Source organism: Streptomyces polyasparticus, assembly GCF_014493765.1.
In the GTDB taxonomy this organism is placed as follows: domain Bacteria; phylum Actinomycetota; class Actinomycetes; order Streptomycetales; family Streptomycetaceae; genus Streptomyces; species Streptomyces polyasparticus.
The window spans coordinates 110,298-165,339 of the sequence record NZ_JACTVJ010000007.1; the positions used below are offsets into that span (position 1 = coordinate 110,298).

The 55,042-nt window shown below is 70.3% G+C and carries 54 protein-coding genes, 2 tRNA genes and 2 pseudogenes (1 of these 58 running past the window's edge); 29 read left to right on the plus strand and 29 right to left on the minus strand.

The features are described from left to right. Positions 1–81 precede the first annotated feature (81 nt). The 3 genes and pseudogenes from H9Y04_RS16145 to H9Y04_RS16155 form a co-directional block, all read right to left on the minus strand. A pseudogene (locus H9Y04_RS16145) lies at positions 82–297 on the minus strand (fatty acid--CoA ligase); the annotation flags it as partial. A 167-nt stretch (positions 298–464) separates the two neighbouring features. After that, positions 465–1,094, minus strand: a complete 630-nt coding sequence (locus tag H9Y04_RS16150) for a SigE family RNA polymerase sigma factor (protein WP_187814579.1) — start codon at positions 1,092–1,094, stop codon at positions 465–467. A gap of 284 nt (positions 1,095–1,378) precedes the next feature. Next, the gene (locus H9Y04_RS16155; protein WP_187814580.1) at positions 1,379–2,224 is read right to left on the minus strand and encodes a DUF1906 domain-containing protein; all 846 of its coding nucleotides are present in this window, start codon (positions 2,222–2,224) and stop codon (positions 1,379–1,381) included. Positions 2,225–2,420: 196 nt separating this feature from the next. Between H9Y04_RS16155 and H9Y04_RS16160 the strand changes: the two genes are divergently transcribed. Further along, positions 2,421–2,786, plus strand: a complete 366-nt coding sequence (locus tag H9Y04_RS16160; RefSeq protein WP_187814581.1) for a hypothetical protein — start codon at positions 2,421–2,423, stop codon at positions 2,784–2,786. Positions 2,787–2,902: 116 nt separating this feature from the next. Continuing rightward, the gene (locus H9Y04_RS16165; protein WP_187814582.1) at positions 2,903–4,120 is read left to right on the plus strand and encodes a hypothetical protein; all 1,218 of its coding nucleotides are present in this window, start codon (positions 2,903–2,905) and stop codon (positions 4,118–4,120) included. A gap of 60 nt (positions 4,121–4,180) precedes the next feature. Here H9Y04_RS16165 and H9Y04_RS16170 read toward each other — a convergent pair whose 3' ends face one another. Then, a complete protein-coding gene (locus H9Y04_RS16170; protein WP_187814583.1) occupies positions 4,181–4,540 on the minus strand; it encodes a hypothetical protein in 360 nt (119 codons plus the stop codon). 627 nt (positions 4,541–5,167) lie between these two features. Between H9Y04_RS16170 and H9Y04_RS16175 the strand changes: the two genes are divergently transcribed. Beyond that, the gene (locus H9Y04_RS16175; protein ID WP_187814584.1) at positions 5,168–5,545 is read left to right on the plus strand and encodes a hypothetical protein; all 378 of its coding nucleotides are present in this window, start codon (positions 5,168–5,170) and stop codon (positions 5,543–5,545) included. 86 nt (positions 5,546–5,631) lie between these two features. On the opposite strand, the gene H9Y04_RS16180 is transcribed toward H9Y04_RS16175, so the two are convergent. The 6 genes from H9Y04_RS16180 to H9Y04_RS16205 form a co-directional block, all read right to left on the minus strand. Then, positions 5,632–6,798: a lipid-transfer protein gene (locus H9Y04_RS16180; RefSeq protein WP_187814585.1), complete on the minus strand. Its 1,167-nt coding sequence runs from the start codon at positions 6,796–6,798 to the stop codon at positions 5,632–5,634. Beyond that, positions 6,795–7,205: a MaoC family dehydratase gene (locus H9Y04_RS16185; protein ID WP_187814586.1), complete on the minus strand. Its 411-nt coding sequence runs from the start codon at positions 7,203–7,205 to the stop codon at positions 6,795–6,797. The genes H9Y04_RS16180 and H9Y04_RS16185 overlap by 4 nt, the downstream gene beginning before the upstream one ends. After that, on the minus strand, positions 7,202–8,323 hold the full coding sequence (locus H9Y04_RS16190) for an acyl-CoA dehydrogenase family protein (protein ID WP_187814587.1): 1,122 nt from the start codon (positions 8,321–8,323) through the stop codon (positions 7,202–7,204). The genes H9Y04_RS16185 and H9Y04_RS16190 overlap by 4 nt, the downstream gene beginning before the upstream one ends. After that, on the minus strand, positions 8,323–9,279 hold the full coding sequence (locus tag H9Y04_RS16195) for a bifunctional MaoC family dehydratase N-terminal/OB-fold nucleic acid binding domain-containing protein (RefSeq protein ID WP_187815071.1): 957 nt from the start codon (positions 9,277–9,279) through the stop codon (positions 8,323–8,325). Before H9Y04_RS16195 ends, H9Y04_RS16190 begins: the two co-directional genes overlap by 1 nt. 17 nt (positions 9,280–9,296) lie before the next feature. Next, positions 9,297–10,463 carry an acyl-CoA dehydrogenase family protein gene (locus tag H9Y04_RS16200; protein ID WP_187814588.1) on the minus strand — a complete coding sequence of 389 codons (1,167 nt, stop codon included), beginning with the start codon at positions 10,461–10,463 and terminating at the stop codon, positions 9,297–9,299. Positions 10,464–10,641: 178 nt separating this feature from the next. Further along, the gene (locus H9Y04_RS16205; RefSeq protein WP_187815072.1) at positions 10,642–10,953 is read right to left on the minus strand and encodes a hypothetical protein; all 312 of its coding nucleotides are present in this window, start codon (positions 10,951–10,953) and stop codon (positions 10,642–10,644) included. Between the two features lie 378 nt (positions 10,954–11,331). Between H9Y04_RS16205 and H9Y04_RS16210 the strand changes: the two genes are divergently transcribed. After that, the gene (locus tag H9Y04_RS16210; RefSeq protein ID WP_187814589.1) at positions 11,332–12,201 is read left to right on the plus strand and encodes a bifunctional DNA primase/polymerase; all 870 of its coding nucleotides are present in this window, start codon (positions 11,332–11,334) and stop codon (positions 12,199–12,201) included. A 138-nt stretch (positions 12,202–12,339) separates the two neighbouring features. Here H9Y04_RS16210 and H9Y04_RS16215 read toward each other — a convergent pair whose 3' ends face one another. Beyond that, complete coding sequence (locus tag H9Y04_RS16215; protein WP_308800997.1) at positions 12,340–12,855, minus strand: hypothetical protein; 516 nt, start codon at positions 12,853–12,855, stop codon at positions 12,340–12,342. A gap of 176 nt (positions 12,856–13,031) precedes the next feature. Here H9Y04_RS16215 and H9Y04_RS16220 point away from each other — a divergent pair. Beyond that, positions 13,032–13,116 (plus strand) — tRNA-Ser (locus H9Y04_RS16220). A gap of 742 nt (positions 13,117–13,858) precedes the next feature. On the opposite strand, the gene H9Y04_RS16225 is transcribed toward H9Y04_RS16220, so the two are convergent. Together H9Y04_RS16225 and H9Y04_RS16230 are read right to left on the minus strand one after the other, a co-directional pair. Further along, positions 13,859–14,164 (minus strand): hypothetical protein, encoded by a 306-nt coding sequence (locus tag H9Y04_RS16225; RefSeq protein WP_187814590.1) that lies wholly within the window; start codon positions 14,162–14,164, stop codon positions 13,859–13,861. Continuing rightward, the gene (locus tag H9Y04_RS16230; RefSeq protein WP_187814591.1) at positions 14,164–14,505 is read right to left on the minus strand and encodes a hypothetical protein; all 342 of its coding nucleotides are present in this window, start codon (positions 14,503–14,505) and stop codon (positions 14,164–14,166) included. The genes H9Y04_RS16225 and H9Y04_RS16230 overlap by 1 nt, the downstream gene beginning before the upstream one ends. A gap of 135 nt (positions 14,506–14,640) precedes the next feature. On the opposite strand from H9Y04_RS16230, the gene H9Y04_RS16235 reads away from it, so the two are divergent. Beyond that, on the plus strand, positions 14,641–14,889 hold the full coding sequence (locus H9Y04_RS16235; protein ID WP_187814592.1) for a GntR family transcriptional regulator: 249 nt from the start codon (positions 14,641–14,643) through the stop codon (positions 14,887–14,889). 1 nt (position 14,890) lies between these two features. Further along, on the plus strand, positions 14,891–15,790 hold the full coding sequence (locus H9Y04_RS16240) for an amidohydrolase family protein (protein ID WP_187814593.1): 900 nt from the start codon (positions 14,891–14,893) through the stop codon (positions 15,788–15,790). A 28-nt stretch (positions 15,791–15,818) separates the two neighbouring features. On the opposite strand, the gene H9Y04_RS16245 is transcribed toward H9Y04_RS16240, so the two are convergent. Further along, positions 15,819–16,475 carry a pyridoxamine 5'-phosphate oxidase family protein gene (locus H9Y04_RS16245; protein WP_187814594.1) on the minus strand — a complete coding sequence of 219 codons (657 nt, stop codon included), beginning with the start codon at positions 16,473–16,475 and terminating at the stop codon, positions 15,819–15,821. Between the two features lie 168 nt (positions 16,476–16,643). Between H9Y04_RS16245 and H9Y04_RS16250 the strand changes: the two genes are divergently transcribed. Further along, a complete protein-coding gene (locus H9Y04_RS16250) occupies positions 16,644–17,543 on the plus strand; it encodes an oxygenase MpaB family protein (RefSeq protein WP_187814595.1) in 900 nt (299 codons plus the stop codon). On the opposite strand, the gene H9Y04_RS16255 is transcribed toward H9Y04_RS16250, so the two are convergent. Then, entirely contained in the window at positions 17,521–17,853 is a 333-nt protein-coding gene (locus tag H9Y04_RS16255; RefSeq protein ID WP_187814596.1) for a hypothetical protein, read from the minus strand. The two genes, H9Y04_RS16250 and H9Y04_RS16255, sit on opposite strands and share 23 nt — an antisense overlap. Positions 17,854–17,968: 115 nt before the next feature. Between H9Y04_RS16255 and H9Y04_RS16260 the strand changes: the two genes are divergently transcribed. Next, a complete protein-coding gene (locus H9Y04_RS16260; RefSeq protein WP_187814597.1) occupies positions 17,969–18,391 on the plus strand; it encodes a hypothetical protein in 423 nt (140 codons plus the stop codon). Positions 18,392–18,468: 77 nt separating this feature from the next. Here the strand turns inward: H9Y04_RS16260 and H9Y04_RS16265 are convergent, their stop codons facing one another. Beyond that, positions 18,469–20,349: an FG-GAP repeat domain-containing protein gene (locus H9Y04_RS16265; protein ID WP_187814598.1), complete on the minus strand. Its 1,881-nt coding sequence runs from the start codon at positions 20,347–20,349 to the stop codon at positions 18,469–18,471. 90 nt (positions 20,350–20,439) lie between these two features. After that, positions 20,440–22,191, minus strand: a complete 1,752-nt coding sequence (locus H9Y04_RS16270) for a trypsin-like peptidase domain-containing protein (protein ID WP_187814599.1) — start codon at positions 22,189–22,191, stop codon at positions 20,440–20,442. Between the two features lie 211 nt (positions 22,192–22,402). Here H9Y04_RS16270 and H9Y04_RS16275 point away from each other — a divergent pair, with 211 nt between their 5' ends. The 3 genes from H9Y04_RS16275 to H9Y04_RS16285 all read left to right on the plus strand — a co-directional run bounded on the left by H9Y04_RS16275 (position 22,403) and on the right by H9Y04_RS16285 (position 25,179). Continuing rightward, complete coding sequence (locus H9Y04_RS16275; RefSeq protein ID WP_308800998.1) at positions 22,403–23,218, plus strand: glycerophosphodiester phosphodiesterase; 816 nt, start codon at positions 22,403–22,405, stop codon at positions 23,216–23,218. A 105-nt stretch (positions 23,219–23,323) separates the two neighbouring features. Continuing rightward, complete coding sequence (locus H9Y04_RS16280; RefSeq protein WP_187814600.1) at positions 23,324–23,902, plus strand: ATP-binding protein; 579 nt, start codon at positions 23,324–23,326, stop codon at positions 23,900–23,902. Positions 23,903–24,210: 308 nt separating this feature from the next. After that, positions 24,211–25,179, plus strand: coding sequence for a DUF5926 family protein (locus tag H9Y04_RS16285; RefSeq protein ID WP_187815075.1), 969 nt, complete (start codon positions 24,211–24,213; stop codon positions 25,177–25,179). A gap of 363 nt (positions 25,180–25,542) precedes the next feature. Here the strand turns inward: H9Y04_RS16285 and H9Y04_RS16290 are convergent, their stop codons facing one another. Continuing rightward, on the minus strand, positions 25,543–26,229 hold the full coding sequence (locus H9Y04_RS16290) for a hypothetical protein (protein WP_438818111.1): 687 nt from the start codon (positions 26,227–26,229) through the stop codon (positions 25,543–25,545). A gap of 87 nt (positions 26,230–26,316) precedes the next feature. Then, entirely contained in the window at positions 26,317–26,982 is a 666-nt protein-coding gene (locus tag H9Y04_RS16295; RefSeq protein WP_187814601.1) for a bifunctional DNA primase/polymerase, read from the minus strand. A gap of 458 nt (positions 26,983–27,440) precedes the next feature. On the opposite strand from H9Y04_RS16295, the gene H9Y04_RS16300 reads away from it, so the two are divergent. After that, positions 27,441–28,976, plus strand: coding sequence for a PP2C family protein-serine/threonine phosphatase (locus tag H9Y04_RS16300; RefSeq protein WP_187814602.1), 1,536 nt, complete (start codon positions 27,441–27,443; stop codon positions 28,974–28,976). 39 nt (positions 28,977–29,015) lie between these two features. On the opposite strand, the gene H9Y04_RS16305 is transcribed toward H9Y04_RS16300, so the two are convergent. Beyond that, complete coding sequence (locus H9Y04_RS16305; RefSeq protein ID WP_214661288.1) at positions 29,016–29,681, minus strand: class I SAM-dependent methyltransferase; 666 nt, start codon at positions 29,679–29,681, stop codon at positions 29,016–29,018. Positions 29,682–29,842: 161 nt separating this feature from the next. Between H9Y04_RS16305 and H9Y04_RS16310 the strand changes: the two genes are divergently transcribed. After that, positions 29,843–31,312: an aminopeptidase P family protein gene (locus H9Y04_RS16310; RefSeq protein ID WP_187814604.1), complete on the plus strand. Its 1,470-nt coding sequence runs from the start codon at positions 29,843–29,845 to the stop codon at positions 31,310–31,312. 99 nt (positions 31,313–31,411) lie between these two features. Further along, on the plus strand, positions 31,412–32,830 hold the full coding sequence (pdxR, locus tag H9Y04_RS16315; protein ID WP_187814605.1) for a MocR-like pyridoxine biosynthesis transcription factor PdxR: 1,419 nt from the start codon (positions 31,412–31,414) through the stop codon (positions 32,828–32,830). 4 nt (positions 32,831–32,834) lie between these two features. Here the strand turns inward: pdxR and H9Y04_RS16320 are convergent, their stop codons facing one another. After that, positions 32,835–33,311 carry an ATP-binding protein gene (locus tag H9Y04_RS16320; RefSeq protein ID WP_187814606.1) on the minus strand — a complete coding sequence of 159 codons (477 nt, stop codon included), beginning with the start codon at positions 33,309–33,311 and terminating at the stop codon, positions 32,835–32,837. 216 nt (positions 33,312–33,527) lie between these two features. Here H9Y04_RS16320 and H9Y04_RS16325 point away from each other — a divergent pair, with 216 nt between their 5' ends. The 10 genes from H9Y04_RS16325 (at position 33,528) to H9Y04_RS16370 (ending at position 43,880) form a co-directional block, all read left to right on the plus strand. After that, complete coding sequence (locus tag H9Y04_RS16325; protein ID WP_187814607.1) at positions 33,528–34,301, plus strand: hypothetical protein; 774 nt, start codon at positions 33,528–33,530, stop codon at positions 34,299–34,301. Positions 34,302–34,417: 116 nt separating this feature from the next. Next, positions 34,418–35,155, plus strand: a complete 738-nt coding sequence (locus H9Y04_RS16330; RefSeq protein WP_187814608.1) for a YcnI family copper-binding membrane protein — start codon at positions 34,418–34,420, stop codon at positions 35,153–35,155. Positions 35,156–35,196: 41 nt separating this feature from the next. Continuing rightward, complete coding sequence (locus H9Y04_RS16335) at positions 35,197–35,859, plus strand: SCO family protein (protein WP_187814609.1); 663 nt, start codon at positions 35,197–35,199, stop codon at positions 35,857–35,859. Next, positions 35,856–36,329, plus strand: a complete 474-nt coding sequence (locus H9Y04_RS16340) for a copper chaperone PCu(A)C (RefSeq protein WP_187814610.1) — start codon at positions 35,856–35,858, stop codon at positions 36,327–36,329. The genes H9Y04_RS16335 and H9Y04_RS16340 overlap by 4 nt, the downstream gene beginning before the upstream one ends. A 17-nt stretch (positions 36,330–36,346) precedes the next feature. Continuing rightward, positions 36,347–38,278: a copper resistance CopC/CopD family protein gene (locus H9Y04_RS16345; RefSeq protein ID WP_187814611.1), complete on the plus strand. Its 1,932-nt coding sequence runs from the start codon at positions 36,347–36,349 to the stop codon at positions 38,276–38,278. Between the two features lie 3 nt (positions 38,279–38,281). Further along, positions 38,282–39,535, plus strand: a complete 1,254-nt coding sequence (gene efeB / locus H9Y04_RS16350) for an iron uptake transporter deferrochelatase/peroxidase subunit (RefSeq protein WP_187814612.1) — start codon at positions 38,282–38,284, stop codon at positions 39,533–39,535. 69 nt (positions 39,536–39,604) lie between these two features. Then, a complete protein-coding gene (gene pheA / locus H9Y04_RS16355; RefSeq protein ID WP_187814613.1) occupies positions 39,605–40,540 on the plus strand; it encodes a prephenate dehydratase in 936 nt (311 codons plus the stop codon). Between the two features lie 658 nt (positions 40,541–41,198). Then, positions 41,199–42,476 carry a serine--tRNA ligase gene (gene serS, locus H9Y04_RS16360; protein WP_187814614.1) on the plus strand — a complete coding sequence of 426 codons (1,278 nt, stop codon included), beginning with the start codon at positions 41,199–41,201 and terminating at the stop codon, positions 42,474–42,476. Beyond that, on the plus strand, positions 42,473–43,303 hold the full coding sequence (locus H9Y04_RS16365; RefSeq protein WP_187814615.1) for an HAD family hydrolase: 831 nt from the start codon (positions 42,473–42,475) through the stop codon (positions 43,301–43,303). The genes serS and H9Y04_RS16365 overlap by 4 nt, the downstream gene beginning before the upstream one ends. A 223-nt stretch (positions 43,304–43,526) precedes the next feature. Further along, positions 43,527–43,880 (plus strand): DUF488 domain-containing protein, encoded by a 354-nt coding sequence (locus H9Y04_RS16370; protein WP_187814616.1) that lies wholly within the window; start codon positions 43,527–43,529, stop codon positions 43,878–43,880. A 50-nt stretch (positions 43,881–43,930) separates the two neighbouring features. Here H9Y04_RS16370 and H9Y04_RS16375 read toward each other — a convergent pair whose 3' ends face one another. Further along, positions 43,931–45,361 carry a DEAD/DEAH box helicase gene (locus H9Y04_RS16375; protein WP_187814617.1) on the minus strand — a complete coding sequence of 477 codons (1,431 nt, stop codon included), beginning with the start codon at positions 45,359–45,361 and terminating at the stop codon, positions 43,931–43,933. Between the two features lie 314 nt (positions 45,362–45,675). Here H9Y04_RS16375 and H9Y04_RS16380 point away from each other — a divergent pair. Beyond that, positions 45,676–45,763 (plus strand) — tRNA-Ser (locus H9Y04_RS16380). A gap of 38 nt (positions 45,764–45,801) precedes the next feature. On the opposite strand, the gene H9Y04_RS16385 is transcribed toward H9Y04_RS16380, so the two are convergent. The 7 genes and pseudogenes from H9Y04_RS16385 to H9Y04_RS16415 all read right to left on the minus strand — a co-directional run bounded on the left by H9Y04_RS16385 (position 45,802) and on the right by H9Y04_RS16415 (position 51,742). Next, the gene (locus H9Y04_RS16385; protein ID WP_187814618.1) at positions 45,802–46,464 is read right to left on the minus strand and encodes a rhomboid-like protein; all 663 of its coding nucleotides are present in this window, start codon (positions 46,462–46,464) and stop codon (positions 45,802–45,804) included. A gap of 24 nt (positions 46,465–46,488) precedes the next feature. After that, positions 46,489–47,121 (minus strand): annotated as a pseudogene (locus H9Y04_RS16390) (NADPH-dependent F420 reductase); the annotation flags it as partial. 100 nt (positions 47,122–47,221) lie between these two features. Then, entirely contained in the window at positions 47,222–47,950 is a 729-nt protein-coding gene (locus H9Y04_RS16395; protein WP_187814620.1) for an ABC transporter permease, read from the minus strand. A 13-nt stretch (positions 47,951–47,963) separates the two neighbouring features. Further along, on the minus strand, positions 47,964–48,875 hold the full coding sequence (locus tag H9Y04_RS16400) for an ABC transporter ATP-binding protein (RefSeq protein WP_187814621.1): 912 nt from the start codon (positions 48,873–48,875) through the stop codon (positions 47,964–47,966). Between the two features lie 41 nt (positions 48,876–48,916). Further along, positions 48,917–49,819 (minus strand): ABC transporter permease, encoded by a 903-nt coding sequence (locus H9Y04_RS16405; protein ID WP_187814622.1) that lies wholly within the window; start codon positions 49,817–49,819, stop codon positions 48,917–48,919. After that, positions 49,816–50,781, minus strand: a complete 966-nt coding sequence (locus H9Y04_RS16410; protein ID WP_187815077.1) for an ABC transporter ATP-binding protein — start codon at positions 50,779–50,781, stop codon at positions 49,816–49,818. Before H9Y04_RS16410 ends, H9Y04_RS16405 begins: the two co-directional genes overlap by 4 nt. Positions 50,782–50,911: 130 nt before the next feature. After that, on the minus strand, positions 50,912–51,742 hold the full coding sequence (locus H9Y04_RS16415) for a hypothetical protein (RefSeq protein ID WP_187814623.1): 831 nt from the start codon (positions 51,740–51,742) through the stop codon (positions 50,912–50,914). Positions 51,743–51,935: 193 nt separating this feature from the next. Here H9Y04_RS16415 and H9Y04_RS16420 point away from each other — a divergent pair, with 193 nt between their 5' ends. The 3 genes in view from H9Y04_RS16420 to H9Y04_RS16430 are tightly spaced (each overlapping or abutting the next) and all read left to right on the plus strand, a layout consistent with a single transcriptional unit that may run on beyond the window. Continuing rightward, on the plus strand, positions 51,936–52,808 hold the full coding sequence (locus H9Y04_RS16420) for a M24 family metallopeptidase (RefSeq protein ID WP_187814624.1): 873 nt from the start codon (positions 51,936–51,938) through the stop codon (positions 52,806–52,808). Next, the gene (locus tag H9Y04_RS16425; protein WP_187814625.1) at positions 52,805–54,592 is read left to right on the plus strand and encodes an SDR family oxidoreductase; all 1,788 of its coding nucleotides are present in this window, start codon (positions 52,805–52,807) and stop codon (positions 54,590–54,592) included. The genes H9Y04_RS16420 and H9Y04_RS16425 overlap by 4 nt, the downstream gene beginning before the upstream one ends. After that, positions 54,589–55,042 carry the beginning of a metal-dependent hydrolase gene (locus H9Y04_RS16430; protein WP_187814626.1) on the plus strand. It continues 461 nt past the right edge of the window, so 454 of the gene's 915 nt are visible here — the first part of the coding sequence; the start codon lies at positions 54,589–54,591; the stop codon falls past the right edge of the window. The genes H9Y04_RS16425 and H9Y04_RS16430 overlap by 4 nt, the downstream gene beginning before the upstream one ends.

The following is a 55,042-nucleotide window of genomic DNA, read 5'->3' on the forward strand; positions in this document are numbered from 1 at the left end:
TCGGCGGGCCGCATCGCGCACCCTTTGACCTGCTCCTTTAGCTCCTCACGTAAGAGGAAGTGTTTTACACACGGTGTCGCACATCAGCGTGGCCACCCGCTCGTCCCCGCGCACCCCGAGGTCGTCGTGGAGGGCGTGGGCGAGCTGAGCGGTGCGCGCACCGATCTCGGCGAAGGAACGGCGGTGCGGCTCGGCCTCGCCGGTCCAGGTCGTGACCTGGGACGTGCCGTGGATGGTCGACCCGTGCAAGAGCAGGCGGGTCACGGTCAGCGGTACGTCCTGCATCGTGCTCAGCACGGCGTCCTCCCGGTGGGCGCTACGGAGCAGTAGGGATGCGCCGATTCTCACCGCATACCCGCTGGTATGTCACTAGTCAGCGGGATGATCGATCAAGCCGTGAGAGGTGGAGACGGGTCTTGATCAGCGTGCGAGGAGGCCGGATCGGCGTACGGGAGAAGGACGGATCACCGTACGGGCGTCAGTTCCGGGTCCTCGCGGAGCTTGCCGAGGGCGCGCGAGACGGCGCTCTTGACCGTGCCGATCGAGACGCCGAGCACCTCGGCGGTCTGGGCCTCGCTGAGGTCCTCGTAGTACCTGAGGACGACCATGGAGCGCTGCCGGTCGGGCAGCTTCATGATCGCGCGCCACATCGCGTCCTTGAGCGCCTGCTGCTCGGCGGGGTCCGACACCGGCATCGGGTCGGGTTCGGGCAGCTCGTCGCAGGCGAACTCGTCGACCTTGCGCTTACGCCACTGCGAGGTGCGGGTGTTGAGCAGGGCGCGGCGGACATAGCCGTCGAGGGCGCGATGGTCCTCGATGCGCTCCCAGGCGACATACGTCTTGGTGAGCGCGGTCTGCAGCAGATCCTCGGCGTCCGAAGGGTTCGACGTCAGGGAACGCGCGGTCCGCAGCAGGACCGGCTGGCGGGCCTGCACATACGAGGCGAAGCTCGGGTACGCGTGTGCGGCCGTCGCGGCGGTGGCCTTCGCGGCCGACGAACGCGCGGAACCCCTCGTCGACTGCACGGTCTTGAGGGCCTCCACGGCTCCCAGTCCGGCGGGCTTCGATGCGCTGGAGCACACGGGAGTGGTCATGGCTCCACGCTAGAAGCGGCCCCTACCCACGCGGATCGGCCGCAGGGCCTGAAGCCTTGTCCGCCTCAGGTTGTAGGACGGGGGCTACCTCCACCTCCTGAGGGTGGAGGAGGCGATGAGTGTCCCCTCGGGGGTGTACCTGAGACAGAGGTACGGCGCCGGGGCCGGCCGGACAGCCTCCGACGGCCCTGCACGGATCAGAGGGCGGGGCCTGACCCCGGCCGGATCAAAGGGCGGGACGTGAACCCGGCCGGATCAGAGGGCGGGACTTGGTCCCGGCCGGATCAGCGGAGCCGGGCCACCGGGGCGTTCACCAGGTTGCGGTCGATCTCCAGGGTGCGGCCTCCGTGCCTCTCCTTCTTCGGGCCACGGTACTGGTGGATGCTCGCGCGCCAGGCGTGCGCGGGGATGCCGGGGATCGGCAGCGTGCGCGGCTTGCCGTTCCACCGTGCGTACCAGAGAACGCTGGGCAGATCCGCGTAGCCGGCCCTGCGGGCCCGCTCCATGTGCCAGATGCCGGAGCCGAGGCTGGAGTAGAAACCGGGCACGAAGCCGTGCGCGCGAACCTCGCGGTTCCAGGCGCGCACGAAGCTCAGCGTCGGCTTGCGGCACTGCCACTTCGTCATCGTGTACGCCTCCATGTCGAGGTAGAGCGCGCTGCGCTGCTTCATCCCGAGCGCCCGCGCGCGGCGGACCGCGTCGCGGCCCTCCCTGCGGCCCTGGCCCCAGGCGTCGCGGCCGATCCGCACCTTCTTCTTGTGCGGTACGAGGACGCAGGGCGACTGCGAGCCGACGTACACCGGCAGCACGTTCCAGCCCATCCGGTCGACCTGGCGCATCCAGTGCCGTGTCAGGTTCGGCTGCTTGCGGCAGAAGCGGCCGCGGCCGCCGAAGTACACGGCGACCCCGCGGAAGTTCGACTGCCGCCAGGCGGCCATGGTGCGCAGATCCGGCGTGAGGCAGGTGTCGAAGGCCCAGCCGCGGAACATCCTGGTCCCGGCCAGGCCGGCCCCGGCGCGCTGCGCCGTCGGCGACTGCCCGTCGCCGGGTGCCGCCGCGGACGGTGCCGAGAGCAGGCCGGTGAGGGCCACCAGGACCAGTAGTCCAATGATCAGCTTGCTAGGGCGCATGCGACGAGTGAACGGTCACGGCCCCGCCTGGCCCCGGGGACACGCCCAGACAGCCCTCAGGTTCAGCCGTCCTGTGCAGCAGCGATCTGCATGGACATGGCGAGGATCACATGTGCGCCATCCTCCGGACGCCGCTCGAACGCGCTTACTACGCTCGGCCGGGCTGGGTTCCGCCCGTCACCGAGAGAAGGACTCCATGGCCACATCGCTCTCCCGTTTCGCCGTCGCCGGTCTTGCCATCGCCTCCGTGCTCGTCGCCACCGCCGGACCGGCGCAGGCCGTGTCCAACAAGACCATCAAGATCCCGGGCGGCCGCGGCTGGATGACCTTCTACGACGACGGCGACACGTTCCAGGTCTGCGACACCCTGGCGGACGGTCACGGCGTGTCCGGCCGGCTGATCGACAACAACTACGACGAGAAGCTTTACCTCACCGACGGCGGTGACGCCGGGTGCAGCGCGAAGCAGGGATACAACATCGGCCAGCTCGGCTCGTACCAGATGCAGTTGTCGTGGAACGGCGACGGCTACGACGTGAAGTCCGAGTGGTTCAACGAGTAGTCGTTCCGCAGGACCGAATGGCCGTTCCGTAGCGCCGAGTAGCCGTTCGCGGGTACGTGCGCCGACCGGCGACAGCAGGACGAGCAGACCCGCATTCCCTCCCGTGGAGAAACCTCATGAAATCCGAAGAGCTCCGCGAGACCCGTACCGGCTCCGCACGGCAGGTGCGGCCGACCGGCTACTCGGTTCAGGAGGGGATGCGGGCGCAGCGCCGCCGTTCCCTGCGCAAGCTTGTGCTCGTCTGCACCACCGCGGCTCTCCTCGTCGCGGGCACAGTGGTGGCCCTGGTGGCGAACGGCGGTGCGGGCAAAGGGAGTTCCACGCCCGCACGCTCCGTCACGGGCGTGGTGGCGCATCCCGATCAGTCACCGCCGCGCGAGCTCATCGCGGCGGGCGAGTCCGTACTCTCCGCGTACTACACGGCAAAGCCGGTGAAGCTGCCGAACGGCGACGGGACCGTCAGCTATCAGTGGTCCCTGCTCGATCCGGCGAACCAGCGTTATGAGCCGACCGACTGGGCCTGGCTCGATGTCGCCCCCGGTCTGCGCAGGGCCGCGGTCCTGGAGCGGGGACTGCCCGCCGACCGGATCGGGCTGCTCGACCTGAGCACCGGCAAGGTGGAAAGCTGGATCGAGACCGACCACGGGGTCGGGAGTCTGGAGTTCTCTCCGGACGGCACGCGCCTGCTCGCCACGGCCTACGACTTGGACCCGGACGGACTGTTCAAGGACGCGCCCCAGCAGGTGAACGACAAGGTGCTGCCGGGGCCGAAGGCGAGCCGCAGCGGCTTCTACGTCATCGATGTCGCCGACAGGAAGGCGGAGTTCACGGCTCGGCCGGTACGGAAGAACGCACGGAGCATGGTCGCCGCCGGGCGGCAGGACTTCGGTTGGAGCGACGACGGCACGCTCGTCTGGGAGCCCTCGCAGATGTCGCCGGGCAAGGCGTTCCTCGACGTACGAGGCAAGGAGATGCCCGTACCGGAGGGGGAGAGGAATCCGGACCGTGCCGATGCGGGCACGTCGCCGGACGGGAAGCTGCTCGCAGGCAGGATGACCCAGGACAACGCGGCGATCGCCTCGGAGGTGTTCGACACGGATACCGGCGAACGCGCCGGGCTCGTCCCCGGACAGCAGTTGCTCACCTGGGCGGACGACCGCCATTTGATCGCCTGGCGCTGCGACCCCGCGCGATGCGAGCCCGGATCAGGCGAGTTCAGGAACCAGCTGATCCTCGTCGGCCTGGACGAGGAGGCCGTGGTGCCGCTCTCCGGATTCCAGCAGCCGGACCTCGACGCCCCAGGACGGTGGACACCGCTGTTCACCCGACGCTGACGCACAGAGCGCGACGAGTGGACAGCGCTGCCTTCCCTGCCCGTTGTTCCTGCGTGATCTCTACTCGTTGAACCAGATCGACTTCACCGGGGCGCCGCCGCCGTTCCAGGTGAGCCACATCTGATAGTCGCGCAGGTTGCCGATGTTGTAGCCGTCCTTGCCGCAGTTGGCGTCGCCGCCGTCCTCGACCGTGAGCACGAAGTCATTGGTGCCGGACTCGAGCAGACGCCCCTTGACGCCGAACCCGTCGGCCTTGGTGTCGCAGACCTCGAACATGTCACCGTCGTCGATGAAGGTGAACTTCCCGTGGCTGCTCGTAATGGTCCGGTTGGTATCGGCCAGTGCCGGCGAAGCCGTGAAAACAAGCAGTGTGGCCACGCCCGTGCCGGCCACGGCTATACGGGAAAGCGTCTTACGCATGGTCCCCTCATTCTGTTGTACTCGCCGCGCGAAAACACGGCAGTGAGCTGACTGATCGCCGCCGAGCCTAGGTCAACGCGCTTTCTCAGCAAGCGATTTCGCGAGGAAAGCACCGCGCCCCTCCCTCACGGAGAGCAACGCCTGAAGGACGTCTGCCCGAGGCATGCGTGCAACACGCGAGAAATGCGAAGCATCGGGTGAATCACAAATGCACATACGAGTACACGGGGTGCACACGACCTCTACACGTGTGGCACACATCACAGCAGGGGCGTCCGTCACCCCGCCCCCCACCCCTCCCGAGGCTCCAACTGCACCTGCAACAAAGGGTGTTGATCACTTTGGCCACCCAGGGCGCACACGTGTGGCGCAGGTCACATTCGCCTGAGAGGTATACAGACCGTGTCCGCTTGCTCGCTTGTGCACACATTCACCACTCCTTCACGCACCACAACGAACGAGTGTCCTACTTTCCCTCCTCGCCCTTCATCACGCTGCGTATATCTCGATCTTCGACCATATCCCTGCGAAATCGCTTGCTGTTAAAGGCAGTTGGCCTAAGCTCGGCGGCGATCAGTCAGCTCACTGCCGTGTATTCAAGCGGCGAGGAAAGGAAAATAGGGGACCATGCGTAAGACTCTTTCCCGTATAGCCGTGGCCGGCACGGGCGTGGCCACACTGCTTGTTTTCACGGCTTCGCCGGCACTGGCCGATACCGACAAGACCATCAGCAACGGCCACGGCTGGATGAAGTACTACGACGACGGTGACACCTTCCAGGTCTGCGACACCAACGCCGACGGTCACGGCGTGACCGGTGAACTGGTCCAGGTGTACCCGGGCGGCTCCACCACCATCCGGCTCACCCTCACCGACGGCGGCGACTCCGGGTGCAGCGCGAAGAAGGGCTACAACGTCGGCAACGGCTTCAACGAGCAGTACGAGATGTGGCTCTCCTGGAACGGCGGCGGTGCCACCGTGAAGTCCGCGCCCTTCAACGAGTAGCTTCCACCCGACGCCCAGTCAGTGCCGGAGCCCCTGAACTCCCCTGTGACAGGGCGGAGTTCAGGAGGTTCGGCACTCCGCTCCGGTCACCCGTCCGCGCCGAGGACCAGCCCTGACGTCGGGACCCCTGTTCCCGCCGTCACCAGCACGTTCGACGCCCCGGATATCTGGTTCACCGAGGTGCCGCGCAGCTGCCGCACACCCTCCGCGATCCCGTTCATCCCGTGCAGATACGCCTCGCCGAGCTGCCCGCCGTGGGTGTTGATCGGGAGGGCCTCCTCGGCGACATAGGAGGCGGCCTCGCCCGGCTTGCAGAAGCCGAACTCCTCCAGCTGCATCAGCACGAACGGGGTGAAGTGGTCGTACAGGATCCCGACGTCGATCTCCTCGGGCCGCAGCCCGGAGGTGCGCCACAACTGCTTGGCCACCACGCTCATTTCCGGCAGCCCGGTCAGATCGTCCCGGTAGAAGCTGGTCATCGCCTCCTGCTTGCGCCCCGCGCCCTGCGCCGCCGCGGCGATCACGGCCGGCTTGTGCCGCAGCTCGCGGGCGCGCTCCACGCTGGTCACCACGATCGCCTGTCCGCCGTCCGTCTCCTGGCAGCAGTCGAGCAGCCTGAGCGGTTCGACGATCCAGCGCGAGGCCGCATGGTCGGCGAGCGTGATCGGCTTCTCGTAGAAGTACGCGGCGGGGTTGTTCGCCGCGTACTTGCGGTCGGTGACGGCCACATGTCCGAAGGCTTCCGGCGTCAGACCGTACGCATGGAGGTAGCGCTGTGCCGCCATCGCCACCCAGGACGCGGGCGTGAGCAGGCCGAACGGCAGCGACCAGCCGAGCGCCGCGCCCTCCGCGGACGGCTCGCGCTGCTGTACGCCGGAGCCGAAGCGGCGGCCCGACCGCTCGTTGAACGCCCGGTAGCAGACGACGACTTCGGCCACCCCGCTCGCCACCGCGAGCGCCGCCTGCTGGACGGTCGCGCAGGCCGCGCCGCCGCCGTAGTGGATCCGCGAGAAGAAGGAGAGCTCGCCGATCCCGGCCGCCTGGGCGACGGTGATCTCCGGGTTGGTGTCCATCGTGAAGGTGACCATGCCGTCGACATCGGCCGGGGTGAGCCCGGCGTCGTCGAGCGCGGCCTGCACGGCCTCGACGGCGAGCTTGAGCTCGCTGCGGCCGGAGTCCTTGGAGAACTCGGTCGCGCCGATCCCCGCGATCGCGGCCCTGCCCCCGAGACTGTCCCGGTTGCGGACGCTCATGACGCCTCCCCGCCGATGAGCACGGTGACCGTGCCGGTCACGTGCTTGCCGATCCCATTGGCCCCGACCACTGCGACCTGCGCGGTGTTCTCCTCCACGGAGGTCACCTTGCCGGTCAACACCATCGTGTCCCCGGGGTAGTTGGGCGCACCGAGCCGTATCGCTACCTTGCGCAGCACGGCGCCGGGGCCGAAGTGGTCGGTGATGTAGCGGCCGACCAGGCCGTTGGTGGTCAGGATGTTCATGAAGATGTCGGGGGAGCCCTTGGCCTTCGCGAGCTCCGCGTCATGGTGCACGTCCTGGTAGTCGCGCGAGGCGATGGCGCCCGCGACGATCAGGGTGCGGGTGACCTGGATCTTGAGCGGCGGCAGCTCGTCGCCGGGCGCCCAGGTCCGGACGGCACTCATCGCGCTTCCTCTCCCACGGGCGCAGGACCCGCGATCTCACCGGCGGGCACCGGGCCCGCGATCTCACCGGCAGGCACCTGGCCCGCGTTCCCGCCATCAGGAACCGGGCCCGCGATCAACTCGCCCAGCTCGGCGAGCACTTCGGCCCCGCACCCCAGATACGCCGCGATCTGCCGCCCCCACAGGAAGTGCCGGTGCACGGGGTGGTCCAGGTCCGCGCCCATGCCACCGTGCAGATGCTGGCCCGCGTGCACCACGCGGGTGCCCGCCTCGGCCGCCCACCAGGCCGCGGTCAGTGCGGCCTCGCGGTAGCCGAGCAGTTCGTCCCTGCGCCAGGCGGCCTCGTACGCGGTGACCTTGATCGCCTCGGTGTCCATATACGCGTCCGCCGCCCGCAGCAGCACGGCCTGCTTGGCCGCGAGCGGCTTGCCGAACTGCTCGCGTACGGAGGTGTATTCGACCGCGCGGGCCAGGGATCCGGCGCAGACCCCGGCCTGCACCCCCGCGAAGGCGGTCCGCGCATCGGCGAGCACCCGCTCGTACGCTCCCTCGCCCCCGATCCGCTCGCCCGGTGTGCCGTCGAGCAGCAGCCGCCCGCCCGACCAGGGAGCGGTCAGCTCGACGTCCTCGACCCTGGCATCGGCAGTCCGCACCATCCACAGACTGTGATCGGCCGCCGCGACCAGCACATGACTCGCGTCCCGAAGCCAGGGCACCCAGGCGACCCTGCCCGTGAGCGCGGCCCCGTCCGCCCGTACACCCGAAGCAGCCGGGAACGCCCCCGTCGCCACCGCCGACCCGTCCTCGAACCCCGGCAGCAGCCGCGCCCGCTGCTCGTCCGTGCCATGGGTGTCGACCGCGAGCAGCCCATACACACAGCTCGCCGCGAACGGCACCTGTGCCGTGGTCCGCCCCTGCTCCTCCAGAAGCAGCACGAGCCCGAGCAGCCCGATGTCCCGTACGGCGCCGATCAGCCCGGAGGACCCGAGCGCCTTCCACAGCTCGGCGTCCGTGCCGGGACCGCGCGCCGCGAGCCGCTCCGGCGTCGAGAGGTCACCGAAGATCTGCGCGGCGAGCTCCCGCGCGGCCGACTGCTCCTCCGTAGGCGTGAAATCCATCAGGCTGTCCTCCCCACCGAGTCCACCGGCCGGAACACCGGCACCTCCAACTCCTCGTCCACCCTCAGGAATTCGAGGTGGACGGGCATCCCTATCCGCACCTCGTCATGCGGGACCCCCACCACATTGCTGATCATCCGCACGCCCTCGGCGAGCTCGATCAGCCCCACCGCGTACGGGGGATCGAAGGCCGGGAAGGGCGGGTGGTGCATCACCACGTAACTGAAGACGGTGCCCTCGCCGCTCGCCTCGACTGTGTCCCATCCCGCGCTGCCACAGGAGTTGCAGCCCGGCAGCCAGGGGAAACGCAGCACCGAGCACTCCGTGCAGCGCTGGATGAGCACCTTGTGCTCCTCGACGCCCTTCCAGTAGCCGGCATTGTCCCGGTTGACCACCGGCCGCGGCCGCCGCGCGGGCTTCTGGGACTCCTTCTTCGAAGTACGCCTGGCCGGCGCGAACTTCAGGATCCGGAAGCGGTGGGTGCCCGCCGGCTCCCCGTTCGCCCGGACGTCCATCCGCGTCGTCACGAAGTGCCCGGTCCCCAGCTTGGTGGTCTTCCGCTCGGACACCGACTCGATGACGGCCTCGAAGGTGATCTCGTCGCCCGCCCTCAGCGGCCGCAGATACTCCTGCTCGCAGTCCGTCGCCACCACCGAGCTGAACCCGGCCTTGTCGAGCAGCGCGAACAGCTCCTCCTGCGCGGCCGACCGCCCCTGATGCCCGCCGAGCCCGCCCATCGTCCAGGCCTGGAGCATCGTGGGCGGAGCCATGGCGTCGGGCCCGGAGTACGCCGGATTCGTATCGCCCATCGCCTCGCACCAGTGCCTGATCATCGGCTCGTTGACCAGGTCGCGGCCCACCCCGCCCTCGGCGGCGGGCAGGCCTTCGTACGCCTTCAGCTCCTCGTACAGGCTGTCGCCCTTCGACTCCTCGGGCAGGCCGTCGGTCCTCGACACCTCAGAAAGGCCGTCGCTCACCGCTTCACCCTCCTCATGCCGAGCCGCATCGTGGCCACGATCTCCCGCTGCACCTCGCTCACCCCTCCCCCGAAGGTGTTGATCTGGGCCGCGCGGTTCATCCGCTCCAGCTCGCCGTCCCCGAACGCCCCCGGCGAGCCGCCGCGGACCGTGCCCGCGGCGCCCGTGATGTCCTGACACATTCGATACACCTCGACGGCCGATTCGGTTCCCACGAATTTCACGCCCGAGGCGTCGCCGGGTGCGAGCGTCCCGGCCCCCACATCCCCCACAAGTCGCCAGTTGAGCAGGCGTGTTGCCGCAAGCCGTGCATGCACCTCTGCCAGCCGTGACTGCACCCACGGAACGTCAACCGGACGCTTTCCCGTCACCGGATCAGGCGTACGGGCATACGTCAGCGCCTCCGCGTAGAAGTCCTCGGCCTGCATGCCGATCGCGGCCAGAGCGACGCGCTCGTGGTTGAGCTGGTTGGTGATCAGCCCCCAGCCCTCGTTCTCCGCGCCGACGAGGTTGCCGGCGGGGACCCGTATCCCGTCGTAGTACGTGGCCGTGGTGGTCAGGCCGCCCACCGTATGGATGGGGGTCCAGGAGAAGCCGGGCGCGTCGGTCGGCACCAGGATGATCGAGATGCCCTTGTGCTTGGGGGCGTCGGGGTCGGTGCGGCAGGCGAGCCAGATCCAGTCGGCGTTCTGGGCGTTGGACGTGAAGATCTTCTGGCCGTCGATCAGCCAGGATTCCCCGTCCCGTACGGCCTTGGTGCGCAGCGACGCGAGATCCGTGCCGGCCGAGGGCTCGCTGTACCCGATCGCGAAGACGATCTCGCCGCTCAGGATCCGCGGCAGGAAGTAGTCCTTCTGCTCCTGCGTCCCGTACTTCATGAGCGTCGGGCCGACGGTGTTCAGCGTCACCATCGACACGGGCGCACCCGCGCGGTACGCCTCGTCGAAGAACACGAACTGCTCGTCGGGACCGCGCCCTTGGCCCCCGTACTCCTCGGGCCAGCCGAGCCCGAGCCGGCCGTCCGCGCCGATCCGCCGAAGGAGCCGGCGCTGTGCGGCGGGGTCGTCGGCGAGCGCGGTGCGGTCGGGCGGCATCACGTCCCGGAAGTACGCACGCAGCTCGGCGCGCAGCTCCTGCTGGCGCTCGGTTGGGGCGAGGTGCACGGCGGCGGCCTCCCTGACCTCGTACGAATGAAGGTTTCTGACTGTCCGTCAGATGCCTATCGGTGTCAAGGTGCACAACCTCGCCCATGGCCGCGAACACGCCTGCGCGGCGGCACCTTCCGGCACCGCCGCGCGAGCGTTCCCCCATCCCCCTCGGGCCGGTCATCCGGTCCCGGGCCTACCAGAGCTCGGTGAAGTTCACCTCGACGTTCTCGTTCGACTGGTGGATGGCGGTGAAGCCCGAACCGTTCACCTGGGCCTGGTTGTTCTGGTTGGAAGCGCCGGCGCCGGTGGCCACCTGCTGGTTGGTGCCGGAGTTGCCGTTGTTGTTCTTGCCCACACCGCTGCCGACGATGCTGGCCACGCTCGTGTTCGATCCGTCGTCCGCAAACCCGCCGTTGTCGGCCTGTGCGACCCCGGTGAAGAGGGCGGCTGCGAGGGGCAGGGCGGCAGCGGCGGCAATGATGCGGGCGGTACGGATGCTTGCCATGTCAATTCCTCCATCGACCGGGCGGACCCGGCGGATCAGAACCGGCTGAGCCGGTAAGTGCGGTGTTTGCCAGGGCAGTTGGCCGACCACCTTGGCGATGTGCACGACGTCGCGAGATCAGAGTTGCCCACGCAATCCCCGGCGAACCACCCCTCAGCGGATCTTTCCCCCGCGAGTGTGAGGACAAGTCGATAAACCTGCACGAACCCATAATTGCCGCAGGTCAGCGGCGCGCTGACGACTCCGGAAGGCCACCGGGCGAGGCGCCGCAAGAGAGGAAGCGTTCCGGCTCGGGAGGGCCGACCACCCCCGCCACTCACCCATACGAGGCAGGGATCCCCTCTTCCCTTCTTCGAACACTCGTACGAAAATGAACACATGGCCACCTTCGACCGGCATGCCACGACCCTGGCCCTCGCCCACGCCCTGTCCGCAGCCGAACGCGGCCTCGCCGTGATCCCCCTCTCCCGCACGAAGCTCCCGGCTCTGCGCTCCCCGCACCACGAGGACCCCGTGGACGCACCCCAGTGCCACGGCGAATGCGGCCGCCCCGGGCACGGTGTGTACGACGCGAGCACCGACCCCTTCCGTATCCGCGAACTCTTCGCCGCGGCCCCCTGGTCCACGGGCTACGGCATCGCGTGCGGCCTCCCGCCGCACCACCTCATCGGCATCGACCTCGATACGAAGACGGGCACGGACTCCTCGGCGCTCCTGCGCGAGCTGGCCTTACGCCACCTCTTCACGATCCCGCCGACGGTCGTCGTGATGACCCCGAGCGGCGGGCGCCATCTGTGGCTCTCGGGTCCGCCCGACATCGTCGTGCCCAACTCGGCCAGCCGTCTGGCCCCCGGCATCGACGTCCGCGGCGCCGGCGGCTATCTGGTCGGCCCCGGCTCCCGCAGCGAGCACGGCGTCTACAGCACGGCCCCCGGCACGGCCCACCTCGCGCCCGCACCCTGCCCGCGCGCCCTGCTCCGCCTCCTCACCCCTGCCCCTCGTACGAAGGCGGCGCCTGCGGGCGGTTCGCATCAGGGCCGCGGCCTGGTCCAGTTCGTCCTCGGCGCGCGCGTGGGCCAGCGCAACACCCGCCTGTTCTGGGCGGCTTGCCGCGCGTACGAGAACGGAATCGGCGACGACCTGGCCCGCCACCTGACCGACGCGGCGGTCCGCACGGGCCTCACGGAACGCGAGGCCCGCGCGACGATCGCCTCGGCGGCACGACTGACGGCGGGGCGGGAGGTCTGAGCGGCGGCTTGGGCTGTTGGCTCGGACTCCGGTCCCGGCCTGTCGCACGGGTCTGTCGTCGCAGCCTGCCGTCTCCGTCGGCCGTGTCCGTCGGCCGTGTCCGTCGGCCGTGTCCGTCGTCCGTGTCCGTCGTCCGTCTCAGTCGGCGGTCGACGTCGGCGGATCTTCCGCGTCGTACGCGCCCAGGGCCACCAGCCGCAGCTCCTGCAGCCCGGCCAGATCGTCCGGCGTCAAGGAGGACCGGGCGAGCGCCACGGCCGCCCGGCCTTCCAACGCCGCCCACGCGGTGCGGGCCCGTTTGTTGCCGAGCACGCGCCGGTCACAGCGCAGGAACCCCGCGCCGGCCGCGAACCCCGCCGACGCGAGGGCGAGGAGCGCGGCCGGCACACGTGCGTCGGCCGTCGCGAGACCCGTCGCTGCGGAGACGGCGGCGAGCAGCGCCGCCGGGAAGCCGAAGGCGATGTCGGCCTTCGTCCAGAACGCGGCCCGCCGGTGCGCGAGCGCCCGCATACGCGCCGCTTCCTCGCGCAGCGCGGTGATCTCGGCGCGCAGCGAGGGCGTGGAGGCGTCCGCCGGCGCCGGGGATGCCGACGGCGGGGATGCCGACAGCGGATCCGCCTGCGCCGAGGCCGGATCGTCCGATGCGAGAGTCACCTTCCGATTCAACACCGGTGATGCACAGGGCAGTTGATAGGGAAGCAGAACAGTTTTGCACCCCCTGAGTCGTACGATCCCTCCGGAACCACACCCCCGGCCCGGCCCGAGCTCCCCCACCGATTGCGACGCCCGGTAGGCTGGCCTCTGCTCCGCAGCAGGTGAGGGCGGAGCGAGGTGGGTTGCCCGAGCGGCCTAAGGGAACGGTCTTGAAAACCGTCGTGGCGCAAGTCACCGTGGGTTCAAATCCCACACCCACCGCAGCAGGTCAGCGTAGGTGCTGGTCAGAAGGGGTGCCCCGGTTTTCGGAGCACCCCTTTCGCATGCGCCTTCGCCCTCTCGGCACGAAGACGGGTTGGGGTGCTCCCGCGATCCCGTCACCGTGAGGACCCGCCGCGCGAGGGTGCGGGGACATGGCGGCGGCCGCCGACTCGGCAGCGGCCGCATGCCCTGGGTGACCTCGAAGCTTCCCGCGCCGTCGCCACCCGAGCACTCCCGGAGAGCAGAACCCGGCGGCGTGGAAACCCGGGCCTCGAACCTGCTCCGCGGGACGCACCGGACCCGTTGGCCTCAGCGGGAGTCGAGGCGGGCCCGGCGATCAACACGTACGCCGCAGGCTCGCTCTGCCACGGGACGCGGCCTCAACCACCGCGCCCGGACGGCACAGGGAGACCTGACTCCGACCCTAGCCCACACGGCTACGACCACCCCCCCATAGCCCGACACTGTTACACCCGCGTACACCCGCGCGATGGCCGGTGGGTCCTTGAGCCCGCGGTGCTCCGGGCTCGGCAGCGCTACAGTCCGCGGCATGGGGTGGTGGGGACGTGGCAGGCTCGTGCGGACACGGCCGTGCCGCTGGTGCAAAGAGCCGGTCGAACAGCGGAGTCGGTGGCGCAGACGGCGGTACTGCAACTGGACATGCCGCAGCCGCTACGGCGTGCTCTCCTCCGTCCTCCGGTTCCTCGACAGCCTGTAGCCGTCGGCACAGCTGCGTCTACGGCTACGTCTGCGACGCGGGGCCCTGAGGCCGAGCGTCGCGAGGGCGGGCGTGGGCGATGCGCAGTGTGGTGGCCAGGGCTTCCGTCAAGTGAGCGGCCAGGTAGCGGAGTTCGGGCTCTGTCGTGGCGCTCGGGAGCATGACACGGGCGTGGGCGACGAGGTCGTCGGCCATGGCGAGCTGGGTGGATTCCACGGCGTCGGCGATACGGGAGACGGGGCCCGTGCCGTCCCCGATCAGGTAGCAGGGCTTGCCCTCGGGGCCCACCCAGGGGAGCAGACGGGGCCGCGGCGGTTCGGAATGCGACATCAGGCCACCTCCACGCCGTGGATCCAGTACGGGCCGGGGGCGTCGATCCCGTACGTCGCGAGCATCAACGCGTGGCGCCGCTCGTGCTGTTCGTGGGCGGTCAGATACGGGCGTACGAGAGGGCTCGCGCCCGGATCCGCCGCTTCGGCGAGGAACAGGCCGAGGCTGTACGGGCTGCGGTGGGGCGGGGGTGGTGCGAGGTCGGGCCAGAGGGCCGGCTGGTCCAGCCGTACGGGAGCCGGGGGCCCGGACCGTCCGGCGCGGACGGGAATCCACAGCCCGGCGAGGGCACCGAGCAGAAGGCTCACCCAGGGGATGAGGGTGCCGATAGGGTCGCTCATGTCGTCAGCTCCTTGGGTTTCGCTGATGGCCATGCCCCCGGGCGGTTGCCTCCGTCGCGGGGGTACTTACCGATCGCGGTCTACCGCAGTCTACTGCGGTCGCGAGGTCTACCGCAGTCTTTTAGCGTCCACTGCATGAATGCGGAGCTCGATCGCACCCGTCCCATCTGGCGCCAGGTAGCCGCGGCCATTGCTGCCCGCATCGAGGACGGGACCTATCCGGTCGACACCCGCGTGCCGTCCGTAGTCGAGTTGGCGACCGAGTTCGGCGTGGCCACCTCGACCGCCCAGAAGGCGCTGGCCCACCTCAAGGCCGAGGGCTACGTACGCGCGGAGGTCGGCCTCGGCTCCTTCGCCACCCGCCCAGAGGACCGCGACGCCTGACATGGGCGCAGAAGCCGCCGCGATACGCCGTTTCTGGAGCGGACTCGCACTGCCCGGACTGATCGACGTACACACCCACTTCATGCCCCACCAGGTGATGAAGAAGGTCTGGGCGTACTTCGACTCCGTCGGGCCGATGACCGGCGGGCTCGCCTGGCCGATCACGTACCGGAAGGAAGAGGCCGAACGCACCGCCCTGCTAAGGGAGTTCGGCGTCCGCGCCTTCACCTCCATGATCTACCCGCACAAGCCCGGCATGGCCCGCTGGCTGAACGGCTGGGCCGCCGAGTTCGCCGCGCGTACGCCCGACTGCCTGCACACCGCGACCCTCTATCCCGAGCCGGATGCCGCCGCCTACGTCCGGGAGGCCGTGGACTGCGGCGCGCGGGTCTTCAAGGCCCATGTACAGGTGGGCGCCTACGACCCGGCCGACGAACAGCTCGACGAGGTCTGGGGGCTGCTCGCGGAATCCCGTATCCCCGTCGTCATCCACTGCGGCTCCGGGCCCTCGCCCGGCAGGCACACCGGCCCGGGCCCCGTCGCCGAGGTCCTGGCCCGCCACCCGCGACTGCGGCTGATCATCGCGCACCTGGGCATGCCCGAGTACGAGGAGTTCCTCGGCCTGGCCGAGCGGTACGACGAGGTCCGGCTGGACACGACGATGGCGTTCACCGACTTCAGCGAGGCGTTCGTACCGTTCCCGCGCGGCGCCCTGCCCCGGCTTGCCGACCTGGGCGACCGCATCCTGCTCGGCACGGACTTCCCCAACATCCCGTATCCGTATGTGCACCAACTCCAGGCCCTTGAACGCCTGGAGCTCGGCGACGACTGGCTGCGCGCGGTCTGCCACGACAACGCGGCCGGACTCTTCGGAGTCGGCACCGACAAGCACCGCCCGTAAGCCGAAGAGCCCATACGCGGTACGCCCCCTACACAGAACCCAGCCGCATCGCCGCAATATGCCCCGGGACAGGCACCCCCGCCGGAACCTCCGGTGCCGGGACCGGCGGACCGTACGCGGAGTGGAGGGGGAGGTTGCCCGCCCAGCGGCCCGAGGCGGCGTCGGGGCCGTCGCCGTCGTCCGGCGGGCCTGCGGCGATCTTGACGGAGACCTCGTCGAGGGGAAGCTTGAGGAGCGTGGTGGCGGCCAGTTCCTTGCGGTTGGGGCGGCGGGCGTAGTCCCACTGGCCCGGAGCGCACTGTTCGGTGAGAACACGCAGCCCTTCGAGCTTCTCCTCGCCGGTGACCGCGACAGGGGTGCCGTAGACCATCGCGCAGCGGTAGTTGACGCCGTGCTCGAAGACGGAGCGCGCGAGGATCAGACCGTCGACATGCGTGACCGTGACGCACACCTCGGGCTGCGGATCCTGGCTCAGGCTGCGGCTGGCGACCGAGCCGTGGAAGTAGAGCGCGTCGGCGGTCGCCCCGTACACCGTGGGGACCACCATCGGCGTCCCGTCCACGACGACGCCCAGATGACAGACGAACCCGGCCGCCAGGATCGCGTCCAGATCCGCCCGCCGCGTGCTGCCGTTCTCCTTCATCCGCCGGTGCCGCGTGCGCTCCGTCACTGCGATTTCCGTCATTCCTGCCTCACCCGTGCACGTGTTCCGTCGGGGACGAGCATGCTGGCAACGAAATCCGGCCTTGGCAAGGGTTGTCCACAAGAGGCGTACAGCCTCGCGGCCGCCCTCGGGCGCGGCTACTGTCCGCTCGAGGCACGGCCATCACCCGTACCGCAGGAGAGGGCACCCATGGCATCGAAGCGTTACGAGCGGCTCGCGCAGATCCGGCGGCTCCATCCGGAGCGCGACGCGCTGGAGATCTACCGGCTCATGGTCGCGTACGAGTTCCCCTGGGATGTGACCCGCGCGCTCGAACTCGCCCTGTACCGCACGTACGCCGTGCCCTCCATCGGCCGGCTGCTCGCCGAGACCGCGGAGCTGACAGGGCGTTCGCAGAAGCGGTACGACGACACCGCGCTGCTGCTCGACACCGTGGTGGAGTTCGGCTTCTCGTCCGACAAGGGGCGCAGCGCCATCCGCCGGATCAATCAGATGCACCGCAGCTACGACATCGGCGACGACGACATGCGCTATGTCCTGAGCACGTTCGTCGTGATGCCCAAGCGCTGGATCGACGCGTACGGATGGCGACGGCTCTCCCGGCACGAAACCGTGGCCACCGTGACGTACTACCGCACGCTCGGCCGGCACATGGGAATCGCCGACATCCCCGCCACCTACGAGGAGTTCGAGCAGTGCCTGGACTCCTACGAGGAAACCCACTTCGGCTGGGACGCCCGCGCGCGCGAGGTCTCCGACGCGACCCTCGACCTCATGGCCTCCTGGTACCCGCGCCCGCTCGCCCCGCTGCTGCGCACCGGCGTCCTGGCACTCCTGGACGACCACTTGCTGCGCGCCTTCCGCTACGAGGCTCCGCCGGCCCGCACCCGCTCCCTGGTCCGGAGCGCGGTGCGGCTGCGGGGCCGTGCGGTACGGCTGCTGCCGCCGCGCGCGGCACCGCACTTCGCGCGCCAGAACCGGGAGATCAAGGGCTATCCCGACGGCTACCGCGTCGAGGAACTCGGCACCTGGCCTCGGCCGGGGATCCGGGGATGTCCGGTGGACTTCAGCCGCACATCGACTGGGTGATCGTCGTCGAGCCGTGCGAGCTCGTCACCGACTGACTCATCGACCTGGCGCCATCGCCCGTACCGCAGAAGGAGGTTGAGGTCACCTCGACGGATTTCCCGCCGGGCCCCGCGTACTGAACCACGGTCACCGGATCCTCCACGAGGTCCAGCGTCCAGTCCGTCGAGCCCATCGAGCCCATCGAGTCCGTCCACTCCGCCGAGGACGAACCGGGCTCCGCCACCGGATCGAATACGGGAGGCGGGGCGGCGGCAGCCGGAGTGGCGAGCGTGAAAAGCAGGGCCGCAGGGAGCAAGGTCTTGGCGTACACCCCGGGCAGTATCGGGACCGCGAGGTCCCGCTGTCCGGTAACACGCCGCAGCAGGAGGGCAGTTCAGCCTCCCTGTGCGGCGAAGACCGCCGCCGACCCACCTGAAGGACCGCACATGAACCACACTTCGGCACGCGTCGCCCTCGTGACCGCCGGGCTTCTCCTGTCCGCCGCGGCCACGGGCGCCGCGGCGGCCGACGAGCCCGACACCGAACAGGCCCCGACGCTGACCGCCTTGGCGACCACCCGGTCCGTCACCGTGCACGAGGAGTTCCGTGTGGGAGGCAAGGCCGCCGCCTTCCCCGCGGGCACCGAAGTGACGCTGCAGCAGTGGCAGCGCAAGGGCTGGGTCAGCCTGCCGGCGCAGGTGCGCACGAAGAAGGACGGCACCTACAGCATGCGCGTCAGGCTCGGCATGAAGGGCCCCAACTCGCTGCGCGTCATCGCCTGCACCGCGCCCGAGTCGGACGCGTACACGATGCTCAACTCCCCGCCGGAGTGCACCGCTTCACAGCCGCTGCGGGTCACGGTGCGCTGAACTCACGCCGCGGGGGCCTCGACGCAGATCCCCCGCGGCCCAGTTGTCGTACGGCAGCACCATTGCCGTACGGCAACTCAGTGGTTGTAGCTGCGGACCGGCGTCGCCGCCCGGTGGTTGTACCCCTTGCCGTCCGAGCGCCAGCCGGTCCTCGGTGCGCCGAAGCCGCTCGCCGTGCCCGGCCAGGTGAACATCGCGATGCGGCCGTCGCCGTACCCGTACAGCGTGCCGATGTCGGCGCGGCCGTCGCCGTCGTAGTCGCCGGTGAGCACCTTCATGTTCGGATACGTCCAGCTCCCGGCCCGCGCCTGGTACGCGCCGACCGGGGCGGCGAACCGGCCGTCGGCCGAGGCCTTCAGGGTGAAGATGCCGTCGCGGCCGTCCGCGTAGTCGTACCAGAGGGCGAGGTCCTCGACGCCGTCACCGTCGAAGTCACCGGCGTGCGGATGGGCGCGGGTGAAGCTGCCGAAGGTCCCGCTGCTCCACGAGGCGGTCCGCGTGAAGCCGCCGACCGGGGTGGACAGGAAGCTGTGGGCCGTCAGAGTGCCGTCCTCCGCCCCGTACAGAGCCGCCAGGTCGTCCCGCCCGTCCCCGTTGAAGTCGCCGGTGAGCAGCTTGCTCCGGCTGCGCTGCCAGGACGCGGTCTCCTCGTGCGCGGCCACGGGGGCGGCGAACCCGCCGTCGGGCCCTGCCGCGAAGGTGAAGATCCGATTGCCGCCCGCGCTGTACGCGTACCAGGCGGCGATGTCGTCACGGCCGTCGCCGTTGAAGTCCCCGCTCTGGATCGTCATCGAACTCCCGTAGAAACCACCGGGCTTGGACTGCCAGGAGGCCACGGGCCGCGCGAAGCCTCCGTCCGGCTTCGCCAGCGCGGTGATCAGGCTGACCTTGCCGCCCTGGTAGTCGTAGAGCAGCCCGACGTCCGCGCGCCCGTCGCCGTTGTAGTCCCCGGTCGTGAACTGCATCCGACTCACGTTCCAGCTGCCGGGGTTCGAGGCGTACGAGCCGAAGGGCTGCCGCAGTGTGCCGTCGGCGTTCGCGAGGAGGGTGTGCAGGGCGGAGTGGCGGTCGCCGTACAGATACCAGGCGGCCATGTCGCTGCGGCCGTCGCCGTCGTGGTCGTGGCGCGGGGCGATCTCGCCGCCGGGCGGCGCCACTTCGAGGTCGAGGACGAACGGCGTGCCGGTGTCGACGCCCAGTGCGGCGCCCCACTCGTTCTTGCGGAAGGCGGTGCCCGCCGTCTCGGTCCGGCCGCCCGGCGCGTCGGGAGCGACGGTGACCGGCACCTCGTAGTCGCCGTATCCACCGCTCGTACGACGACAGGTGACCGTGCTGCCCGACTGCGTGCACTCGGACGCCGCCTCGGTCACGCCCTGCGGTAGCTCGAACGTGAACTGCGGGGGTGAGATGTGATAGCCCTCGAACGCGTAGCCGGAGCCGAAGCGGGGCGTCGCCCCCGACGCCGGCGCCTTGATCCGCAGCGTGTGCGCGCCCTGACCGGTCAGCGACTGCGTGCTCCTCGGCCGCCCGGCCACGGTGTACGCATGGGTCTGCGTGCCGTCCGGCGAAGCGGCGTCGATGGTGAACGTGCTGCCCGCGGTGCCCTCCTCGGTCACGACCTGGGCCGTGACGACCCGCTCGTTCGGGACGGTGACCTCGTGGGCGGTGCAGGTGAGGACGGAACCTGCCGCTGAACAGTCGAAGGCCTGGCCCGCCGAGATCTCGCCCCATGCGGCGGACCCGGATCCGGAGAGCCTGTACGTGAACTCCTCGCCGGCGACGCCCTGTTGGGTACGGGTCGCCACGTACTGCGCGGTGCTCCCCTCCGTGACGCTCACGCCCACGGGCGCTTCGGCCGCCACGGCCGAGGGCGGCACCACGGCCCCCGCGCAGACGAGGGCCGCACCCGCGACCAGAACGGCGCAACGGACGGAGGACCGTACGAAGGGAATCACCATGAGGGCGATACCTACCCAAGTTCGGATATTCGCCCCGTACGGCTACTCGGCTTTCACTCCGTACGGCTACTCCTCATCCGCCCCGTACGGCTACTCCGCCTCGCCCTTGCTCCCGAGCACCACGTCCACCGTGTGCTCCTTGCCGTCCCTCTCGTACGTAAGCTTCACGGTGTCGCCCGGCTTGTGCGTCCAGATCTCGCTGATCAGCGTCGGACCGCTGTCGATCGGGCGGTCGTCCAGCTTGGTGATCAGGTCGCCGGGCTTGAGGCCGGCCTTGTCCGCGGGCCCGCCCGGGGTGACCGGTTCGGTGCCGCCCGCGCCCTTCTCCGTGATGCGCGCGCCGCCGTCGCGGCTGGTCTCGTCGATGGTGACCGAGGCGCCGATCATCGGGTACGTGGCCTTGCCGTTCTTGATCAGCTCCTGGGCGACGTTCTTCGCCTGGTTGACCGGGATGGCGAAGCCGAGGCCGATCGAGCCCGCCTGCTGACCGCCCATGCCGCTGCCGGCCGACTGGATCGCGGAGTTGATGCCGATGACCGCGCCGCGCGCGTCGAGCAGCGGGCCGCCGGAGTTGCCCGGGTTGATCGAGGCGTCCGTCTGCAGCGCGCTCATGTACGAACGGGCGGCGCTTGAGCCGTCGCTGGAGGCGACCGGACGGTTCTTGGCCGAGACGATGCCGGTGGTCACGGTGTTGGAGAGCCCGAAGGGCGCGCCGATGGCGATCGTCGAGTCGCCGACCGCGACCTTGTCGGAGTCGCCGAGGGCGAGCGGCTTGAGGCCGGTGGCGTTCTTCAGCTTGAGCACGGCCACGTCGTAGCCCTGCGCCCGGCCGATCACCTCGGCCTCGTACTTCTTGCCGTTGGAGAACGTGGCCGACAGCTTGCCGCCCTGTGCGGCCGTCGCCACCACGTGGTTGTTCGTGAGGATGTGGCCCTCGCGGTCGTAGACGAAGCCGGTACCCGTACCGCCCTCGCCGTCGCCGCCCTGCGCGTCGATGGTCACGACGCTCGGCAGCGCCTTGGCCGCGATGTCCGCGACGGTGCCCGGCTCGCGCTTGAGGTCGGCCGGGGTGTCCGAGGCGGAGACGGTCGTGGAGTCCGTACCGCTGTCATTGCGCTCGGCGGCCCAGTAGCCGATGCCGCCGCCGACACCACCGGCGACCAGCGCGGCGGCGAGCACGCCCGCGACGAGGCCGCCCCTGCGGGACTTGGGGGACGCGGGGGCCGGCTGGTAGCTCGCGCCCCATTCCTGTCCACCGCCGCCGTTCGCGTACGCGGGGGTGGCGGGCGGCTGCGGCGGCCAGCCGCCGTCGGGGCCGGCCGCCTGGGGCTGACCCGGGTGTCCGGGCTGAGCGTGCTGAGCGTGCTGAGCGTGCTGGCCGTAGTGGCTGTGCTGGCCGGGCTGGCTATGGGGTGCCTGCCCGAACCCGGCCGACTCGTGACCGGCTGAGGGCTGCGCGGCGGGCTGTGCGGCCTGGTGCGGCGCACCCGTCGGCGGAACCGGCGGCAGCTGCGCCGTCTCGCCCGCGGCCACGGGCGGCAGGGGGGCGGTCACGTTCTCGTCATGAGAGGGACCGGAGGGCGCGGAAGGCGCGGGGGGCGCGGAAGGCTGGGCGTGCGCCGTCGGCTCAACCGGGTGCGCCGACTGGACTGAAGGAGAGGCTCCGTCGGCCTGCGCGTCAGCACCTCCCGTAGAGGAAGCGGGCGCAGCACCTCCCGTGGAAGAAGCCGGCTCAGCACCTCCCGCAGAAGAAGCGGCCGCTTCCTCCGGGGAAGAAGACGGAGGCGCAGGAGGTACGGACGGGGCGGGGGGAACCTCGTTGCCCTCGTTCTCGGTGCTCACAGCTCTACTCCTCGATCCACGGCGTCAGCTCTTCTATTGGGCCGCACTTATGCTCCGCAAGCCTTTCCCACCGGACGTCAGGGCGCCGTAAGCCGCACCTGTGCATCCGTCGCCCATCCTCGGCGGCGGCCGGAACCGGCGCATCCGCTGAGACTCCGTCAGGTCACCTGACCTACGCCACGGGTACCCCGAGGAGTGACACCATGTCGCGGTGACTTCCGCACAAACCCCGCAGAGCGACCCCCGGCCGAGCCGCCCCATTCAAGTGGTGGCCCACCGCGGCGCCTCCGAGGACGCCCCCGAGCACACCCTCACCGCGTACAAGAAGGCGATCGAGGACGGCGCGGACGCGCTGGAATGCGATGTCCGGCTCACGGCCGACGGACACCTCGTGTGTGTCCACGACCGGCGCGTCAACCGTACGTCAAACGGCCGCGGAGCCGTCTCCGCCCTGGAGCTCGCCGACCTCGCCGCCCTCGACTTCGGCTCCTGGAAGAACAGGGAGGACGGCCCGGACTGGGAGGAGACCTCCGTACTGACCCTGGAGCGGCTGCTCGAACTGGTCGCGGACGCGGGCCGCCCCGTGGAGCTGGCCATCGAGACCAAGCACCCCACCCGGTGGGCGGGCCAGGTCGAGGAGCGGCTGCTTCTGCTGCTCAAGCGTTTCGGCCTGGACGCTCCGAAGACACCGGCGGATTCTCCGGTACGGGTGATGAGTTTCTCCGCCCGTTCCCTGCAGCGCGTCCGGGCGGGGGCGCCCACCCTGCCGACCGTCCACCTCCTGCAGTTCCTGACGCCGCGCACCCGTGACGGCCGGCTGCCACAAGGAGTACGGATCGCTGGTCCCGGCATCCGGCTCGTGCGCAACCACCCCGCGTACATCGAGAAGCTGCAGCGGGCCGGGCACCAGGTGCACGTATGGACGGTGAACGAGCCGGAGGACGTGGACCTCTGCGTCCGGCTCGGCATCGACGCGATCATCACCAACCGCCCGCGGGCGGTCCTGGAGCAGCTCGGCCGCAGCTGAGCTGAACAGCACCCACAGCCGTCACTCACGCAGAGTGCACCGGCGCGTTCGGAGCGTGTCCGTTTGCCCCGAGTGCGTCATCAGGCGGTCATAACGGTGTCTCGTATGCGGATTGGCCGGTTTCCGGTCCAGTCCATTGGGGCATCCACACCGTGGCGTGGGGCTAAGGAGGTCTCGGGGGTGGCGTTGGTGGTGGCACAGGAGGTGCCGGCGTCGTCGAGCATGGCCGTACCTCATGGTCCTGCAGGCGTAGGACGAGCAAGACATTGCATGCGTGATCAGCTGCGTATCAGCGGCGTATCCGAAGCTGTCATCGACGATGCCGTCCTGATCCTTTCCGAACTGCTCAGCAATGCCTGCCGGCATGGCCGACCGCTCGGAGACGCGGCGACCGTGGGGGACGGCAATGTGCGGGCGGCCTGGCGACTGGACAAATCCGGTCGATTGACGGTCGAAGTGACGGACGGAGGCGGTCCGACCCGACCAGTTCCAGCCACGCCGTCGGTCACGGCGCGCGGCGGCCGGGGGCTCGGCATCATCGCGGCGCTGTCCGACGACTGGGGCGTACGCGACGGCGCGTCCGGCGAGGTCACGGTCTGGGTCGTCCTCACGACGGGCCACCATCGCGAGGACTTCGCTACGCGTGTCACTGGGCCTGGTGAGGTGTTCGGCGAACTCGGCTGAGGGGCTGAGGGTCTGAGGGTCTGAGGGTCTGAGGGTCTGAGGGTCTGAGGGTCTGAGGGTCTGAAGGGCTGAGGGTCTGGGACGCTGCCGGGCCGAGGCGGTCGAGCCGAGGCGGTCAAACCGAAGGGGTCGAGCCGAAGCAGTCGAGCCGAGACCGTCCACTGTTGCCGGCCGGGCGTTGTCAGTGGGCACCGATAGCCTCAATAGGGGCGGGCCCCCGGGAGGGCGGGTTCTGTCCGGCCTACGGCGCGGCCCGCAGCGGCTAGGCTCACCGCCGTACCGCCCAAGCCGTGACCGGGAGACGCACGATGGCCAAGAAGCGCCCTCAGACGAAGAAGCCGCAGAAGGCGCAGATCATCGACGGGGAGATCCCTGTCGTCGGCGCGCGCGAGCCCTGCCCCTGCAACTCGGGCCGTCGCTACAAGGCCTGTCACGGCCGCGCCGCCGCGCAGGCCGTGACGGAGCTGGTGCACCGCCCGTTCGAGGGGCTGCCCGGCGAGTGCGACTGGGTCGCGCTGCGCGAACTGGTGCCCGCCGCCACGGTGGAGCTCACCCTCAAGGACGGACTGCCCGAGGGCGTCCCCTCGGTGACGCTCGCGACCGTGCTGCCGATGGCGTGGCCGGGTCTGCGCCGCGAGGACGGCTCCGTCCTCATCGGGCTGCAGAACGACACGTCCTCCGGCGACCTCAGCCGCGACCTCGCCGACATCCTCACGCAGGCGCTCACCACCGAGCCGGGCAACCCGATCGCCGCCCGCCGCACCTCGGGCGAGGGACCGCGCCTGCAGGAACTCCTCGACCCCAAGGGCCCGTTCGAGCCGGTCGTGCACGAGGGCTTCGAGTTCTGGGTGCCGGACGCGGAGAACGCCAGCACCGAGGTCAGCGCCTCCCTGGAGCGCGCCAACGCCGCCGCCATCCCGACCGTGAAGCTCACGGGCGTGGACTCCGCGTACTGGTGCGAGACCCCGGAGAAGAACCACCTGCGCTGGGTCATGCCGCACCCCGAGGAGAAGCTGCTCGACGCGCTCGCGCGGCTGCACGCGGCGGGCACGTCGAGCCTGGGCGAGAACACCCGCCTGGTCGGCTCGTTCCGTGCGCACGGCCTGATGGTCCCCGTATGGGACCTGCCGACCGGCATGAGCGCGGCCGATGTCGAGAAGCCCGCCGCCGAGTTCGCCGAGCGCCTCGCCACGGCGCTCGCCGACGAGGCCCCGCTCACCGGTGAGGAGCGTCGCGCCCGCGGCGGCCTCACCAACCGGCAGGTCACGCTGAGCTGACCGGGCGGCCGAGCCCCGGGCGAATGGCTCCGGGCTGACCGGCCGGTCAGTCCGGAGCGGCCTATTGGGCACCCCGATGGCGATCACCGAGTGATCAGAAAAGGCCATTCATGATCGCCTGGGCCCACAGGAAAGCCATAGAAAAGGTATGAGACCGGTCACAACTCCCGGCCTTCCCCGGTAAATCCCCAGCGGATTGGCCGATACCGGCCGAGATCGAATTTGCGAACCGCAGATCTCTTGTTACCGTTCAAGTAGCCCGGTCGCTGGTGCATCCCCCGTCGCCAGCGACCGGGCCTTTCCATGCCCGCGCTCGGGCCCGCGCCCCTGCACACGCTTCAGGCGGCCGGCCGGCGGGCGCGCTCAACTGGCCGCGGCAGGCGCCGCATTGCTGCCGGAGCGCAACAGCATCGGACGCTCCTCGCCCTGGTCGCCATCGGTGCCTTCGCCGTCGGCCGCGGGCGCCGCGAATTCCGCCACCGCCGAATACGCCTCCCGCTCACCCGCCGTCCGCTCGCGCGGCGTCTCGCACGCACCCGGCTCGTCCCCCTCGTCGACGGCACAGTGCATCTGCACGGTCCGCCCGTCGGGCCCCATCAGGGTGAGCACCGAAGTGAGCTGCTCGCCGGTGGCATTGCGGTAGTACGTACGGGCCCAGGTGTCCTGGCCCTGGCTCAGCACACAGGTCTGTGCCTCGACGCCCTCGGGCGAGGCGAGTTCGGGTCCGCACTGCGCCGCGGTGGTCAGTCCGAGCCCGGCGAGCAGACCGGGCTCGGCCTGCTCGCTGCCCCACTCCTGCCCCGTCCGTACCGGCTCCGCCGACTTCCCGTCCGTATCGCCCTGGCCGCCCTCGGCACCTTCGGCAGCCGCCCCTTCCGGACGGCCGGCGACGGGCGCGGGCGCCTTCCCCCGTACGTCCTCTTCGAGGGCGCGCACCGGCCCGTCGGGGGGACCCACGGGACCCGCCACCGCACCAGCGAGCGGCAGCAGGACCGCGAGCAGCACGACGGCGATGAGCGCGGACATACGTGCTCGCTGCAACGGACCCACCTGCTCAACTGAACGGCAAAACAACGGAGGTGAGCCCGAAGATAGCGACGGCGCAGGGCCCTGGGGCCCCACGCACGCCCAAGGCGCCTAGAACTCGGGCGCGCTCACACCCGTATGAGTGAGGGTGTCGACGAGGACATCCACCAGGGCCTCGATGTCCGGCAGCCACGGGCGCGCCGAACCGGGCAGCGGGGCGCGCTCCCAGCGGACCTCGCCCTGGCCGGTCTCCGAGGGCGGCAGGACGACATAGCCGCCGCTGCCGTGGAAGCGGAGCGAGCCCGGCACGTGGTCCCTGGCGTAGAGCAGTTCGCCGAGCTGCGGCATCGAGTACGGCGCCACGAGCAGCGACCAGCGGTCGGGGGTCGCGACGACCGGGCCGACGCGGACGCCCTTGCGGTCGAGCACCGCGAGCGAACGGGCCGCCGCGATGGCCGGCAGACTCACCGCGCTGGGCCCCGGGCCGCCGGTGGCCAGGACGATCGGCGCCGTCGGGCGGTTGGTCCACCACCAGCGGACCATCCGCTCATCGCTGGTCGCGGCCAGGATGCCGGGGTCGAAGGGGTGGGCGCCCGGGGTGGCGCAGTCGGGGTCCGGGCACGCGCACTGCGGCGATCCTTGCTGCCGCAGTCCCACACCCGGGAGCACCGGCCACTGCCAGGAGCTCGCGAAGGTCAGGGCCGTGCCGAGCTGGTCAGGCCGCCTACCGGATCGCTTCGACAGGAGCCTGCGTCGCCTTCCGAGGATCTCGCGCATGAGCGCTCGTTCCTTTCCGTTGAAAACGCAGAGACACTACCGACACTGCGGGCCGCTTCGGATCACTTCGGACATTGCGGACACTCAATCGTGATTGAGTGGAGCACGCGTGGAGCTCGGACTGCGCTGTAGCTGCATCCATTACAACCATGGCGATGGGTGGCGCGCGCATGGCGCTTGCCTGTCCCGCTTGCGAACCACCGCGAGGTGCTCGGCCGGAACGCGGCCGTTGCTCTCTAAGACGTACGAGTCCGTCGTCTGGTTCAGGAACAGCGCCAACTCCCGCTGTCCTCCACCCAGTACGTACCCGTTACGCCGGTGCTGACGCTCTGAGCGAGCGGTTGGTGCGGGACCAGTCGACAGCAATAGCGGATTGAGCAGGGCAGTTTTTCGCCAAGTTCCTTTTTCGTCACCGATGCCTCGTACGCCCCATGGACACCAGGAATCCTCGCAGGACAATGCTGGACATCCCCAGACCAGGGCGTGTAGATGTGGACCTATTGCTGGCGGCGCAGAATGACATGGGGGTTTGCGATGCTATTGAGCAATATGGAACGTCCGGAATACCGGATGCGAACCTCGCTATGAACGCCCCTCACCTTCCGAAAGTGGCCGGAATCGATCCCAGCTCTTCTTCGGTTCCCGCCCCCGCACACACCGTGGCGCCCCCTTGCGCGCCGACGCCCGCCACCCCGGCGGCCGTCATCCAGGACCGGCTCGCGGGCTGGGTCTCGGATCTCACCACGCTCCATGAACTGACCGAGCGCCTGACGCGCACGGCGGTTCTCGAGGACTGCCTTCGCGAACTCCTGCGCGCCGGTGCCGCCCTGGTCGGTGCCCGCCGCGGGCTCGTGATCCTCGAACCCTCCGACGGGTACGGGCCCGACACGATGACCGGCCTCGGTCTTGAGCGGGCCGATCTCGGCCACCTCGAGACGGTGCCGCGCGATGTCACCTCGTACGGGCGGCTGCTCGACGGGCTCGACACGCTCGGCCCCGGCGAGTGCGGCATCGCCCAGGCCGATCTGCTCGCCGAGGAGAACATCGACCCGCGCCAGCGCTCGGTCGCCGACCGGCTCGGCTATGCGGCGAGCTATGCCGTGCCGCTTACCTGCGACACCACGGACCGACCCGGAGCGGCGAGCCGTCTCGGCGCGGCGGTCTGGCTGTACGACGAGCCCGCCGAGCCCGTGGAGCGCCAGCGCCATCTGATCGGCCTCTACATGCGGTACGCGGGCGACCACCTGGCCCGTCTCGTCGAGCTGGAGCGCGCCCGTACGACCGTGGCCACCCTCGCCGAGGAACTGCTGCCCAGCCGGCTGCCGCGGGTCGCGGGCGTCCAGCTCGCCGCCCGGCACCGCACCGGGCCGCGCGGTGGCGGCGACTGGTACGACGCGCTGCCGCTGCCGGAGGGCGCGCTGGGTCTCGCGGTCGGGTCCGTGACCGGCTCGGGTCCGAGCGCGGTCGCGGCGATGGGACGGCTGCGGGCGTCCCTGCGCGCGTACGCCGTGATGGAGGGCGAGGATCCCGTCGCCGTCCTGTCCGATCTCGAACTCCTGCTGCGGCTCACCGAGCCCGCGCGCAGCGCCACCGCGCTCTTCGCGTACTGCGAACCGCGCCGGCGCAAGATCGTGCTCGCCGGGGCCGGGCACTCGCCGCCGCTGATCATCGGCGAGCGGCGCACCGAGTTCGTGGAGACCTCGCTCTCCGCGCCGCTCGGGATGCTGAGCTGCTGGGAGGCGCCGAGCGTGGACCTCTCGCCGGAGCCCGGCGAGACCGTGCTGATCTACACGGACGGTCTGCTGCACCGCACGGGCGATCCGATGGACCGCGCCTTCGCCCGGCTGCACGCGGCCGCGGCGAGCGTGCCGCGGCCGCTGCGGGACGATCCCGGCGCGATCGCGGACCACGTCCTGCGGACCGTGCTCACGGACGGCAAGGACGAGATGGACAGCGACGAGGACGTGGTCCTGCTGGCGGCCCGCTTCGAGTGAGCCGGGACGGCCTCCCGGCTGTCGCGGGCCGCGGCCGCATCAGCAGAACGGTCTGAACTCCCTGAAGTCCGGCGCGGGCCGCGGATCGGGCAGCCGGTAGGCCCCGATCCGCGGCCGTCCGTCTGCCGGCTCGGGGCCCGGGTCGGCCGACGCGACCGGCATCGGACGCCACCCGAGATGGGTCTCGAAGTACGCGACGGCGGCGCCGACCGACGGCCACCCCACATCGTCGAGCAGCACGATGCCACCGGGCCGGACGATCTCGCCCAGGAAGTGCAGGTCGACGAACACGTTGTGGAAGTGGTGGCTGCCGTCGACGAACGCCGCGTCCGCGCTGAAACCCTCATCGGCAAGGCGGGCGAGGAACCGCTGCGACGGTGCGGTCACCAGCTCGGCGATATCGCCGAGGCCGGCGCCGCACAGCAGCTCCCAGCCGACTCCGTCGTACGCCGTGTACTGATACGGGTCGATCACCACATGGCGCGGGGGCCGCGCTCCGGTGCGCAGCAGCGCCTCGCCGATCGCCAGCGCCGAACCGGCATAGGCGAGCCCGATCTCGACCACCGTGCCGGCCTGCTCCTGCATCAAGAGGTCGCGTACCGCGTCACCGTCGCGCCCGGGCAGCGAGACGGTGGCGAAGTCCGGCGCTCCCTCCGGAGTCCGCGGCGGCCCGTGCTCGGCGAGCTCGCGACGCGCGGCGGCCACTCGGTCCGCACCTGCGCCTGCGTCCGGTTGCCCGATCGAATTCATCCGCACACTCCCCTGGTCCCTTTCGCGTGACTTTGGCCATACGCAGGGGCCCTGGAACCCCTTCCGTACGGACATACGATGGACGGTGGTCCCCAGGTCACTATGAGGAGGCACCCGTGGCCGAAGAGCTCAATGACGCGCCCGCCGAAGGCACCGAAGAAGCAGCCGAGAAGCCCATCAAGCAGCGGAAGAACGGCCTGTACCCGGGCGTGTCCGACGAGCTGGCCGAGTCCATGCGCTCGGGCTGGGCGGACACGGAGCTGACCGATCTCGAGCCGATCGCCCAGGCCGGGCACACCGCCCGCCGCCGCGCCGCGCTGTCCGCCGCCTTCCCGGGCGAGCGTCTGGTGATCCCGGCGGGCAAGCTCAAGACCCGGTCGAACGACACCGAGTACAGCTTCCGCGCCTCCACCGAGTACGCGTACCTGACCGGCAACCAGACCGAGGACGGCGTCCTCGTCATGGAGCCGGTCGAGGGCGGCCACGAGGCCACGCTCTACCTGCTTCCGCGTTCCGACCGCGAGAACGGCGAGTTCTGGCTGGACGGCCAGGGCGAGCTGTGGGTCGGCCGCCGGCACTCGCTGACCGAGGCCGAGAAGCTGTACGGCATCCCCGCCTCCGATGTGCGCAAGCTGGCCGACGCGCTCGCCGAGTCCACCGGCCCGACCCGCGTGGTGCGCGGGCACGACGCCGGCATCGAGAAGGCGCTGACCGACAAGGTCACCGCCGAGCGCGACGAGGAGCTGCGGGTCTTCCTGTCCGAGGCTCGCCTCGTGAAGGACGCGTTCGAGATCGCCGAGCTGGAGAAGGCCTGCGCCTCGACCGCCCGCGGCTTCGAGGACGTCGTCAAGGTCCTCGACAAGGCCGAGGCGACCTCCGAGCGCTACATCGAGGGCACGTTCTTCCTGCGCGCCCGCGTCGAGGGCAATGACGTCGGCTACGGCTCCATCTGCGCCGCGGGCCCGCACGCCACGACCCTGCACTGGGTGCGCAACAACGGCCAGGTCCGCTCCGGCGACCTGCTCCTGCTCGACGCCGGCGTGGAGACCAACGAGCTCTACACCGCGGACGTGACCCGCACCCTGCCGATCAACGGCCGCTACACCGAGCTGCAGAAGAAGATCTACGACGCGGTGTACGAGGCCCAGGAGGCCGGCATCGCGGCCGTGAAGCCGGGCGCGAGCTACCGCGACTTCCACGACGCCGCGCAGCGCGTGCTCGCCGAGAAGCTCGTCGAGTGGGGTCTGCTCGAAGGTCCCGCGGAGCGCGTTCTGGAGCTGGGTCTGCAGCGCCGCTTCACGCTGCACGGCACCGGCCACATGCTCGGCATGGACGTCCACGACTGCGCGGCCGCGCGGCGTGAGGCGTACGTGGACTGCACGCTCGAGCCGGGCATGTGCCTGACCGTCGAGCCGGGTCTGTACTTCCAGGCCGACGACCTGACGGTGCCCGAGGAGTACCGCGGCATCGGCGTCCGGATCGAGGACGACATCCTCGTCACGGAGGACGGCAACCGGAACCTCTCGGACGCCCTGCCCCGTACGAGCGAGGACGTCGAGGCCTGGATGGCTTCGCTGAAGGGCTGACGCACGTCGGCTTTCGACCGAGGGGCGGTACGCGACGGCGTACCGCCCCTCGGTCATGCCCGGGCTCCGGCGCCGGCCGCCCGGGGTTAGGGTCCCCGCATGGCGGACAGGTGGGCCGAGCAGGCCGGACGGGTCGGTGCCGACCTGCACTTGGAGCTCGACGGCGGGGGCAGCAGACGGGCGGCGCTGATCCGGGCGCTGCGCGCGGCCGTGAGCGAGGGGCGGCTGCGGCCCGGGCAGCGGCTGCCGCCGTACCGTTCGCTCGCCGCCGATCTGGGGCTCACGCGGAACACCGTCGCGAGCGCGTACGCCGAGCTCGTCGCCGAGGGGTGGCTGACGGCGCGGCAGGGGTCCGGGACACGGGTCGCGGCACGCTCCGTCTCCCCCGTACAGGCGCCCGTCGCTCCGCCCGCGCGCCGGACCGTGGCGCACGATCTCGGGCAGGGGAAGCCGGACGCGGGGTCGTTCCCGCGTACGGCGTGGGCCGCTGCGGCCCGGCGCGCGCTGACCGCCGCGCCCAACGACGCCTTCGGGCCCGGCGATCCGCACGGGCGGCCCGAGCTGCGCGCGGCGCTCGCGGAGTATCTGGGGCGGGTGCGCGGGGTGCGGACCGACCCCGCCCGGATCGTCGTGTGCTCGGGCTTCGCCCATGCGCTGCGGCTGCTCTTCGGGGGCGCCGGCGGCTCCGGGCGCGGGGTGCTGCGCGGAAAGCTGGCCGTCGAGGCGTACGGACTCGGCTTCCACCGCTCCCTTCTGGCCGCCGCCTCCGTCCGTACGGTGCCGCTGGAGGTCGACGAACAGGGTGCCCGGATCGAGGAGCTGCCCTCCGGTGCCCGGGCCGTGCTGCTCACGCCGGCGCACCAGTTCCCGACCGGCGGGCCGCTCGCGTCCGGGCGGCGGGCGGCCGCGGTGGAGTGGGCGCGGGCGCGGGGCGGGCTGGTCCTGGAGGACGACTACGACGGGGAGTTCCGCTACGACCGCGAACCGGTCGGCGCCGTACAGGGGTTGGATCCCGAGCGCGTGATCTACCTCGGCTCGGTCAGCAAGAGCCTGTCACCCGCGGTGCGGCTGGGGTGGATGGTGCTGCCGGGGCATCTCGTGGACGCGGTGATTGGGGTGAAGGGTGAGCGTGAGGCGTGGGCGAGCGCGCTCGACCAGCTGACGCTCGCGGAGTTCATCCGGTCCGGGCAGTACGACCGGCATGTGCGGCGGATGCGGCAGCGGTACCGGGGGCGGCGGGACCGGTTGGTGTCCGTGCTCGCCTCGCGGGCGCCGCATGTGTCCGTGTCCGGGATCGCGGCGGGGCTGCACGCGGTGCTGCGGTTGCCTCCGGGGACGGAGGCTTCGACCTTGGTGCGGGCCGCGCGGGCGGGGGTGGCTTTGGACGGGTTGTCGGCGTTTCGACATCCGGATGCGGCTGCCTCCGGCGACGGGCTGGTGGTGGGGTACGCGGCTCCTTCGGAGCATGCGTATGGCGCGGCGCTCGACGCGTTGTGTGCGGTGCTGCCCAAGCGCTGAGACGTCAGACCGTCACCAGTGGTGAGTCCGTGCGCCACTTCAGGATCTTGTCGAAGCTGACGACCGCGCCGTCGCGGTTGGCGAACCAGACGTGGTCGGCGATCTCCTCGATCAGGCCGAGGCCGCGGCCGTGCTCCGCGTAGTCGGGGTCCGCGTCCGAAGTGTCCACGACATCCGGTACGTATCCCCGCGTCGTAGGCCGTTCGATCGTCGCGAGGGGGAAGCCGGGGCCCGAGTCCGCGACCTCGATGCGGCACATCTCGCCGTCCAGGTACGCGGTGACCCGGTACGCGTCCTGCGGCCGGTCGCGGGTCCCGCCGTGCTCGACCGCGTTGGCGCAGGCCTCGGTCAGGGCGACGGACAGTTCGAAGGAGATGTCGGGGTCGACGCCCGCGGTCTCCATCGTGTCGAGCAGGAGTCGGCGGGCCAGGGGGACGCTCGCAGCCTCGCGCCGCAAGTGGAGTGACCACCAAAGGCTCATGGCTCAGGCCTCCTGGCTGCGGCTCGGCATACCGATACGTATTGCCGCGTACGGCCGTGTGCAATCGCCGAGTTGACGTGATGTCGCCCATACGGCGGACGCGCCGGGTACATCACGAGGTGTAAGGAATCCCCGGCCCGGGGCAGAACCTCGCGTTCCGGACCTTGCGGACCTGCCGTACGCACGGGATAAGCCCAGTGCGATGATGAGCCGGTCATGCCTGCCCCCCGCACAGCGCGCGCCGAGTTCCGGCTCCTTCGGGCCGTGGCCTTCGCCACGGTCTGTGTCGCGCTGTCCGCCGGCGGGCATCTCCTCGCCTCGCACGGCTCCGTGCCGCTGTGGTCCCTGGGCCTCGGCTTCGTCCTCGCGCTCGCGGTCGCCGTGCCGCTCTCCGGACGTGCGCGCACCGCCCCGGCGATCACCGGGGCGCTCGCGGTGGGTCAGCTGGGCCTGCACTGTCTGTTCGGTCTCGGCCAGCAGATGGCGGCGCAGAACATGGCCGAGCAGTCCCTCCTGGACCGCGCGGCCCGCCTGCTCTGCGGTCCCGCGACCGCGGTGGCCGACCCCCAGCAGGCACTCCGCATGCTCACGGACGCGGGCCTGGCCCCGGCCGGGCACGCCCATCACCTGCCGGGCGGCATGAGCTCGGGCACGGAGCTGCTGCCCAGCCTTCCGATGCTGCTCGGACACCTCCTGGCCGCGCTCGCGCTCGGCTGGCTGCTTCGCCGCGGCGATCTCGCGCTGCTCCGGGTCGTCGAGCTCTCCGTCTTCGCGGCGCACGGAATCGCGCAAGCAGCGCTCGTACGGGGACTGCGCGGCGCTCTCGCGCTGGTGCGCGCCCTGCGGGCCGGTCTTCCGGGTGCGCCCGAGACGGTCCCGTACGCGCGGGGCGCCCTGCCGGACGCACCGGCGAAGCCCCGTACCACCGCACTCGCGCACGCCGTGATCAGGCGCGGGCCGCCCGCGGACGGGTTCACGCTCGCTGCCTGACGCGGCCCCGCTCGGTAAGGAGGGTGTCGCGCGGCAGACACGTGCGCACGGCCGTGAAGCGGCCGGGGCGCGCTGTATCCCGACACCTTTCACCACTGCCGAGTGGAGTTTCCGCCATGAAGATCTCTCGTGTTCTGACCGCGTCCGCCGTCGCCGCCGGCTCCGTCGTCCTGCTCTCCGGTACGGCCTTCGCGCATGTCTCCGTGCAGCCGCAGGGCGAGGCCGCCAAGGGCTCGTACGCCACCGTCAACTTCAAGGTGCCCAACGAGTCCGACACCGCGTCGACCGTCAAGGTCGAGGTCAACTTCCCGACCGAGCACCCGCTCGCGTCCGCGATGCCGCAGCCGGTGCCGGGCTGGGACGTCAAGGTCACCAAGTCCAAGCTGGACAAGCCGCTCGAGGTGCACGGCAACAAGATCGAGGAGGCCGTCTCCAAGGTCACCTGGACCGCCGACGACGACGGCATCAAGCCGGGCACGTTCCAGCAGTTCCCGCTCTCGCTCGGCCAGCTGCCCGAGGACGCCGACCAGATGGTGTTCAAGGCGCTGCAGACGTACAGCGACAAGGAAGTCGTGCGCTGGATCGAGGAGCCGGTCAAGGGCGGCGAGGAGCCCGAGAAGCCCGCGCCGGTCCTGAAGCTCTCCGAGGCGGCCGACGACCACCACGGCGGCGGCACCACCGCCGACAAGGCCTCGGACTCCGACTCCAAGGCCGGGCACGACGACGCCAAGGAGAACACCGCGTCGGCCGACTCCAGCGACGGCACCGCGAGGGCGCTCGGCATCGCGGGCATCCTGGTGGGTGCGGCGGGTGTGGCGTTCGGTGTCCTTGCCGGCCGGCGCCGTTCTGCCTGACCGGGCAGCCTCCCCAACCGACCCCTTTGGGACAATTCACCATGCGCACCAAGCACCTTGCCGCCGTCGCCCTGCTCGCCGCCGCCTCGTTCACCTTGACGGCGTGCGGCAGCGGCGACGGCGGCGACGCCCCGGCCGTCGTCTCGGAGCAGTCCGAGGACAAGGCGGCCACCGTCATCGACAAGCCCTTCGAGAAGCCCGACATGGTCCTCACGGACACCTCGGGCAAGAAGTACGACCTGCGCGAGCAGACCAAGGGCAAGCCGACGCTGATCTACTTCGGCTACACGCACTGCCCCGACGCCTGCCCGCTGACGATGGGCAATCTCGCCGTCGCCAAGAAGGAGCTGGAGAAGAAGCTCCCGAAGTCCGAGCTCGACCAGCTGCGGATCATCATGGTCACCACCGACCCGCAGCGGGACACCCCGGAGCACCTGGGCACGTGGATGAAGTCCCAGGACCCGTCGTTCATCGGTCTGACCGGCGACTTCCCCACCATCCAGGCCGGCGCCCGCCAGCTCGGGATCACCGTCGAGGAAGCCGTCAAGACCAAGGACGACAAGGTCGAGGCGATGCACGGCAAGCAGGTCATCGCGTTCTCGCCGAAGACCGACGCGGGCTATGTCATCTACAACGGCACGGAAGCCACCTCGGACGACTATGTGCAGGACCTCCCCAAGATCATCAAGGGGGAGAAGCCGTGAGGCGCCGTGCCGCGCTCGGTTGCGCCATAGCCGCCGCCTCGGCGCTGGTGCTCGGTGGCTGTTCGGGCTCCGACGGCTCAGGCGGCGAGAAGGACACCTCCGGGCCCGAACTGAGCGTGCGCGACGGCTTCATGCCGAAGCCCGCGCTCAAGGACATGGCCGGCGGCTTCCTGACCATCGTGAACAAGGGCGGCGCCGACAAGCTCATCGGCATGAGCAGCCCGCTCGCCGACGAGGTCATGGGCCACCGCACCGTCGACCAGAAGATGGAGCACGTCGCGTCCTTCGACATCCCGGCGAACGGCGAGCTCGACTTCGAACGCGGCGGCAACCACCTGATGTTCATGGACCTCAAGAGCCTGCCGGAGCTGGGCGACAAGGTCGAGGTCGAGCTGCGCTTCGAGAAGGCGGGCACGGTCAAGGCCGAGCTCGAGGTCAAGGAAGCCACGTACAACCCGAAGAACAGCTGAGAAGGGGACCGTAAGCCATGCTGCCCACCGCCCCCCGTCCGCGCACGCGCAGTCCGCTCGTGCACCTGCTGCTGCTCTTCGTGGCCGTCACCGGCGCACTGCTCGCCGGTGCCGCGCCCGCGTCGGCGCATGCCGCGCTGACCGGCAGCGATCCCGGGCAGGGGTCGGTGGTGCAGCAGGCACCGGACAAGGTGACCCTGCACTTCACCGAGAATGTCGCGATGTCGGCCGACTCGGTGCGCGTGCTCGACCCCAAGGGCAAGCGGGTCGACAAGGGCGAGATCAAGGAAGTCGGCGGCGCCAAGTCCGCCTCGTACGAGAAGCAGTTGGTCGCCGGGCTGCCCGACGGCACCTTCACCGTGGCCTGGAAGGCGGTCTCCACCGACAGCCATCCGGTCTCCGGCGCCTTCAGCTTCTCGATCGGCGCGCCCTCCGACACCACCGTGCAGCTCTCCGGCCAGGAGGCCGGCGGCGGCGTGGTCGGTGTCCTCTACGGGTTCGCGCGCTATGTGTCGTACGCCGCCTTCACCTTGATGGCGGGCGGCGCGGCCTTCGTCCTCATCTGCTGGCCGAAGGGCGCGACGGCCCGTCCGCTGCAGCGGCTCGTGGCATACGGCTGGGTCGCGCTCACGGCGGCGACCCTCGCGCTGCTGATGCTGCGCGGCCCGTACACCGACTCCGGCAAGCTCTCCGACGTCTTCGACCTCGCCCAGATCAGCGAGGTCCTGCAGACCAAGACCGGCGCGGCGCTCGTCTCGCGCCTGCTGCTGCTCGCGGCCGCTGCTCTCTTCATCGCCGTGCTCTTTGGGGCGTACGCCAAGCGCGAGGACGAAAAGGAGAAGCGGGACCTCACCTTCGGTCTGGCCATCGGCGGCACCGTGGTCGCGGCGGGCATCGCCTCGACCTGGGCGCTGGCCGAGCACGCGTCGAGCGGTATCCAGACGGGCATCGCGATGCCCGTCGACGTGCTCCATCTGCTGGCCGTGGCCGCCTGGCTCGGCGGTCTGACCGCGCTGCTCATGGCGCTGTACCGGGTGCCGTCACTGGAGGCCTCGGCCGCCCGGCGGTTCTCCTCGCTCGCGTTCTGGTCGGTGGTCGTGCTCGCCGCGACCGGGCTCTACCAGTCGTGGCGGCAGGTCGGCTCCTGGTCGGCGCTCACCGGCACCTCGTACGGGCAGCTGCTGCTCGTGAAGATCGGCCTGGTCGCGGTGCTGCTCGGCGTCGGATGGATCTCGCGGCGGTGGACCGCGGGCCTCGCCGAGACCGTGGTCTCCGAGAGCGCGAAGGCGGGCGAGCAGCGCACCACAGTGGGGGTGGGCGCGGGCAAACCCGCTGCGGGCAAGACTCCTGCCGGTAAGACCCCCACCGGCAAGACCCCGAAGAACCCCAAGCGTGCCGCCCAACTCGCCCGGCAGCAGGCCGCCGTGGCCGCGGCCCGCGAGAAGCGGCTGCGGGACGCGGACCCCAGCCGTGCGGGGCTGCGGCGTTCGGTGCTCGCCGAGGCGGGCGTGGCGGTCGTGCTGCTCGCGGTGACCACCGTCCTGACGTCGACGGAACCCGGGCGCACCGTGGAGCAGTCGGAGCAGTCCGCGCCCGTCGCCGCGAACCAGCCGCTCGACGTGACCCTGCCCTTCGACACCAAGGGCGAGGACGGCAAGGGCAACCTCCGCATCGACCTGACTCCGGGCCGTACGGGCGCCAATGAGCTGCACGTCTGGGCGACCCGGCCGAACGGCAAGCCCTTCGACCTCCCCGAGGTCAAGGTCGCCTTCACCTTGGAGGCCAAGGACATCGGTCCGCTGCCGGTGACCCCCGACCGCATCGTCACCGGACACTGGTCGTCGACCGGGGTGCAGATCCCCATGGGCGGCGAGTGGGAGATCGCGGTGACCGTGCGGACCTCGGACATCGACCAGGTGACCGTGCGCAAGAACGTGAAGATCGGCTGAACCATGCAGGACAAGCAGGACCAGGCTCCGACGGTGGACGGCATTTCGCGGCGACGGCTGCTCGGCACCGCGGGTGCCGTCGGCGCGGGCGGCCTCGTGCTCGGCGCGGCGGGCGGTGCGGCCGGGTACGCCGCCGCCGGGCCGGACGCGCCGGCCGCGCTGTCCACGCTCGGTTCGACGCAGGTCGCCTGGGGCGGCGAGCACCAGCCCGGCATCCTCCAACCGCTGCAGGCGCGCGGCCACTTGATCGCGTTCGACCTCGCGCCGGGCGCGGGCCGCAAGGAGGCGGCGGCGCTGCTTCGGCGCTGGTCGGCGACGGCCGAGCGGCTGATGAAGGGCGAGGTCTCGGACGGCGCCACGGCCATCGCGCTGGACGCGGGCCCCTCCTCCCTGACCGTCACGTTCGGCTTCGGCCACAGCTTCTTCTCCCGTACGGGCCTGGAGAAGCAGCGCCCGGACGCACTCGACCCGCTGCCGCCGTTCTCCTCGGACCGCCTCGACCGGAAGCGTTCCGACGGCGATCTGTGGATCCAGATCGGCGCCGACGACGCGCTCGTGGCCTTCGACGCGCTGCGTGCGCTGCAGAAGGACGCCGGGGACGCGGCGCGGGTGCGGTGGCAGATGAACGGCTTCAACCGTTCGCCGGGCGCCACCGCCCACCCCATGACGGCCCGCAACCTGATGGGCCAGGTCGACGGCACCAACAACCCCAAGCCCGCCGAGTCCGACTTCGACCGGCGCATCTTCGTGCCGGCCTCGGGCGAGCCCGCGTGGATGGCCGGCGGCTCGTACGCGGTGGTCCGCCGGATCCGGATGCTGCTCGACGACTGGGAGAAGCTCTCCGTCGACGCCCAGGAGAAGGTGATCGGCCGCCGCAAGTCGGACGGCGCGCCTTTGACCGGCGGTACGGAGACCACGGAGCCGGACCTCGACAAGGTGGGCGCCGACGGCAAGGCGGTCATCCCGGCCGACGCCCACGCCCGTATCTCCCGCCCCGACCAGAACGGTGGCGCCGCGATGCTGCGCCGCCCGTTCTCTTACCACGACGGCATCGCGGCGGACGGTACACCCGACGCCGGACTGCTCTTCGTCTGCTGGCAGGCGGACCCGCTGCGCGGCTTCACCGCGGTACAGCGCAAGCTCGACCGCGGTGACGCGCTGTCCTCGTTCATCCGCCACGAGTCGAGCGGTCTGTTCGCGGTGCCGGGCGGGCCGGGCAAGGGGGAGTACGTGGGGCAGCGGCTGCTGGAGGGGTGAGCGCCCCCGCAGGGGTGAGCAGTCGGGCATCGGGCGCGGGCCCCTCATCCGGCCCATTAGGGTGACGGTATGTCGGCGACCCGTTACACGTACCTCGGCCCCGAAGGCACCTTCACGGAGGCCGCCCTGCGCACGCTCCCGGAGGCCGCCACCCGCGAGCTGGTGCCGATGGTCTCGGTCCCGGCGGCGCTCGACGCCGTACGGAACGGTGAGGCCGCGGCCGCACTCGTACCGATCGAGAACTCCGTCGAAGGCGGCGTCACCGCCACCCTCGACGAACTCGCCACCGGCGAACCGCTGATGATCTACCGCGAGGTGCTCCTCCCGATCGCCTTCGCGCTGCTCGTACGGCCGGGCACGAAGCTCTCCGACATCAAGACGGTGACCGGTCACCCGGTGGCCCAGCCGCAGGTGCGCAACTGGCTGCGGGCCAACCTGCCGGACGCCCTGTGGGAGTCGGCGGCGTCCAACGCGGACGGGGCGCGCCTCGTCCAGGAGGGCCGCTTCGACGCGGCCTTCGCGGGTGAGTTCGCGGCGGCCACGTACGGCCTCGAGGCCCTGGTCACCGACATCCACGACGCTGAGAACGCCGAGACCCGCTTCGTGCTCGTCGGCCGCCCGGCCCGGCCCGCGGCTCCGACCGGCGCCGACAAGACCTCCGTCGTCATCTGGCTGGGTGACGACCACCCCGGTGCGCTGCTCGAACTCCTCCAGGAATTCGCCGTACGCGGGGTCAACCTGATGCTCATCCAGTCCCGGCCGACCGGTGCGGGCATCGGCAACTACTGCTTTGCCGTGGACGCGGAGGGCCATATCTCGGACCGCCGGGTCGGCGAGGCCCTGATGGGGCTCAAGCGGATCTCGCCGAAGGTGCGCTTCCTCGGTTCGTATCCGCGCGCGGGCGTCACGCCGGCGGAGGTGCGGGCGCTGCGGCCCGGGACGACGGACGCGGACTTCGTCTCCGCTTCGGACTGGCTGGCGCGGGCGCAGGACGGGCGGGCCTGAGCGCTCGTTCTCCGTCAGCGGCCGGTCCTACCTGCGGATTTTCTCTGTCCACAGAAGTTATCCACAGGGTTGCTTCTCGACCTGGGGACAAGTCGACAACAAACCGCGACAGGGTCGACAAATCGGCTCCTGACGCTCACTTCTGTCCACAGCCGGGCATGTCACCCTTCGTCAGCCTGTTTCCATTGATCAACTCCTTGGAGCGAGGGGAATGCACTCGAAAGTGGGTGTACGAGAGGTTTGAACCGGGAATCCTGAGGCGGACTTTCCCTTGCCGGAACGATCACCTCCGAAATCCACAGCCCGCCCGCACACCCTGTGGATAACTTTCGGAACCGGTGGATCGCTGTGGACAACCCGTCCCCAAGTCCCGTTCCCCACAAGGGGGATGAGTCAACGCCGACCGCTCACCTTGATTCGATAGGGGTAATAGGGGCCACTTATTGACGAGAGTTCGAAAGAATCTCGAAATGGCGGGGATACCCAGGAAGCAGGGAATTCCCAATTCAGGCATAAATCGCCCTAAACGGGCATAACGGATTGCGGGCATCCCGGGGGTGCCGGGGGCTGAGCCACCGCAGGGCACCGGAGAGGGAGCCGCGGCGGAGCCGGCCAATACCGTTAGAACGCAAGCGCAGCGCACGGGTAGCCTGGACCCGTGATTGACCTTCGCCTGCTCCGTGAGGACCCCGACCGAGTCCGCGCTTCCCAGCGCGCCCGTGGTGAGGACGTCGCGCTCGTCGACGAACTCATCTCCGCCGACGAGCGCCGCAGGTCCTCCGGCGTCCGCTTCGACGAGCTCCGAGCCGAGCAGAAGGCGATCGGCAAGCTGATCTCCAAGGCCTCGCCCGAGGAGAAGCAGGAGCTGCTCAAGAAGACGGGCGAGCTCGCCGCGGCCGTCAAGGCCGCCGACGCCGCACAGGACGAGGCGAAGGCCGAGACCGAAGCGCTGCTCCAGCGGCTCGGCAACCTCGTGCACCCCGGCGTCCCCGTCGGCGGCGAGGAGGACTTCGTCACCCTCGAGAAGCACGGGACCATCCGCGACTTCGAGGAGGAGGGCTTCCAGCCCAAGGACCACCTCGAGCTCGGCACCATCCTCGGCGCCATCGACGTCGAGCGCGGCGCCAAGGTCTCCGGCAGCCGTTTCTACTTCCTCACCGGCGTGGGCGCCTTGCTCGAACTCGCCCTGGTGAACGCCGCGATGGCGCAGGCGACGGCCGCCGGCTTCACGCCGATGCTGGTCCCCGCGCTTGTCCGCCCGCAGTCCATGGCCGGCACCGGCTTCCTCGGCCAGGCCGCCGAGGACGTCTACCACCTGGACAAGGACGACCTGTACCTCGTCGGCACTTCCGAGGTCGCGCTCGCCGCGTACCACATGGACGAGATCATCGAGGCCGACCGGCTGCCGCTGCGCTATGCGGGCTTCTCGCCCTGCTTCCGCCGCGAGGCCGGTTCGCACGGCAAGGACACCCGGGGCATCTTCCGGGTCCACCAGTTCGACAAGGTCGAGATGTTCTCGTACGTCGATCCGGCGGACTCGCAGGCCGAGCACCAGCGCCTCCTCGACTGGGAGAAGCAGTGGCTCAACTCGCTTGAGCTGCCGTACCGCGTGATCGACGTCGCCACCGGTGACCTCGGCGCCTCCGCGGCCCGCAAGTTCGACTGCGAGGCGTGGATCCCGACGCAGGGCAAGTACCGCGAGCTGACCTCGACCTCGGACTGCACCGAGTTCCAGTCGCGCCGCCTGTCCATCCGTATGCGCGACGGCAAGCAGGTCAAGCCGCTCGCGACGCTGAACGGCACGCTGTGCGCCGTGCCGCGCACCATCGTGGCGATCCTGGAGAACCACCAGCAGGCCGACGGCTCGGTGCGCGTGCCCGAGGTGCTCCGCCCGTACCTGGGCGGCCGTGAGTTCCTGGAGCCGGTCGCCAAGTGAGCTCCCTTCCTGCCGGAGACACCGGGGGCTTCCCGTACAGGCTGGTCGCGACCGATCTGGACGGCACGCTGCTGCGTGACGACCACACGGTCTCGGCGCGTACGCGCGATGCGCTCAAGGCGGCCACCGAGGCCGGGGCGGCGCACATCGTCGTCACCGGCCGCGCGGTGCCCTGGACCCGCCACATCCTCGACGACCTCGGGTACGAGGGACTCGCGGTGTGCGGGCAGGGCGGGCAGGTCTACCACGCGGGCGAGCACCGGCTGCTGACCTCGGTCACGCTCGACCGCCAGCTCGCGGGCCTGGCCCTCGCCAAGATCGAGGCGGAGGTCGGCCCGCTGTCGCTGGCCGCGAGCCGCGACGGCGTGGACGGCGACGTCCTGATCGGCCCGGGCTACCAGGCCCAGGAGGGTCCGCTCCCGTACGTGCCGATCAAGAGCGCCGCGGAGCTGTGGTCGGCGCCGCTCAACAAGCTGTACGTGCAGCACCCGGAGCTCACCGACGACGAGCTGTGGGCCGTGGCGCACCGCGTCGCAGGCGAGCTGGTGGGGGTCACGATGGCCGGCGCGGGCATCGTGGAGCTGCTGCCGCTCGGTCTGTCGAAGGCGACGGGGCTCGCGGTGGCGGCCCGCCGCCTCGGCGTGAAGAAGACGGACACGATCGCCTTCGGCGACATGCCCAACGACGTGCCGATGTTCGGCTGGGCGGCGCACGGCGTCGCGATGGCCAACGCGCACGAGGAGTTGAAGGCGGTCGCGGACGAGGTGACGCTCTCCAACGAGGACGATGGCATCGCGGTGGTTCTGGAGGGGCTGCTCGGGGCGTGAGCGTGGGGCGTTGCCCTGTGTGAGCGTGGGGCGTTGCCCGTGTGAGCGTGGGGCGTTGCCCGTCCCCGTTCCCCGGACAGACCCCTCCCGCCCGGGGGCCGCGCCAGCCCCTCAAGGCTATCGGCGCCCACTGACAACGACCGGCGACGCCCGCCAGGCGCCCGACCAGCGCCCACCCGGCGCCCACCCGGCACCGGGCCCGGCACGGTCGTAGGGTCGGTATATGACGCTTCGCGGACGCAGGATCTACGAGGACCCCTCACCGTCCGACGGACAGCGGGTCCTGGTGGACCGGCTGTGGCCGCGCGGTCTCGCCAAGGACGCGGCACGGATCGACGTATGGCCGAAAAGCCTGACCCCGTCGACGGAGCTGCGGAAGTGGTACCACGCGGGCTCGGGGTCCTTCGAGGAGTTCACGCAGCGGTACGAGGCGGAGCTCGCGGAGCCGGAAGCGGCGGCCGCACTCGAAGAACTGCGCACGCTGGCGGCCGCGGGCCCGGTCACGCTCCTGACCGCGTCGAAGGACATCGACCACAGTCATGTGGCGGTGCTGCTGCGGGTGTTGGGCTCCTCGTAGGCCTCGCAGGTCTCACATGCCTCGCAGGTCTCACATGCCTCAGAGGCTGGTCAGCGGCCGCGCCGGACCCGGGCGGCCTTGCGCGCCTCGGCGAGCTTCTGCGCCTCACGGGACTTGCGGGACTTCCCACCGGAGCCACCGGAGCCACCCGAGCCGCCGGAGCTGCCCGAACCACCCCTGCCGCCGCCGGGCGCGCCCTTGCTGGTGCCCATGCCGCGGAAGGGCTCGTTGGTGTTCTTGGGGCGCGGGGCGGCCCCGTCGAGCGGGCGGCCGGAGGGTGCCTTCGCGCCGGTGATCCGGCTCAGCGCCTCCTCGCCCGAGCGCACCTTGGTGACCGTCGGCTCGATGCCGGCCTCGGCCGTCAGCTCGCTCATGGCGCGGCGCTGGCCGGACAGGACCAGGGTGACCACGCTGCCGGACGCGCCGGCCCGGGCGGTACGGCCCGCGCGGTGCAGATAGTCCTTGGGGTCGGTGGGCGGATCGACGTTGACCACCAGGTCGAGGTCGTCGATGTGCAGGCCGCGGGCCGCGACGTTGGTCGCCACCAGGGCGGTGATCGCCCCGCTCTTGAACTGCGCGAGGGTCTTGGTGCGCTGCGGCTGCGCCTTGCCGCTGTGCAGGGCCGCCGCATGCACACCGTGCGCCCGCAGGTGCTTGGTGAGCAGGTCCACGGAGTGCTTGGTGTCCAGGAACAGCAGGACGCGGCCGTCGCGGGCGGCGATCTCGGTGGTGACGGCGTACCGGTCCGGGCCGTGGACGATCAGGACGTGGTGGGCCATCGTCGTGACCGCGCCGGCGGACGGGTCGACGGAGTGGACGACCGGGTCGTGCAGGTAGCGCTGGACCAGTTCGTCGACATCGCGGTCGAGGGTGGCCGAGAACAGCATCCGCTGGCCGTCGGGGTGCACCTGGTCGAGCGCCTCGGTGACCTGCGGCAGGAAGCCCATGTCGCACATCTGGTCGGCCTCGTCGAGGACGGTGATGCGGACGCGGCCGAGTCGGCAGGCCTTGCGCTCGATGAGGTCGTGCAGCCGTCCCGGGGTGGCGACGACGACCTCGGCGCCGTCCCGCAGCGCGGCGATCTGCCGGCCGATCGACACCCCGCCGACGACGGTGGCCATCCGCAGTCCGACTGCTTCGGCGTACGGCGTGAGCGCCAGGGCGACCTGCTGGGCCAGTTCCCGGGTGGGCACCAGGATCAGGGCGAGGGGCTGCTTCGCCTCCGCACGCCGCCCTGCCGTCCGTACGAGGAGGGGAAGGCCGAACGCCAGGGTCTTGCCCGAGCCGGTGCGGCCGCGGCCCAGGACGTCGCGGCCCGCGAGGGCGCTGGGCACGGTGGCGGCCTGGATCGGGAAGGGTTCGCGTACGCCCTGTTCGGTGAGGGTCCGCAGGAGTGCGGCGGGCAGGTCGAGCTCGTCGAAGGAGGTGACCGGGGTGGCCGGCTCGTCGGCCGGGGTGCCGGGCTGGTCTGCGGGGTTCATGAAGGGCCTCCACGTGAGGGTCGCACCGAGGGAAGGCCCGGCAGGAACGAACGGTCAACGGTAACCGGCGCGCGATAAATCGGTGGCACAGCGGGGATGCGGGCGGGCACAGTGGTGCTTGTCCACAGCGCCGGACACGCGGCGCCCGCCCACTGGGAGAGGAGCACGACGATGTCCAGTTCGAGCTCGTCGAGCTCCCGACAGGGCAGTTCACGGCGTACGGCTCCGGAGTAGTTCACCGCGCTCCGTGGCAGCCGCCCTGTGAACGCCCGGGGCGGCTTTCTCGTGCACCGTGCTGCACGGGCCGCCCTTCCGGAGGATTGGCCGAGTGGAAAGGCACCGGCTTGCTAAGCCGTGGTCGGGGCTGAAAACCCCGCGCGCGTTCGATCCGCGCATCCTCCGCCTCGTATGCAAGGAATTGCTCCGCCGGTACGCAGCACCTAGCGCGCGTACTCCGGATGAACCCGGCGCCCCTTGGTCAACGGCCAGAAAGCGAACCCGATCGACAGCGCAATCGCATGCCCCAGGTCCGTGAACGTCGCGTCCGCGGCCAGGGGGATCGCGAAGAAGGCGATGACCCCCGCGGCGTAGAGCCACCGAAAGCCCCTGGGCAGCAGATACGTGAGAAAGCCGGCCGCGGCCGCGAGCCCGTACGAGACCCCGATGTCGACGACATGGATCAGGTGGCGCGGGGCGTCGTGGTGCTGGATCTGCAGCAGGACCACCTTCTGGCTGACGAGCGTCGCCGCGATATGCGCCGTGGCCACCACGATCACCCAGCGCAGGGTCCCCACCGCCCGCTCCACCCGGGCGTGGATCAGCTCGAAGAGCACCACGTACAGGGGGAGCGAGGCGGGGTTCTCGATCCAGAAGGCGCTGAGCAGCAGGGCCTGCACCGGGTGCTTGTTCAGCTGGACCAGATTGCTGCTGTTGCGGTGCAGGAGAAAGGTCTCGAAGTCGTCCGAGGCCAGGACGATCACGATGCTGGTGCAGAAGATGATCAGCAGCCATACGTGCGTGCCGGGGGCGGAGCGCACCCAGCTCCGTACGGGTCTCGACGGCTCGGGTGACCGCTCCGGTGCCGGGGCCCTTTCCTCAGTCACCCCTTGATCATCGCCCGTGCCCGGTCAGGACGCGCGCGGGGTGACCAGGGAGAAGTTGAAGACATGCCCGCCGACCGCCCCCGCGACCGCCACGAACATCAGCGCCATGTGCTCCTGGGCCCGCGCGCTCGCGATGCCGCCGAGGTCGAGCTGCTGCTCCGGCGCCCAGCCGAAGTCCGTCAGGAGCGCCCCTACGGTCGCCTTCGCGGCCGGGTCCTCGCCGGAGAGGAAGATCGTGGTCGGGGCGGGCAGGGTCTTGAGCGGGTGGGCCATGATCGCGCTGTCGACGGTGCAGAAGGTCTTCACCAGCCGTACGTCCGGGAGCGCCGCCTGGAGCTGTTCGGCGAGGGACCTGTCGAGGTGGATCAGGTCCATCTCGGGCGTGAGGTCGATGGCGATGTCCAGGAGGATCTTGCCGTCGAGCGCGGCCCCTAGGCCGGGGAGGGTGTCGAGTGAGGCACCGGAGCCGAGCGCGTTGACCACGATCTCGCCGTGCGCGGCCGCCTGCTCCTGGGTGACGACGGTGAAGCCGAGGTCCTTACGGGAGTCCGGATCGCGGGATCCGAGGACCACATCGTGTCCGGCGGCCGCCGCGCCGACCGCAACTGCCTTGCCCACATTGCCTGTTCCGAGGATTCCGATGCGCATGGCTGCGACGTTACGAGTCCTCCTGGGCGCAGAGGATCAGGCGACGGAACGGCTCCGGGACCTACGTAAGTCGTAGGTCCCGGAGCCGAGTCGGGCGTCATGGACGGACTCAGTCGTCGCCCGCCAGCGTGAGCGAGCGCAGCTTCTGGCCCGCGTACCAGGTGGCTCCGGCAGTGACCGCGGCGAGCAGCACGATCGCGGCCGGCAGACCCACGTCGGACTTCACCAGGTCGTTGCCCGCGACCTTCTCGGCGAGTGCCAGGGCCCACTGCTGGACGCTCAGGGTGCGGGCGCCCTCGACGAGGGAGCCGAAGAGGGTCTCCCAGACCAGGGCGTAGACGAGGCCGAAGACCACGGCGTGCTTGGTGATGGTGCCGAGCAGCAGGAAGAGGGCCGCGTACGCGATCGAGGCGACGAGGGCCGCGATGGTGTACGCAACGGCCACCTGCTGGCCGTTGCCGTTGAGGATCATGCCCGCGATGAACGTGGGGACGGCCGAGAAGGCCATGGTCACGCCGATCGCGACGATCAGCTTGGTGAAGATGATCGTGGGGCGCTTGACGGGCTTGGACAGGAGGTAGACGACGGAGCCGTCGTCGATCTCCGGGCCGATCGCTCCCGTGCCGGCGATGACACCGATCAGCGGCACCATCGTGGCGAGCGCGAACCCGCCGAGCACGTCGGCGGCGACCTGGTCGTCCGCGCCGGTGAGCGCCCGTACCGCGACCGAGATCGCGATGAGCAGGACCGGCAGGCAGAACAGGATCATGGCCCGCTTGCGGCCGAGCAGGGCCCGGTAGGTGAGCCGGGCGACTGTGGGGTTGTACGCCAAAGACATGGTCGGGCTCCCTTCAGGCCGTGACGAGGTAGGAGAAGACGGATTCGAGCGACTCGTCGGAGGGCGAGACGGTGAGCAGCCGGATGCCCTGGTCGCGGGCGACGCGGGGAAGCAGCTCGGTGAAGCGGCCGAAGTCGACGGCCTGGATCAGCAACGCGCCCTCGGTGAGGTCGACTTCGATGCCCGCCGTGGACGGGTCCGCGATCAGCGCGGCCGCCAGCTTGCGGTCGTCGCTGGAGCGGACGGTGTAGCGGTGCGGGCGGTCCGTCATCAGGCGGCGGATCCGCCGGAAGTCGCCACTGGCCGCGTGCCGGCCGGCCACGATCACCTCGATGTGCGAGGCGAGCTGCTCGACCTCTTCGAGGATGTGGGACGAGAAGAGGACCGTACGGCCCTCCGCACCCATGCGCCTGAGCAGATCCATGAGGTGCATGCGCTGGCGCGGGTCCATGCCGTTGAACGGCTCGTCGAGCAGCAGCACCGACGGGTCGTGGACCAGGGCGGATGCCATCTTCACGCGCTGGCGCATGCCCTTGGAGTACGTGGAGATCTTGCGGTCCTGCGCGTACTCCATCTCGACCGTGGCGATGGCCAGTTGGGCGGCCTTCTTGCCGAGGCCGTGCAACTCGGCGTTGGCGAGCACGAATTCCCAGCCGGTGAGGAAGTCGTACATCGCCTCGCGCTCGGGGACGAGGCCGATCTCCTTGTAGATCTGCTCGTTGCGCCAGATCGGCCGGCCGTCGAGCGTGACGCTGCCGGTGGAGGGCGACAGGAAGCCGCCCATCATGTTGATCAGGGTGGACTTGCCGGCACCGTTGGGGCCGAGCAGTCCGGTGACGCCGGGGCCGATGGTCATCGTGACGTCGTTGACGGCGACGACATTGCCGAACCAGCGGCTTGCGTGGTCGATTTCGATGGTGGCCATCGGTCAGAGCCCGGCCTTTCCGTGGTCGATGCCGGTCATGGTCACAGCCCGGCCTTTCGGTAGCGGCGCATCAGGGCTCCGTACGAGCCGGCGATCAGCGCGAGGACGACCAGGAGGTAGAGGACGCCGAGTCCCGCACCGGGGCCGTGCGCTCCGGGGAAGGAGGAGCTCGCGCCGAGGAAGGCGGTCTGCACGCCGTCGATCAGGGTGATCGGCGAGAACAGGCCGAGCCATTCGACCGCGTCCCAGGAGCCCTGCGCGTCGGCGATGGCCTGGACGGTGGAGACGGCACCGTACGAGATCGTCAGTACGGCGATCACGGCGGCGACACCGAAGCCGCGGCGCGGCGTGAGGGCGGCCATGACCAGGCCGATCCCGGCGAAGAGCAGAGAGAGCAGCAGCACGGAGACCAACCCCTGTGCGAAACCTTTCGTCTGGTCCGAGAAGTCCATCTTCGCGAGCAGGGAACCCGCGTACATGATGATCAGCGGCACCCCGGTGAGGATGAGGAGCGCCGTGGCCATGGCGGCGAACTTCGCGACCACGTAGTCGACGCGTTCGATGGGGCGCGAGAAGTACAGCGGCACCGTCTTGAAGCGCAGGTCGCGCGAGACCGACTGCGGTGCCTGGGCGGCCAGGTAGAGGCCGATGATCGCCTGCGTGACGATCGCGTAGCGCGTGTACTCGACCGGCAGCTTGGTCGCGTTGGTGGCGACGGCCACCGCGACCATGATCGCGGCAGGCACGCACATCACGGCGAACAGGATCATCGGCGTGACCTTGGACTTCGCGCTGCGGCCGAGGCCGTACGCGCCGCGCAGGGACTGCGAGTAGAGCGAGCGTCGGGCGTACGCGCGGCCCAGGCGCTGGCCGTCGTACTTGCGGTAGCCGATGTTGTGGATCTGCGTCTGGGCGCTCTGCGCCGCGGTGTTCGGGGTGCTCATCGGGCCGGTACCTCCTCGGCCTTGTGCGCCGGATTGTCCTTGAACACCTCGGAGATGTGGTGCCTGCGCTGTTCCATGCGGACGAGGCCGAGTCCGAGCTCGGCGACCGTGTCCCGTACGAGGTCGTACGTCTCCTCGCCGGTGGCTTCGAGCAGCAGGATGTGGCCGGCGCCGGGCAGGCCCTCCTCTTCGCTCTGATGCAGGGTGATGCCGCGGGCGCCCAGTGCTTCCCGTACCGCCTTGGTGCCGTCCGGGTGCGTGTCGGTGTCGGTGACCTCGACCGCGATGGTGCCCATCGTCTGCGTGTAGTCGCTGGTGGAGCTGGAGCGAAGGAGCTTGCCGCCGTCGATGACGACGACGTGGTCGCAGGTGCGCTCCAGTTCGCCGAGCAGATGGCTCGTCACGAGGACCGAGATGCCGAAGTCCGTGTGGACGCGGCGGATCAGGCCGAGCATCTCGTCGCGCCCGACCGGGTCGAGGCCGTTGGTGGGCTCGTCGAGGAAGACCACGTCGGGGTCGTGGACGAGCGCCTGGGCCAGTTTGACCCGCTGCTTCATACCGGTCGAGTAGCCGCCGATGGGGCGGTAGCGCTCCTCGTAAAGGCCTACGTGGCGAAGGGTGTCGGCCGTGCGCTCGCGCGCGGCCGCCGGCGGCAGCCCCGACATCCGGGCCATGTGGACGACGAACTCGGTGGCCGAGACGTCCGGGGGCAGGCAGTCGTGCTCGGGCATGTACCCGACCCGCTCGCGGATCTCGCCCCCCTTGGTCGCGACGTCCAGACCGAGCACTTCGGCGCGGCCCTCGGTGGCGGGGGACAGACCAAGAAGAATCTTGATCAACGTGGACTTGCCGGCTCCGTTGGCACCGACGAGTCCGGTCACACCCGGGCCGATGTCCATGGAGAGCCGGTCAAGAGCGGTCACCCGGGGGAACCGCTTGCTCAGGCTTTCGGTCGCGATCACAGTCACGTTTCGAAGGTAGTGGCGCGGGTCACCTCCGGCGTCAGACCTGGCTCCTGGATGCGTATCCGACTTGGGGTGTACGGGCCCGTAAGGGTCCGACTTTTGGTAGGGGCCGCCAGGGGTGGGCTGGTCAGTGGATGTCCACTTCCCAGTGCGGTGCTTCGATGCCCATCGCCTCGGTGAACTCGGCCATGGAGACGATCTCCTGCGGACCCGGCGCCTTGATGTGGAAGGCCTCGCCGAACCGGCTGAAGTCCGCCGTGTACTCCGCTCCGGTGGTGCGCACGACGTACGGCTTGCCGCGCAGGGCGAGGTACATGGTCTGCTTCCTGCCCTCCTCGTTCTCCTCGACGGGCAGCACGGGCATGCCGTCGATCTCCGTGGGCGCGCCCTTCGTGAACGTGGTCCCCGGGGCGTCCTCGGTGCTCTCCATCGTCAGGCTCTGCAGATCGCACGGGCCAAGGGCCTCGTAGTAGAGCATCGGGTCGGGCTGGTCGTCCGCGACGTACTTGCCCTTGAAGCGGGCGGGTGCCGCGGCGCCGTGCAGTTCCTTCAGCGCCACGTCGTCGGCGCGCACATAGACGACCGGGTCACGGGACAGCACGGACTGCGCGACGAGGATCTCGTTCCTGCCGCTGCTGCCCAGGTCGTACCGGATCGAGCAGCCGCTCTTCATGTCGGTCTCGGCCGTGATGGCCGGCGTCGTCCCGGTGGCCTCGCCCACGGGGGTGTAGACCCGCCGCAGCGACTGCAGATCGGCCATCGCCTCACGGGAGCGCAGCATCGCCTCCGCTCCGGAGAGCTTCTCGATGCCGTTCGGCGCGCCGAGTTCGCGCTCCGCCCGCGGTGAGGCCTTCGGCGCGGCTGCCACGGGGGCCTTCTCCGTACCGCAGGCAGTGAGCAGGAGGCCCGCCAGTACGGCGGCGGAGCAGGCGGAACGGCGGAAACGGAGAGTGCGCATAGGCGGAACTTATCCGGGACCTACACGCCGCACAGGTGCCCAAATGCCTTGTGGATACGGGCCATTGGGCCCTGGTCGGGGAAGTTTTCCACAGCCCGTGCACACCCCTTGACGTCACCGCCAGGCATTGTCACATTCATCAGTGTCAAGTTACGGACGCGTAGCGCAAGGCCGGACGGACGGGGCGGGTGGCATGAGCTCAGTGGTGGACGCAGGGCCCAGGCGACGGGCCGGTGGTGAGCGGGGCAGGGACCTGGCGGGGTTCAGGGAGGTCCAGGCCCTGGCGTACGAGTGCGCCGAGGCGGTGGCCGCACAGCTCACCCCCGGCGTGACCGAGCGCGAGGCCGCCCGCATGCAGCGCGTGTGGCTGCGCGAGCGCGGGGTGCGGGACTGGTTCCATCTGCCCTTCGCATGGTTCGGGGACCGTACGGCCTTCGTGGGGTTCAAGGTCCCGCTGCAGTTCTTCCCGACCAACCGCGTCCTGGAGCCGGGGATGCCGTACATCCTCGACATGGCGCCCGTGTACCAGGGCTTCACCGCCGACATCGGCTACTCGGGCAGCCTCGGCCCCAACCCCGTACAGGAAAAGCTGATGGCCGACCTCCGGGCGCATCGCGAGCTGATCCTCACCGAGGTGCGCGAGCGGCGGCCGCTGCGGGAGATCTACGAGGACGTGGAGCGCCTGATGCAGCGGCAGGGGTATGCGAACCGGCACCGGGCGTACCCCTTCGGCGTGATCGCGCACAAGGTGGACCAGGTCAAGGAGCGCCGGTTCAACCCGCATCTGTTCGGGTTCGGCACGCAGTCCCTCAAGGGCCTCGCGAGCGACGCGCTGCACGGGCACCGGGACGGCTGGTCTCCGCTGTGGTCGCCGTACAAGTTCTCCGACCACCCGCCGCAGCCGGGCCTCTGGGCGGTCGAACCGCACCTCGGATTCCGGGGTACGGGCGCGAAGTTCGAGGAGCTGCTTGTCGTGACGGATTCCAAGGACCCGGCCGAGAGCGCGTTCTGGCTGGATGACGAACTGCCGCATGTGAAGCGGTGGGGGCGGGAGCAGGCAGCATGAGCGGTGGACTTCTGAAGGGCGCGCGGGAGCGCTGGGTGCGCACGGGCGGTGTGGAGCTCTGCGTCGCCGAACTGGGCGACAGCGAACGGCCGACCGTCTTCCTCGTGCACGGGTATCCGGACTCCAAGGAGGTGTGGTCCGAGGTCGCCGTGCGGCTTGCCGAGCACTTCCACGTGGTGCTCTACGACGTACGCGGGCACGGCCGTTCCACCGCCCCGACCCCGCTGCGCGGCGGCTTCACGCTGGAGAAGCTGACCGATGACTTCCTGGCGGTCGCCGACGCGGTGAGCCCGGACGGGCCGGTGCATCTGGTGGGGCACGACTGGGGCTCGGTGCAGGCCTGGGAGTTCACGACCGTGGAGCGCACGCGCGGCAGGATCGCGTCCTTCACCTCGATATCCGGTCCTTCGCTCGACCACTTCGGGCACTGGATCAAGAAGCGGATGACCCGCCCGACCCCGCGCAAGGTGGGCCAACTCCTCGGCCAGGGGGCCAAGTCCTGGTACGTGTACATGCTGCACACCCCCGTCCTGCCGGAGCTCGCGTGGCGCGGACCGCTCGGCAAGCAGTGGCCGCGGCTGCTCGCGCGCGTGGAGAAAGTGCCGGCCGGCGGCTATCCCACGCCCTCGCTGCCTTCGGACGCGGCCCATGGCGCGTGGCTCTACCGGGACAACGTACGGGCGCGGCTGAGCAGACCGCGGGCCGATGCGCACGCGCACGCACCGGTGCAGCTGATCACGCCGACCGGGGACATGTTCCTCTCGCCGAAGCTCTACGACGATCTTGAGCAGTGGGTGCCGAGCGTGACGCGCAGGACGGTGGCGGCCAAGCACTGGGTGCCGCGCACGCGCCCGGATCAACTGGCGGCCTGGATCGGCCAGTTCGTTAGGTCCGTCGAGACCCCCGCCGACAAGGCGCTCGCCGTCCCCGCCAAGCGCGGCAAGCGCGCCGATGCCTATGCGCAGCGGTTCGCCGGGCAGCTCGTCCTTGTTACGGGCGCGGCGAGCGGCATCGGACGGGCGACCGCGTTCGCCTTCGCGGAGGCCGGGGCGCGGGTGGTCGCCGTCGACCGTGACGGCGAAGGTGCCTCCCGTACCGCCGAGTTGGCGGCTCTGATCGGAGCGCCCGAGGCCTGGGGCGAGCAGGTGGACGTCTCAGACGAGGCGGCCATGGAGAAGCTGGCCGAGAAGGTCGCCGCCGAGTACGGAATCGTCGATGTGCTGGTCAACAATGCGGGGATCGGCCTGTCCGGCTCCTTCTTCGCGACCACGAGCGAGGACTGGAAGAAGGTCCTCGACGTCAATCTGTGGGGCGTGATCCACGGCTGCCGGATCTTCGGCGCGCAGATGGCCGAGCGCGGACAGGGCGGCCATATCGTCAACACCGCGTCCGCTGCGGCGTATCAGCCCTCCAAGGCGCTGCCCGCGTACTCGACCTCGAAGGCCGCGGTCCTGATGCTCAGCGAGTGCCTGCGCGCCGAACTGGCCGGCCAGGGCATCGGCGTCTCGGCGATCTGCCCGGGCTTCGTGAACACCAACATCACGGCCACCGCACGCTTCGCGGGGGTCGACGCGGAGGAGGAGAAGCGCCGCCAGAAGCGCACCTCGCGGCTGTACGGGCTGCGCAACTACCCGCCGGAGAAGGTGGCCGACGCGATCCTGGGCGCGGTGCTCACCAACCGGGCCGTCGTGCCCGTGACGCCGGAGGCGCGCGGCGCCCATCTGCTGTCCCGCTTCACGCCGAAGGCGCTGCGGGCGATCGCACGTCTGGAGCCGCCGGTATGAGCTCGTTACAGGACAGTCGGCACCCGATCGCGCCGCGCCGCGTCTCCTTCGACTGGGAGTCCACGCCGCTGCACTGGATACCGGACGAGCCGACGGCCACCCATGTCATCAATGTGCTGCATCTGCTCCTTCCGGCGGGCGAGCGCTGGTTCGTGAAGGTGTTCAAGGAGGCCCTGCCGCTGGTCGACGACCCGGGGCTGCTCAGGGACGTCAAGGGGTTCATGGGGCAGGAGGCCACGCACAGCGTGCAGCACGCGTACGTCCTCGACCACCTCGCCGCCAAGGGGCTTCAGACGCGGCGGTACACGCGCTATGTGGACCTGCTCTTCGACCGGCTGCTCGGCGAGCAGCCACCGCTCGGCGCACCGATACGGCCGCAGGAGTGGCTGCGCTTCCGGCTCGCGGTCATCGCGGCGATCGAGCAGTTCACGGCGGTGCTCGGCAACTGGG

Coding starts and splice junctions, on each gene's coding strand:
- H9Y04_RS16150 (WP_187814579.1), bottom strand. CDS start 1,094: ATGACCACTCCCGTGTGCTCCAGCGCATCGAAGCCCGCCGGACTGGGA.
- H9Y04_RS16155 (WP_187814580.1), bottom strand. CDS start 2,224: ATGCGCCCTAGCAAGCTGATCATTGGACTACTGGTCCTGGTGGCCCTC.
- H9Y04_RS16160 (WP_187814581.1), top strand. CDS start 2,421: ATGGCCACATCGCTCTCCCGTTTCGCCGTCGCCGGTCTTGCCATCGCC.
- H9Y04_RS16165 (WP_187814582.1), top strand. CDS start 2,903: ATGAAATCCGAAGAGCTCCGCGAGACCCGTACCGGCTCCGCACGGCAG.
- H9Y04_RS16170 (WP_187814583.1), bottom strand. CDS start 4,540: ATGCGTAAGACGCTTTCCCGTATAGCCGTGGCCGGCACGGGCGTGGCC.
- H9Y04_RS16175 (WP_187814584.1), top strand. CDS start 5,168: ATGCGTAAGACTCTTTCCCGTATAGCCGTGGCCGGCACGGGCGTGGCC.
- H9Y04_RS16180 (WP_187814585.1), bottom strand. CDS start 6,798: ATGAGCGTCCGCAACCGGGACAGTCTCGGGGGCAGGGCCGCGATCGCG.
- H9Y04_RS16185 (WP_187814586.1), bottom strand. CDS start 7,205: ATGAGTGCCGTCCGGACCTGGGCGCCCGGCGACGAGCTGCCGCCGCTC.
- H9Y04_RS16190 (WP_187814587.1), bottom strand. CDS start 8,323: ATGGATTTCACGCCTACGGAGGAGCAGTCGGCCGCGCGGGAGCTCGCC.
- H9Y04_RS16205 (WP_187815072.1), bottom strand. CDS start 10,953: ATGGCAAGCATCCGTACCGCCCGCATCATTGCCGCCGCTGCCGCCCTG.
- H9Y04_RS16210 (WP_187814589.1), top strand. CDS start 11,332: ATGGCCACCTTCGACCGGCATGCCACGACCCTGGCCCTCGCCCACGCC.
- H9Y04_RS16225 (WP_187814590.1), bottom strand. CDS start 14,164: ATGTCGCATTCCGAACCGCCGCGGCCCCGTCTGCTCCCCTGGGTGGGC.
- H9Y04_RS16230 (WP_187814591.1), bottom strand. CDS start 14,505: ATGAGCGACCCTATCGGCACCCTCATCCCCTGGGTGAGCCTTCTGCTC.
- H9Y04_RS16235 (WP_187814592.1), top strand. CDS start 14,641: ATGAATGCGGAGCTCGATCGCACCCGTCCCATCTGGCGCCAGGTAGCC.
- H9Y04_RS16240 (WP_187814593.1), top strand. CDS start 14,891: ATGGGCGCAGAAGCCGCCGCGATACGCCGTTTCTGGAGCGGACTCGCA.
- H9Y04_RS16245 (WP_187814594.1), bottom strand. CDS start 16,475: ATGACGGAAATCGCAGTGACGGAGCGCACGCGGCACCGGCGGATGAAG.
- H9Y04_RS16250 (WP_187814595.1), top strand. CDS start 16,644: ATGGCATCGAAGCGTTACGAGCGGCTCGCGCAGATCCGGCGGCTCCAT.
- H9Y04_RS16260 (WP_187814597.1), top strand. CDS start 17,969: ATGAACCACACTTCGGCACGCGTCGCCCTCGTGACCGCCGGGCTTCTC.
- H9Y04_RS16265 (WP_187814598.1), bottom strand. CDS start 20,349: ATGGTGATTCCCTTCGTACGGTCCTCCGTCCGTTGCGCCGTTCTGGTC.
- H9Y04_RS16280 (WP_187814600.1), top strand. CDS start 23,324: ATGCGGATTGGCCGGTTTCCGGTCCAGTCCATTGGGGCATCCACACCG.
- H9Y04_RS16285 (WP_187815075.1), top strand. CDS start 24,211: ATGGCCAAGAAGCGCCCTCAGACGAAGAAGCCGCAGAAGGCGCAGATC.
- H9Y04_RS16295 (WP_187814601.1), bottom strand. CDS start 26,982: ATGCGCGAGATCCTCGGAAGGCGACGCAGGCTCCTGTCGAAGCGATCC.
- H9Y04_RS16300 (WP_187814602.1), top strand. CDS start 27,441: ATGCTGGACATCCCCAGACCAGGGCGTGTAGATGTGGACCTATTGCTG.
- pdxR (WP_187814605.1), top strand. CDS start 31,412: ATGGCGGACAGGTGGGCCGAGCAGGCCGGACGGGTCGGTGCCGACCTG.
- H9Y04_RS16320 (WP_187814606.1), bottom strand. CDS start 33,311: ATGAGCCTTTGGTGGTCACTCCACTTGCGGCGCGAGGCTGCGAGCGTC.
- H9Y04_RS16325 (WP_187814607.1), top strand. CDS start 33,528: ATGCCTGCCCCCCGCACAGCGCGCGCCGAGTTCCGGCTCCTTCGGGCC.
- H9Y04_RS16330 (WP_187814608.1), top strand. CDS start 34,418: ATGAAGATCTCTCGTGTTCTGACCGCGTCCGCCGTCGCCGCCGGCTCC.
- H9Y04_RS16335 (WP_187814609.1), top strand. CDS start 35,197: ATGCGCACCAAGCACCTTGCCGCCGTCGCCCTGCTCGCCGCCGCCTCG.
- H9Y04_RS16345 (WP_187814611.1), top strand. CDS start 36,347: ATGCTGCCCACCGCCCCCCGTCCGCGCACGCGCAGTCCGCTCGTGCAC.
- efeB (WP_187814612.1), top strand. CDS start 38,282: ATGCAGGACAAGCAGGACCAGGCTCCGACGGTGGACGGCATTTCGCGG.
- pheA (WP_187814613.1), top strand. CDS start 39,605: ATGTCGGCGACCCGTTACACGTACCTCGGCCCCGAAGGCACCTTCACG.
- H9Y04_RS16370 (WP_187814616.1), top strand. CDS start 43,527: ATGACGCTTCGCGGACGCAGGATCTACGAGGACCCCTCACCGTCCGAC.
- H9Y04_RS16375 (WP_187814617.1), bottom strand. CDS start 45,361: ATGAACCCCGCAGACCAGCCCGGCACCCCGGCCGACGAGCCGGCCACC.
- H9Y04_RS16395 (WP_187814620.1), bottom strand. CDS start 47,950: ATGTCTTTGGCGTACAACCCCACAGTCGCCCGGCTCACCTACCGGGCC.
- H9Y04_RS16400 (WP_187814621.1), bottom strand. CDS start 48,875: ATGGCCACCATCGAAATCGACCACGCAAGCCGCTGGTTCGGCAATGTC.
- H9Y04_RS16405 (WP_187814622.1), bottom strand. CDS start 49,819: ATGAGCACCCCGAACACCGCGGCGCAGAGCGCCCAGACGCAGATCCAC.
- H9Y04_RS16415 (WP_187814623.1), bottom strand. CDS start 51,742: ATGCGCACTCTCCGTTTCCGCCGTTCCGCCTGCTCCGCCGCCGTACTG.
- H9Y04_RS16420 (WP_187814624.1), top strand. CDS start 51,936: ATGAGCTCAGTGGTGGACGCAGGGCCCAGGCGACGGGCCGGTGGTGAG.
- H9Y04_RS16425 (WP_187814625.1), top strand. CDS start 52,805: ATGAGCGGTGGACTTCTGAAGGGCGCGCGGGAGCGCTGGGTGCGCACG.